General features: G+C 36.0%; 40 protein-coding genes (2 of these 40 running past the window's edge). 25 read left to right on the forward strand and 15 right to left on the reverse strand.

Annotated features, from left to right (window positions below; translation table 11 throughout):
* From IC221_RS02650 to IC221_RS02705, 12 genes are all read left to right on the forward strand, one after another.
* On the forward strand, positions 1-1,193 hold the 3' portion of the coding sequence (locus IC221_RS02650; RefSeq protein ID WP_188167472.1) for an Ig-like domain-containing protein. 433 nt of this gene lie to the left of the window's left edge; the window shows 1,193 of its 1,626 coding nt (coding positions 434-1,626); its start codon lies beyond the left edge, outside the window; its stop codon occupies positions 1,191-1,193.
* A gap of 167 nt (positions 1,194-1,360) precedes the next feature.
* Positions 1,361-4,324: a cadherin-like beta sandwich domain-containing protein gene (locus IC221_RS02655; protein WP_188167473.1), complete on the forward strand. Its 2,964-nt coding sequence runs from the start codon at positions 1,361-1,363 to the stop codon at positions 4,322-4,324.
* A 352-nt stretch (positions 4,325-4,676) separates the two neighbouring features.
* On the forward strand, positions 4,677-6,011 hold the full coding sequence (locus IC221_RS02660) for a SwmB domain-containing protein (protein WP_188167474.1): 1,335 nt from the start codon (positions 4,677-4,679) through the stop codon (positions 6,009-6,011).
* Positions 6,012-6,322: 311 nt separating this feature from the next.
* Positions 6,323-12,496 carry an acetylxylan esterase gene (locus IC221_RS02665; RefSeq protein ID WP_188167475.1) on the forward strand — a complete coding sequence of 2,058 codons (6,174 nt, stop codon included), beginning with the start codon at positions 6,323-6,325 and terminating at the stop codon, positions 12,494-12,496.
* Between the two features lie 174 nt (positions 12,497-12,670).
* The gene (locus IC221_RS02670; RefSeq protein WP_188167476.1) at positions 12,671-14,023 is read left to right on the forward strand and encodes a sulfatase; all 1,353 of its coding nucleotides are present in this window, start codon (positions 12,671-12,673) and stop codon (positions 14,021-14,023) included.
* 12 nt (positions 14,024-14,035) lie between these two features.
* The gene (locus IC221_RS02675) at positions 14,036-15,253 is read left to right on the forward strand and encodes a S9 family peptidase (RefSeq protein WP_188167477.1); all 1,218 of its coding nucleotides are present in this window, start codon (positions 14,036-14,038) and stop codon (positions 15,251-15,253) included.
* A complete protein-coding gene (locus tag IC221_RS02680; protein ID WP_188167478.1) occupies positions 15,253-16,416 on the forward strand; it encodes an alpha/beta hydrolase in 1,164 nt (387 codons plus the stop codon). Before IC221_RS02675 ends, IC221_RS02680 begins: the two co-directional genes overlap by 1 nt.
* 298 nt (positions 16,417-16,714) lie before the next feature.
* Complete coding sequence (locus tag IC221_RS02685) at positions 16,715-18,535, forward strand: hypothetical protein (RefSeq protein WP_188167479.1); 1,821 nt, start codon at positions 16,715-16,717, stop codon at positions 18,533-18,535.
* 91 nt (positions 18,536-18,626) lie between these two features.
* Positions 18,627-20,156, forward strand: coding sequence for an SUMF1/EgtB/PvdO family nonheme iron enzyme (locus tag IC221_RS02690; RefSeq protein ID WP_188167480.1), 1,530 nt, complete (start codon positions 18,627-18,629; stop codon positions 20,154-20,156).
* A 21-nt stretch (positions 20,157-20,177) separates the two neighbouring features.
* Positions 20,178-21,056 carry a T9SS type A sorting domain-containing protein gene (locus IC221_RS02695; protein ID WP_188167481.1) on the forward strand — a complete coding sequence of 293 codons (879 nt, stop codon included), beginning with the start codon at positions 20,178-20,180 and terminating at the stop codon, positions 21,054-21,056.
* Between the two features lie 143 nt (positions 21,057-21,199).
* Positions 21,200-22,543: an L-fucose:H+ symporter permease gene (gene fucP, locus IC221_RS02700; protein WP_188167482.1), complete on the forward strand. Its 1,344-nt coding sequence runs from the start codon at positions 21,200-21,202 to the stop codon at positions 22,541-22,543.
* Between the two features lie 231 nt (positions 22,544-22,774).
* Positions 22,775-24,595, forward strand: a complete 1,821-nt coding sequence (locus IC221_RS02705; RefSeq protein ID WP_188167483.1) for an arylsulfatase — start codon at positions 22,775-22,777, stop codon at positions 24,593-24,595.
* A gap of 218 nt (positions 24,596-24,813) precedes the next feature.
* On the opposite strand, the gene IC221_RS02710 is transcribed toward IC221_RS02705, so the two are convergent.
* From IC221_RS02710 to IC221_RS02725, 4 genes are all read right to left on the reverse strand, one after another.
* Entirely contained in the window at positions 24,814-25,410 is a 597-nt protein-coding gene (locus tag IC221_RS02710; protein ID WP_188167484.1) for a hypothetical protein, read from the reverse strand.
* A 718-nt stretch (positions 25,411-26,128) separates the two neighbouring features.
* Positions 26,129-27,037 (reverse strand): alpha/beta hydrolase, encoded by a 909-nt coding sequence (locus tag IC221_RS02715; protein ID WP_188167485.1) that lies wholly within the window; start codon positions 27,035-27,037, stop codon positions 26,129-26,131.
* A gap of 27 nt (positions 27,038-27,064) precedes the next feature.
* A complete protein-coding gene (locus IC221_RS02720) occupies positions 27,065-27,493 on the reverse strand; it encodes a nuclear transport factor 2 family protein (RefSeq protein WP_223241271.1) in 429 nt (142 codons plus the stop codon).
* A 9-nt stretch (positions 27,494-27,502) separates the two neighbouring features.
* Positions 27,503-27,943 (reverse strand): nuclear transport factor 2 family protein, encoded by a 441-nt coding sequence (locus IC221_RS02725; protein ID WP_188167486.1) that lies wholly within the window; start codon positions 27,941-27,943, stop codon positions 27,503-27,505.
* 267 nt (positions 27,944-28,210) lie between these two features.
* Between IC221_RS02725 and IC221_RS02730 the strand changes: the two genes are divergently transcribed.
* Positions 28,211-28,564, forward strand: a complete 354-nt coding sequence (locus tag IC221_RS02730) for a Rid family hydrolase (protein ID WP_188167487.1) — start codon at positions 28,211-28,213, stop codon at positions 28,562-28,564.
* A 39-nt stretch (positions 28,565-28,603) separates the two neighbouring features.
* Here the strand turns inward: IC221_RS02730 and IC221_RS02735 are convergent, their stop codons facing one another.
* From IC221_RS02735 to aldA, 4 genes are all read right to left on the reverse strand, one after another.
* On the reverse strand, positions 28,604-29,521 hold the full coding sequence (locus IC221_RS02735; protein WP_188167488.1) for an AraC family transcriptional regulator: 918 nt from the start codon (positions 29,519-29,521) through the stop codon (positions 28,604-28,606).
* A 153-nt stretch (positions 29,522-29,674) separates the two neighbouring features.
* The gene (locus IC221_RS02740) at positions 29,675-30,865 is read right to left on the reverse strand and encodes a DUF6786 family protein (protein WP_188167489.1); all 1,191 of its coding nucleotides are present in this window, start codon (positions 30,863-30,865) and stop codon (positions 29,675-29,677) included.
* Between the two features lie 192 nt (positions 30,866-31,057).
* Positions 31,058-31,237, reverse strand: coding sequence for a hypothetical protein (locus IC221_RS02745; protein ID WP_188167490.1), 180 nt, complete (start codon positions 31,235-31,237; stop codon positions 31,058-31,060).
* Between the two features lie 83 nt (positions 31,238-31,320).
* Positions 31,321-32,787: an aldehyde dehydrogenase gene (aldA, locus tag IC221_RS02750; RefSeq protein ID WP_188167491.1), complete on the reverse strand. Its 1,467-nt coding sequence runs from the start codon at positions 32,785-32,787 to the stop codon at positions 31,321-31,323.
* A gap of 205 nt (positions 32,788-32,992) precedes the next feature.
* On the opposite strand from aldA, the gene IC221_RS02755 reads away from it, so the two are divergent.
* From IC221_RS02755 to fbp, 5 genes are all read left to right on the forward strand, one after another.
* Positions 32,993-33,877 carry a class II aldolase/adducin family protein gene (locus tag IC221_RS02755; protein ID WP_188167492.1) on the forward strand — a complete coding sequence of 295 codons (885 nt, stop codon included), beginning with the start codon at positions 32,993-32,995 and terminating at the stop codon, positions 33,875-33,877.
* A 479-nt stretch (positions 33,878-34,356) separates the two neighbouring features.
* Entirely contained in the window at positions 34,357-35,130 is a 774-nt protein-coding gene (locus IC221_RS02760) for a (Fe-S)-binding protein (RefSeq protein ID WP_188167493.1), read from the forward strand.
* A complete protein-coding gene (locus IC221_RS02765) occupies positions 35,114-36,484 on the forward strand; it encodes a lactate utilization protein B (protein WP_188167494.1) in 1,371 nt (456 codons plus the stop codon). The genes IC221_RS02760 and IC221_RS02765 overlap by 17 nt, the downstream gene beginning before the upstream one ends.
* Position 36,485: 1 nt before the next feature.
* The gene (locus IC221_RS02770; RefSeq protein WP_188167495.1) at positions 36,486-37,052 is read left to right on the forward strand and encodes an LUD domain-containing protein; all 567 of its coding nucleotides are present in this window, start codon (positions 36,486-36,488) and stop codon (positions 37,050-37,052) included.
* Positions 37,053-37,762: 710 nt separating this feature from the next.
* Positions 37,763-38,794, forward strand: coding sequence for a class 1 fructose-bisphosphatase (gene fbp / locus IC221_RS02775; RefSeq protein WP_188167496.1), 1,032 nt, complete (start codon positions 37,763-37,765; stop codon positions 38,792-38,794).
* Between the two features lie 135 nt (positions 38,795-38,929).
* Here fbp and IC221_RS02780 read toward each other — a convergent pair whose 3' ends face one another.
* From IC221_RS02780 to IC221_RS02790, 3 genes are all read right to left on the reverse strand, one after another.
* Positions 38,930-39,328: a hypothetical protein gene (locus IC221_RS02780; RefSeq protein WP_188167497.1), complete on the reverse strand. Its 399-nt coding sequence runs from the start codon at positions 39,326-39,328 to the stop codon at positions 38,930-38,932.
* Positions 39,329-40,533: 1,205 nt separating this feature from the next.
* Positions 40,534-40,932, reverse strand: coding sequence for a hypothetical protein (locus IC221_RS02785; protein WP_188167498.1), 399 nt, complete (start codon positions 40,930-40,932; stop codon positions 40,534-40,536).
* Between the two features lie 737 nt (positions 40,933-41,669).
* Positions 41,670-43,658, reverse strand: a complete 1,989-nt coding sequence (locus IC221_RS02790) for a T9SS type A sorting domain-containing protein (protein WP_188167499.1) — start codon at positions 43,656-43,658, stop codon at positions 41,670-41,672.
* Between the two features lie 405 nt (positions 43,659-44,063).
* Between IC221_RS02790 and IC221_RS02795 the strand changes: the two genes are divergently transcribed.
* From IC221_RS02795 to IC221_RS02815, 5 genes are all read left to right on the forward strand, one after another.
* On the forward strand, positions 44,064-45,098 hold the full coding sequence (locus IC221_RS02795; protein WP_188167500.1) for a glycosidase: 1,035 nt from the start codon (positions 44,064-44,066) through the stop codon (positions 45,096-45,098).
* Between the two features lie 603 nt (positions 45,099-45,701).
* Positions 45,702-47,315 carry a sodium:solute symporter gene (locus tag IC221_RS02800; protein WP_188167501.1) on the forward strand — a complete coding sequence of 538 codons (1,614 nt, stop codon included), beginning with the start codon at positions 45,702-45,704 and terminating at the stop codon, positions 47,313-47,315.
* 25 nt (positions 47,316-47,340) lie between these two features.
* Positions 47,341-48,204, forward strand: a complete 864-nt coding sequence (locus IC221_RS02805; RefSeq protein ID WP_188167502.1) for an AraC family transcriptional regulator — start codon at positions 47,341-47,343, stop codon at positions 48,202-48,204.
* Between the two features lie 282 nt (positions 48,205-48,486).
* Positions 48,487-49,629 carry a damage-control phosphatase ARMT1 family protein gene (locus IC221_RS02810; RefSeq protein ID WP_188167503.1) on the forward strand — a complete coding sequence of 381 codons (1,143 nt, stop codon included), beginning with the start codon at positions 48,487-48,489 and terminating at the stop codon, positions 49,627-49,629.
* Between the two features lie 234 nt (positions 49,630-49,863).
* Positions 49,864-50,412 (forward strand): transposase, encoded by a 549-nt coding sequence (locus IC221_RS02815; RefSeq protein ID WP_188167504.1) that lies wholly within the window; start codon positions 49,864-49,866, stop codon positions 50,410-50,412.
* Between the two features lie 185 nt (positions 50,413-50,597).
* Here IC221_RS02815 and IC221_RS02820 read toward each other — a convergent pair whose 3' ends face one another.
* The gene (locus IC221_RS02820; protein WP_188167505.1) at positions 50,598-51,056 is read right to left on the reverse strand and encodes a DinB family protein; all 459 of its coding nucleotides are present in this window, start codon (positions 51,054-51,056) and stop codon (positions 50,598-50,600) included.
* Positions 51,057-51,419: 363 nt separating this feature from the next.
* Between IC221_RS02820 and IC221_RS02825 the strand changes: the two genes are divergently transcribed.
* Positions 51,420-52,778, forward strand: coding sequence for a family 43 glycosylhydrolase (locus IC221_RS02825; protein WP_188167506.1), 1,359 nt, complete (start codon positions 51,420-51,422; stop codon positions 52,776-52,778).
* Between the two features lie 234 nt (positions 52,779-53,012).
* Positions 53,013-54,356: a discoidin domain-containing protein gene (locus IC221_RS02830; RefSeq protein WP_188167507.1), complete on the forward strand. Its 1,344-nt coding sequence runs from the start codon at positions 53,013-53,015 to the stop codon at positions 54,354-54,356.
* Positions 54,357-54,580: 224 nt separating this feature from the next.
* Here the strand turns inward: IC221_RS02830 and IC221_RS02835 are convergent, their stop codons facing one another.
* The 3 genes from IC221_RS02835 to IC221_RS02845 form a co-directional block, all read right to left on the reverse strand.
* A complete protein-coding gene (locus IC221_RS02835) occupies positions 54,581-55,975 on the reverse strand; it encodes a sialate O-acetylesterase (RefSeq protein WP_188167508.1) in 1,395 nt (464 codons plus the stop codon).
* A 204-nt stretch (positions 55,976-56,179) separates the two neighbouring features.
* A complete protein-coding gene (locus tag IC221_RS02840) occupies positions 56,180-57,016 on the reverse strand; it encodes a sialate O-acetylesterase (RefSeq protein WP_223241272.1) in 837 nt (278 codons plus the stop codon).
* Positions 57,017-57,186: 170 nt separating this feature from the next.
* Positions 57,187-57,671, reverse strand: the 3' end of a protein-coding gene (locus tag IC221_RS02845; RefSeq protein WP_188167510.1) for a glycoside hydrolase family 2 TIM barrel-domain containing protein. It continues 796 nt past the right edge of the window; the window shows 485 of its 1,281 coding nt (coding positions 797-1,281); the start codon falls outside the window, past its right edge; its stop codon occupies positions 57,187-57,189.

Below are 57,671 nucleotides of genomic sequence, written 5' to 3' on the forward strand. Positions count from 1 at the left end.
ATACCAACCCTTTTGATGTCAATGATTTAGGGTTGATCCGATATGGCGTAGAAGATGAAGATATTGCGAATATTGATGGATCAGGTTTAGTTTCTGCACATTCACCTGGTTTGACTGTTTTGACTTCCTACACCAATAACTTTTTAAAAGAGCAAATTGTCAGTGAAGCAGTATTAAAAGTGCATGAATTGATTCCTATTACGGCTATCAATGATCTGCCACAAGAAGTAATTATAGATCGAGGAGCAGACCTTAAGTTGGATTTTACTTATCTTCCAGAAAATGCAAACGATACAATTTTTGACTATTACACATCAGACAGTACGATTGTAATCATCGAAAATCAAACATTGAAAGCCGTTGGAGAAGGTAAAGCTTTTGTGTTTATCTCCAACGGAAAAATCACAGGAGGACCTGTTACTGTAAATGTTATTGCACCTGTTCCTGCCGAAAGTATGACTATCAATATTCCAGAGGAAACCGTACTCCCTTCATTTGGAGAGACACTTACTTTGACGACTACTTTCATACCTGAAAATACGACCAACAAAAATGTAACATGGAGTTCATCAGATGAGACGATTTTGAGTGTCAATGAAAAAGGAGTAGTTATGGCAATAAGCGAAGGTGAAGCGATCATAAAAGCTGTTGCTGAAGATGGAGGATTGACGGATGAAATCACGATTAAAGTGGAAACAACGATCCAATACTATGTAGAAGGGAATGATGAAAATAATCTCGCTGATTTTGCAGGAGCTTACCAATTAGATTTAACTACCGTGATTGATGATTCTAGGTTAGGTGAAGATGAAGAAGTAATGCATTTGATCAGAAATGATAACCCTTACCCTAATCTAACTTTTGATCTAGATCAACCACTTGATCTACAGAAAAATGGTATTTTCAAACTATGGTTGAAAACTACGGATCCAGGAAAAGAAGTTCAAAATAATATCATAAGCCTTGTGATTAGAGATGCTCTAGGCACAGGTGCTACTCAACTGAAGTTAGATCAAGACATAGTCACGGACCGTTATGGAGAGTGGGTAGAATATACTTTTGATTTCTCTCAGCTCACCGCAAAAACAGAGTATCAAAAAGTTGTGATCTTCTTTGCTATCAATAGCGATGATGGAACAGCCGTTGGTATGGAATATTACTTCAATGATATCAGAGGACCTTATTTACAATAATAAAAAGGGGTAAGAGGTAAGAGGGATGAGGTAAGAGGGAAGAATGAAGGTCGTTAAGTAATGAGATTCATGTGATTTTCAATCAAGAATATAATCTTTTATAGATACTACCCACGATACACTACTCTTCCCTCTTACCTCTTCATTCTTACCTCAATTAAGATAGTATGAAACAAATAAGACTAACTATCCTACTTTATGTAGCATTGTTGCTGAGTCATTGTGTCTCAGCCCAAGTAAAAAACACTTCAATAACAGAAGTTGATCTATCCAATACTTCTAGTGCACTTACTACTCTATTTAATTTTGGAGTACCTTCCATTTCTTCATTAAGTACGTTTACTTCAGTAGAACTTGATCAAAATTTTTCCAATCCATTTGAAGAAATTGAAGTCGAAACCATCGCAAAATTTCAAAGAAATGAAAGTGTTTGGTCTGAAATACGATGGGTGATACCCGAAGGAACAGCCTTTGATTTTTTGACTGAGAAAAGCTTTTCAATAGCCCTTTATTTTGATCAGCCAAGCACCGATAATGTGAATAAAAATATCTGGTTGATCTTAAGAAAAGATGGAACTACAACTGATCAGAAAGTAATGAGAACAGAGATTATCGCTTTTGATCAATGGGATGAATACAGCTTTGATTTTTCTAATTTTACAGCAGAAGAATTAGAAGGTTTTAATACCGTGTCTTTATTTATAGCACCACAAGATACAGAAGGGCTTTCCACAGGATTATCCGGTTATATTGCTGAATTAAAAGGTCCACGTATTCTTTCTGATTTTATAATGACGAGCAATGTAGTAGTAGAAGATGGAAAGAGTATTGTATTGAATGTATTAAGTGCTGACCCCATTTCATCTTCAGATGATCCTCAATTTGAATTGAAAATTAATGATGAAATCGTAAACGTAACATCTATTGGTATTCAAGAACAGTCCATTCAACTACATCTTGAGAAAGAGGTCATTTATAATGATAAAGTAGAATTAAGTTATAAAGGAGGAAATATAACGGATAGTGAAGGAAAAGTGTTGACTTATTTCGAAAATCAATTACTTATCAACACGGTGCGTTATCAAATAGAGGAAATTTACAGTTTTGGAGCTGAAAATAATTTCCCAACACTCTCCAATTTCAAGTTACAAACCAATATTGTTGATAACTTTTCATTTACTGAGGATGTACCCCAACAAAGGATAACTGAAATTGTGAAAGAAGAGGACTTACATTCTTATCTGCAGGTAGATTTAAATGGAGTGATTTCCATGCAAAAGGATAAAGTTTTTAGATGTTATATCTATCAACCTTCACAAGACAATATCCCAACCAACAACAATATCAAGTTGAGGGTTTTGGATACAGAAGATCCGTCTGATTTTTATACAATCACCAAAAACATCACAGTACAAGACCAATGGGTAGCTTATGAATTTGACTTTTCGCAGATCAACTTCCAAGGTGACAGCTACAACTTATTAAGGATCTACTTGGGTTCACCAGATACAGATTTTGCAGGAACATCATGTGTTTATTATTTCTCTACTTTAGAAGGACCACCTGTAAAGTATATCAATGATGCTACATTGTCAGCGATTACAATTGATGGACAACCAATAGAAAATTTTGATTCTTCTCTATTTGAATACGATTTTGAGATACCTTATGCACAAGAGGAGTTTCCTTTAATAGAGGCAACGCCAAATAATGCAAACGCTACAGTAGAAGTAGTATCGGCAGAAGAAATACCAGGAACAGTTTCTATTCAAGTCACTGCAGAAGATGGAACAACTACATTAACTTATCAAGTGAATATCACAAGGGCATTACCTTCACAAAATACAAATGTGACTTCACTTTATATAGATGGAAATGTATACACAGCGTTTGATCAAGCTACAGAATCCTATACATTAGAATATCCTTTCGGAACGACTTCCATTCCTGTTCTGGACTTAAATTTAGAGAGTGCAGTAGCCACTTATTCTATTATTTATCCTGAGTCACTCCCCGGTACAATAGAAGTTGAAGTAACGGCTCAAGATCCACTGATAAAGAAGAAGTATACCTTTGAGGTGATCTTACTTTCTCCATCTGATAATGTCAATCTTTCTTCCATTTTTATTGATGGTAAAGCATTGGAAGGCTTTTCAAATGAAGAAAATAATTATAACGTAGCGTTTGATTTACCCAATACAACTGCCCCATATATCACACTTGTTTTGGAGGATGAAACTACACACGTTCAGATACAACAAGCATGGGAAATTCCAGGAGCAGGAGTCATTGAACTTACTGCTCAAGATGGAACGAGAAGAGAAATTACCATTTTATTTATAGTAAATGAGTTACCTTCTTCAGATGCATTCATCACAAGCCTTTACCATGATGGAAGCCCAATGGAAGAATTTAACAGTACCGTACTTGATTATTATTTTACAGTTGCTGAAGAAATGCGTCCTGAAAATCTACCAGACATAACAGAGATTGTAAAGAGTCATTCAGCTTCAACTTTTACGGTTACAAAAACGAATTTTATTCCAGGGACTACTAAAATAGAAGTGGTTGCTGAAGATGGAATAACGATGAATACCTATCAATTTCATTATCGTTTACCTGTCCTTTCGTCCAATACTCTGCTAAAAGAAATAAGAGTAGACGGTCAATTATTATCTGACTTCTCCAATGAAATCAATCATTATAGTTTGACAGTAGAAGGCTCTACAATGCCGGAAATAACTGTTGTTACGGAGGATGAAAATGCTAAAGTCAATATCATTAAAGCCACTGCTTTTGGTCAACTAACCTTAATCAATGTGATGGCAGAAGACGGGGTAACAAAAAATGTTTTTGCACTATTGATTAACAGTACAGCCGATCCAGTTTTATCATTGGATAGTTTAGATGATGCTATTAAAGTTTATGCTGAAAATGATCATAACTTGATAATTGAACAGCGTTCAGTTCAAAGAAAGTATCAGTTATTGGTCTATGATTGCAACGGCAAAATTGTATATCACGGAGAACATCATCAACCGAAAAATAAAATACCAATCAAGGCAAAAGGATTGATAATTATACAGGTGGTGTTTGAAAGAAATAGAGTGGTAAAAAAGGTTTGGTTATAGGAATGGTCTATTAGAGCTAATTTTTAAACCACTAAAACATTTGGAAAAAGTTGTGAATATTTAGATTAGAAGGAAAATAGCATAGAATAATTTTTAGTTAGATGTAAGGTATTTTGGGAAATAAAATTTCAATAAAGCCCCTCAATTCACTATAAAACCTTAATTTTACACGTCTTTTTAAACTTTTTCACCTTATGTATTTTTAGACCACTCTTTGTAATTTATAGACAATAAAGTTAGTAGGTGTGTGAATTACATTTGTTACATAGGAAATCAGAACAACCGGAAGATATAAGCCGACTTGTTTAAGATATAATATTAGATTTTTTAATCTTTCAATGATTTAACTGAAATGAAGAATTTTATCTATTTATCACTATTCTGTACTTTTTTACTTGTATCTAGTCCGTCTATTTTTGGGCAGACAGTATATCATGGAAAGAATGGAATTGCAGGTGATTTACAACCTTTCTTAGGAAATTTAAGTACTACAGCTTCTCCATTAAATGACGGGGAGTATTCAATGTTTGAAAAAGGAAAAGGAGCATATGGTGGAGTAGTGCTTTCATTGCCAGCTTTACTTGATTTATCAGGTAGTAGAGTTTTTAAGGTGACTGCATTAGTGAAAAGTCCTAAAGGTCCACTTAAAAATAACACACTCTTATTGGCAGTAAGAAACGAGGCTAACGATGGAATGACTCAGTTAGCCCAAATGCAGAAAGTAACAAAATATGATGAGTGGGTTACTTATTCATTTGATGTTTCAAACAATCCACTAAAAACTGATTACTCGAAATTAGTGTTGATTATGTCTCCTAAAGATGATGACGGAGAGGCAGTAGGTGTAAAGGTTTTCTTTAAAGAAATCAGTGGACCTGGTATTACTTCTGAAGATGTATTGCTCAATGCGAAAACAAATTTAGAAGGAAATCAAGTGATCTTAGATGTAGTTACAAAAGATGACTTAGATACTAAAACTAAAAAGCCTGTCTTTAAAGTGATCAAAAATGGTTATAAAAATGTAGCTATTGAAAATGTAACTGTAGAGGCAAAAAGAATAATCATTGATTTAGAAAAGCCATTTAAAAGAAGTGAAGATGTGAAAGTGTCTTACACGAAAGGTAAAATCACAGATGTAAGTGGTAAAGAAATCAAGTATTTCAAGCATCAAATGGTTAAAAATGAAGTAGCATTAAAACTGTTGAGATATACTGATTTTGGAGGGAATAATGCCCACATCAATGGACTTGCTGCATATGGAGGTCAGTTTAGTGCAGGTGTTGCAGATCCTCTTGATGCCAATACTAAAGTAAGTACTTTTACGAAAGGAAGTGAAGTTTGGTCAGCAATCCGTTTCAAGTTGAATCAAGAGATTGATCCAAAAGTCAATACCGTTTTTAAAGTAAAAGTGTATTGTAAAAATCCAGGCAAAAAGGTAACGAATAATAAAATCTTTTTGACGCTTCAAATTGATAATACCGTAAAGAATCAGTTAGTACAAAGCACAGATATTCAAGTATTTGACCAATGGGTAGAATATGAATTTGACTTCACTGGAATGTCACCTAAAGAAGCTACATTCAATAGTGCTTCTATCATGTTAGGAAGCCCTGATAAGGATCACGATGCTGAAGGTGTAGTTTATTACATCAAAGACCTAAAAGGTGGAGAATTTATCATGAACTAATTGGCAAAGAATTGAATCCCATCTGAAATAGATGTTGAGGGTGGGATTCAATACTTCTCATGATTTGACCTTGCTTATTTCTCTACTTTTATAATACCAAGTTTGTGTAATCACGAACGCTATTTATCGAAAGAACTTTCCTCAAAAAAGTAAAACTTTCAAACCCGATAAATTACACAACACTATTCTTCAACTCACAAAATGAAGAAACTATTGAAATGAAATTTTTTGAGCTTTTTGAACCTCAATTCTTCCCAACAATGAGTTTTAAAACTTTGCTCAATGGAATCATAATACCTAATGGTTAAGAAATGAAATTGAATTTTACGAAATCACTTAAAAAAGACTTTTTACAATTACTCTGTTTCCTCACGGCTATTGTTATGACCAATACAGTTCATGCACAAGAGTATACAGGACCGTGGGATTTAGACGTAATAAAAGCAGTACCCAACTTTGAAACGACCACCACTTCTGCTGTTGATGGATTAGAAAGTATTTTCTATGAAAGCATCGATTACAAAGGAGAGGTATCAAAAGTGTATGCTTATTATGGTTTACCATCAACACCAAAGCCAGAAAATGGTTATCCTGCCGTAGTATTAGTGCATGGAGGTGGCGGTACAGCCTATGATGACTGGGTAAAACTCTGGAACGATAGAGGATTTGTCGCTATCTCCATGGATTTAGAAGGACACATTCCTTCATTAGACGATTCAGCAGAAAGAGCAACATTTGAAGGAGCAGGTCCAGCAAGGACAGGGGTTTTTCATGATAATGCATTACCAATTAATGAGCAATGGTATTATCATGCAGTAGCACAAGTGATCAAAGCACATTCACTGATTGCTTCTTTCGAGGAAGTAGATGCCACTAAGATTGGTATTGCAGGCGTAAGCTGGGGAGGTATGCTGACGAGTACAATTGCAGGTTTGGATTTACGTTTTAAGTTTGCGATTCCAATCTATGGATGTGGTTTCCTAAAAGGAACGGACGGACATATGGGTAATAGCTTGGCTTCTACTGATCAAGATTATGTAAACAATGCCATGACAAATTATGAGGCATCAGCATATCTACATCAAGCCACTATGCCAATGCTTTTCTTTAATGGAGCCAATGATGCACATTTCCCATTACCTGCCACAATGGATTCAAAAAATGCGATTCAAGGTGATGCTTATTTATTTATCAAAGATGGTTTTGGTCATGGGCATTCGGTAGCATGGAACGAAGAAGAAAGCTATATTTTTGCAGATAAAATTATAAATGGAGGCACCCCATTATTACAAATTGATATACCTACTTATACTGATGGAACCAATACAATGTCTGTCAATGTAACGGATGCAGGTGCGGGTATTCAATCCGCAACATTCTATTATACAACGGACAGATCGGAAGTATGGAGTAGCAAAACGTGGAGTGCTATGCCTGCAACCATCGATGGAGCTACCGTTTCAACCGTAGCACCTGACAATACGTATGCTTCTTATTTTTTAATTACTGACAATAGCGGTTTTAATTTAACTTCTGATGTACACCGTTTTAAATCATCAGATGCTTCTATATCAGGTTTAAAAGTAGGGGAAAGTACAATCGAAAATTTTGATGTAGGAACCTCAGCATATGCTTTTGAATTACCTTATTCAACGAGTGCTTTACCGGAAATTACAGCCATCACAAATGATTACAGTGCTACGGTGGAAGTAACTGCCGGAGAAGAGTTGCCGACTACGGCTACATTAGTGATTACATCAGAAGACGGAACACAAGAATCAACTTATACGATCGCACTTAGCATGGCATCTGAAGAAGATGTATTGTTTTCTTATTATGAAGAGGGACAGTCTGAAATTGCGGAGGTAAGCTATATTTTAATGACTCAAGATACAGAAGCACAAGATCCAACTTTAGGTCCTTGCAGTACGGCTAACTTATTAACAAGGTTGGACGGAAGGTATGCGAATATGATGTTTGATATTGATGGAAAAATAGATTTTTCAGAAGCTGTTCATTTCAAAATAAGAATGTATGTTGAAGACCCTGGTAAAACGTTGACTAACAATGAATGTGCAATTGTATTACGTCAAGACGATGTTCCAGAATCTCAGTATCTACTTAACTTCCCTATTGAAAAATTTGATGAGTGGGTAGATTACACAATCGAAGTTGACCCTAATGCTTTCAATGAAGATTTGGAGTATATAAATACACTGTATTTCTTCCCAATCATTAATGATATAGCAGAAGAAGGAGGAGGAATGAAGTTTTATATTGATAAAATTCAAGGTCCAAAAGTTTTACAGAACCAAGTAAAATTGAAAGGAGAAACTTCAGAAGAAGGCAAAATGATTACAATCTCCGCTTTATCACATTCACCAATTAGCAATATTGAGAACCCTGAATTCCAATTGATGGTCAATAACTCAGCAGTTGGGATAGAAAGAGTGAAGGTGAAAAACCAAATTATCGAATTGATTTTGGCAGAAGAGGTTAAAGCAGGTCACGGTATTGAACTTACTTTCACAGGTGGTACTATTACAGACGAATTAGGAAATTCAGTTGCAGTCAATACCATTATCCCTGTAGAAAATAATACATCAGTTGGTCATTCTTTATATTCATTATACAATGTGGGAGGAACATCTGTTTTGGATTTAGCTTTTGTAAGTTCGGCAACCGTAGATGAAAATGCTCAAAACCCTGATACAAATGGTTACCCTGAAGAAATTGTAGCCAAATATGTAAGAGACGACAGTCAATGGTCAGAGGTGCGATGGGATTTACCAGCAGGATCACAGTTTGATTTCACGAGTACAAAAACAGTATCGATGAAGGTATATGTCAAAGATACTGGAATTGAGAACTTGAATAAGACTGTACAGGTAATCTTGAAAAAAGACAATGATTCACCTACACAGAAATCGGTTTTGGGGACATTAAAATGTTTGGATTCATGGCAAGAGTATCAATTTGACTTTTCGGGTTTTACCACTGAAGAGTTAGAGGGGTATAATTCCATTTCTTTTTACTTTGGAGCAAATGACAGTAATCCAGATTTTACTGCCACAGGCATGGAAGCTTATTTTGATGATTTAAGAGGACCAAAAGTAATCTCAGACAATATTATCACTTCTTTATCTACTGATGTAAGTGGAGGAAAAGTAGTGATGGATGTGGTAAGCTTATCTTCGTTAGTGAGTATTGAGAATACAGTATTTGAGTTGAAGGTGAATGGTTCAGCAGTAACACATCAAGTCGTAGAGTTGGACAATAAAATTGAGTTTAGAGTAGAAACACCGATTAGTTATGGCAGTGATGTAACATTAAGTTATCTATCAGGTACAATTACGGATGAGGATAACAAGACGCTTGCTTATTTTAATGATAGAGAGGTGAGAAATACAACACTTCCGTATTCAGAAATCATCTATTACTATGATGGATCAGCCAATGATGTCTCTTTCTACAATACTTATAAAGTGGTCACTTCAGAAGTAGATAACCCTTCAATATCTGAGGTGTCTCAAAGTGCTAGAGTGACAAAAGTGGTAAAAGAAGAGAACGCTCACTCACAAGTTCAGATTTTATACAATGGTCACTTTGAAACGGACATTGATAAAGTAGTCAAGCTAAAAGTATATCAAGAAACTTCTGATGACGGTTTGTATTCAGCAAACAATACTTTGAGAGTAAGACTTAGAAATAATACAGATAACTCTTATGTTACTTTAAGCCAGACCATCTCAGTTCAAGATCAATGGGTAGAATATACTTTTGATTTTAAAGACTTGCTTAGTGATGGAGATATTTTTGATCAAATGATTATCTTTTTCGGTCAAGACGCTTCACCTTTCAATGGTAACGATAATGTGTATTACATCGATAATATTGAAGGACCAAGAATTAATTCTGATGCAGATAAAAGATTATCCTCTTTGATTGCTGATGGTGAAGGAGTGGAAGGTTTTTCATCGGATCAATTCAACTATGCGATAGAATTACCATATGGCTATCAAGGATTTCCTAATGTGGTGGCAAATACTGTAAATGCTGAGGCTACCTATGAAGTAATTCATCCTGAAACCATTCCGGGATCTACGGCAGTAAGAGTGACAGCAAAAGATAATTCAACGATTGATTATAATCTTTCGTTCAACATTGCTATTCCATCAAATGATGCAACGATAACAGAGTTGTTGTTAGATGATGTACTTATAAAAGATTTCTCAGCGGATGTTACAGAATATACGGTTGAATACCCTTACGGCTCAACTTATATTCCTACTGTTACAGCGGAAGTAAATGATGATTTAGCCTCATTAGAAGTAACCAATGCGATTGCTCTTCCTGGAAAAACAGAGGTGACTGTTACAGCACAAAGTGGTATTGAAAAAGTTTATGTAGTGAACTTCACGGTTACACCACCTTCAGAAGATAATACATTATCGGAGTTATTGGTTGATGGTAAGTTAATTACTGATTTTGATGCTTCACAAGAAAGTTATTCTATTGAATTGCCTTATGGGTCAACAGAAATTCCTGTAGTGACAGCGACTAAAAATGATGAAATGGCGTCTTTAGTAATTTCAGAAACAGATGAATTGCCAGGTGCGTCTACCATAACAGTTACAGCACAAAGTGGTATTGAAAAGGTTTATGTAGTGAACTTCACGGTTACACCACCATCAGAGGATAATACCTTATCAGAGTTGTTGGTTGATGGAACATTGATTACAGATTTTGATGCATCAACAGAGAGCTATACTATAGAGTTGCCTTACGGAACGACTGAGGTACCCGTAGTAACAGCGACCAAAAATGATGCAACGGCGTCATTAGCCATTTCAGAAACGACAGAATTGCCAGGAGTATCTACCGTAACAGTAACAGCTCAAAGTGGTGCAGAAAAAGTTTATACGGTGAACTTCACGATTACGGCTCCATCAGAGGATAATACCTTATCAGAGTTGTTGGTAGATGGTACGTTAATTACAGGTTTCGATCCACTAGTTCAAAACTATACCATAGAATTACCTTACGGTACGACAGTAATTCCAGTGGTGACGGCTACGAAAAATAGTGAAACCACTACACTCGAAGTTGAAGAAACACAAGTATTACCAGGTACATCTACTGTAACTGTTACTGCTCAAAGCGGAGCTGAAAAAGTATATTCTGTCAACTTCACTATCACGGCTCCATCAGAAGATAACACTCTATCAGAGTTGTTGGTAGATGGTACGTTAATTACAGATTTTGATGCATCAACGGATAGTTATACTATCGAACTGCCTTATGGATCAACAGAAATTCCTGTAGTGACGGCTACAAAAAATGATGCAACGGCGTCTTTGGTCATCTCAGAAACGACAGAATTGCCAGGAGTGTCTACCGTAACAGTAACAGCTCAAAGTGGTACAGAAAAAGTATATACTGTAACCTTCGAAGTAGCTGACCCTTCTACAAATACAAATTTAACATCTTTATCTATTGAGGATGAATTGGTCGAAAACTTTGATCCAGCTGTATTACAATATACCGTAGCATTACCAATGGGAACTTCAGAAGTGCCTCATTTATCAGCGGTATTGGAAGATAAAAATGCCAGTTATGCCATTTCAAATACAACAGTGCTTCCAGGGCAATCTACAGTGACAGTGACTGCGGAGGATGGAGAGACGAAATCAGTTTACGTAGTAGAATTCATTTATGATGAAACAGTGTCAAACAATGCATCATTGAAAGAATTGTTATTAGATGATGTTTTGATAGAAGGTTTCGATGCCGAAGTGTTTACGTATTCTGTTCACCTTCCATATGCTTCTTCAGTTCCTGTTGTAACAGCAAGTGCTCAGCATGATATGGCCACCGTAACAGTGGGTGAGTTATCAGATGATCATAAGGTATTGATAGAAGTACTAGCAGAAGATCAGGTTTCAAAACAAGAATATAGCGTTCAGTTTACATTCGAAACAGCCTCATCTAATGCGAATCTAACCGATATCCTTATTGGAGGTACAAGTCTGGAAGGCTTTAAGATAGATTCACTCAACTACTCTTATCAGTTAACTTCTTCAGTGATTCCTTCAATTGAAGTAGTGTTGGAAGATGAATTAGCGGATGTAGTGATCTCTGAAGTAACTGAAGCAGGAAAAGTGGCGATCATTACAGTGACAGCACAAGATGGCGTGACGAAGAGTGTTTATTCAATATTATTCTTAGAAAATCAAGAACCGCCACTTTCTGTAGAAGAAGAGTTGGCTAATATCAAAGTATTTAAAGTAAATAATATACTTCATATAAGTGCTGATCAACCGCTCAGAGACAAGCAAATTGTCATCTCAGATGTACAAGGAAGAGTGATTCTGGCAACAATAGCTCAAGAAGAAAGATTTAATACACAAATTGTAGAAAATGGTCTACTAATTATCCAAATTTTAGGGGATAATTGCAGATATATTAAGAAGGTAGTTTTTTAGAGCATGATATAGAAAGCTCTGGACCTCAACTTGGTAGTGCTTTGTGTGTGAGGTCTCAAAATACTAATGTAGTATCAATTTTTTAGTGGAGCATCAGGACATCAAACCTGTCCTGATGCACACTTTAAAGATGAACTTCTTATTACTTAACCTATTGGATTAAATATTACAAGTATGAATATTAGAGTTATTATATTGACGATTTTTACTGTTATATCACTATCATCCTTTGCACAAGAAAAAAAGACAAACGTTATTTTTATCTTCGCAGACGACTGGGGGTATGGTGATTTAGGCAAGCATGGAAGCACCTTTTGCAAAACACCAAATTTAGATAGGATGATAGACGAAGGCACTGACTTTACAGAGTTTGTTGTCAACAGTCCTGTTTGTTCTCCAAGTAGAACAGCCGTCATGACTGGTCAATATCCTGCAAGACTTAGCGTACATCAACATTTCGCAACACCCAAACATCATATAGAGGCGGGTATGCCTGATTGGTTAGATCCCAAAGCAACAACAGTACAAGACCTTTTTAAGAAAAACGGATATGTTACAGGTCATTTTGGAAAATGGCACCTGACAAATCGTAGCATCAAAGATGCACCAACTCCTTATGAATATGGCTATGATGACTATGCCGCATTTAACCTTCCTGGACAACAAATTCAGACAGAAGAAACAGTACCGAAAGCCATTGAGTTTATAGAAAAAAATAAAAAGAAACCCTTTTTTATCAATTTATGGTTGCACGAGCCACATACACCACACTTTCCTCAAAAACAGTTCTTGGAGCAATTCAAAGATCTTCCAGAACAACAGCAAGTGTATGCCGCTGTTATTGCAGAAGCTGATTTTTATGTAGGAGAACTTTTTAAGAAATTGAGGACTTTAGGATTGGATAAAAATACCTTGGTCGTTTTCTCTTCTGATAATGGTCCTGAACATACACACGGAGAGAAAAGAAAATATCATCAAGGAAATACAGATGCTTTAGGATTATATTATTGTGTTGGAGAAACAGGTGGATTGAAAGGAAAAAAGAGATCTTTATTTCAAGGAGGCGTAAAAGTACCTTTCATAGCGTGGATGCCAGGTGTGGTACCAGCAGGAAAAGTGGATCAGACTTCTGTAATTACAGGAGTGGATATGCCTGCTACTTTCTTAGATATGGCAGGACTATCGATCAAGGATACTAAAGAAATGGATGGGGAATCAAGAGCAAGTGTATTAAAAGGAAAACCATCACCAAGAAAGAAACCAGTTTTCTGGGAGTGGAAAGGTTTTCACGGAAAAGATTACTATTGGCCTCATTTAGGAATAAGAAAAGGAAAATGGAAAATGATGATGAGTACAGATCATTCCAAAGTGGAATTATATAATATGGAACTCGATCCAAAAGAGCAAAATGACCTGGCATCTCAATTTCCTGAAGTGATAGTAGAACTGAAAAAGGAAATGTTGGATTGGCAATCAGAACTTCCCGAGTTACCAGATCCAAATTGTATTTCTGACGTACGTCTTTAATCGTTATATGAAATGAAGTGTTTGCTGTTTTACTTATTATGTATCCCTACTTTTCTATTTGCACAAAAAAAAGAGATAAGTTGGGATTTAGAAAAGCTTTTCAAGGCTCCCAAATGGGAAAAAGCAGATGAAGCTCAAGTAGAGGGAATGCAGAGTATTTATTATGAAGGCATTTCCTATAAAGGCAAGCCTACGAAAGTATATGCCTATTATAGCTATCCTAAGACACCTAAACCCGAAGGAGGATATCCTGCAGTTGTATTAGTGCATGGAGGAGGAGGTACAGGATATCCTACCTGGGTAAAGAAGTGGAATGAGGAGGGTTTTGTTGCTATTTCTATGGATTTAGAAGGGCATATTCCTTCAAATAAAAAACATGATGAAAGGGATACTTTTAAAGGATCTGGACCACAGCGAAATGGTGTTTTTCATGATTATGATTTGCCTTTGCAAGATCAATGGTATTATCAAGCCATTGCTCAAGTGATATTAGGACATTCATTGCTCCGCTCTTTTGAAGATGTCAATCCTAATAAAACAGGAATTACAGGTATCAGTTGGGGAGGAATGCTGACGAGTTCCATTTCAGGAATTGATGACCGTTTTCAGTTTGCGATTCCTATTTATGGATGTGGTTTTTTGAAAGGTACCGATGGGCATATGGGAAAGGCATTAGCTTCTGACAACGTGGCTTACCTAGAGAATGCAATGACTTATTTAGAAGCTTCAGTGTATTTGCCTCAAGCACAAATGCCCCTACTTTTTGTCAACGGGACCAATGATGCACACTTTCCACTTCCCGCCACAGTACAATCTAAAAAGGCAGTGAAAGGAGACGCATTTTTATACCTTGAAAATGGATTAAACCATAGTCATTACTTTGGTTGGAATGTAAAAGAAAGCTATGCTTTTGCAGATCAAATCATCAATGGGGTACCTCACTTTGCAAAATTGACAACTCCTAAAGTGAAGAAAGGGAAGGTGATCGTTTCTATTTTAAATAACATCAATATTAAAGAAATACAAGTTCTTTATACAACGGACAGTAAGAGTGAGTGGGTTGAAAAGGAATGGAAAACGGAAAAAGTAGAGAAGTGGAAAGGTAAAAAGATCCATTCAATTTTACCCGAAAATACTCATGCAGCCTATTTCCAAGTGATGACAGAAGAAGGTGTTACTACCTCTTCAGAAATGATTGTAATTCAAAACGAAAATATTGGTCAACTGTAATGAAAACAATACTAACATTTTTACTTATTCTTCCTGTATTTGCCTTTGCGAAAGAGAAATACAAAAAAGAAGGAATAAAGCCAGGACAAGAGTTGAAATATGGTAATAAGCTTTTTAAATGGGAAGCAGATACCAACGGGAATGAAGTGATAGACCTTGATGAGGTACTTTATTCAGACAATGGAAACTGGAGAAAATTAAATGAAAATGATGAGAAGGACACGCATCTTTTTGAGGAAACAATTATGTACAGAAGGCAATTACGTTTTGTAGAAAGCGATGCTTTTATCTATAAATCCACACCCAATCGTGACCTTGCTTTATTTGTCGATTACCCTTCAGATTGGAAAAAATCAGATCAGAGAGTAGCAATCATTTGGTATTACGGAGGTGCCTGGAGTTCTGGAAACATTCTTCATTTTAAACCTCAAGCAGAATATTTTACACAAAGGGGTATTGTTAATATCAGAGTAGATTATAGAGTTGTACAGAGAGATGGTATATCAGACGGTGGTTATACATCAGCACAAGATGCCAAAACAGCTTTACGTTGGGTAAAAAGAAATGCAAAACTATTAGGTGTTGACCCTGATAAAATTATAGTAGGAGGAGGTTCTGCGGGCGGACACCTTGCTTTAGCTACGCAATTGAAATCAGTAGATGACCCAAACGATGATTTGAGTATAAATACAGATGTAATCGGTTTTATTTTGCACAACCCTTATGTCGTTTACCTCAATGAGAAATCATATGTATTCAATTTGGATTATTCAAAATTAGCACCTGTTTGGGTAGCTTATGGATTGAAAGATATCGCCGCTTATAACGATGATACGTCTCAGAAGAGAACGGAACGTAATGGTGAATCTTTTGTGAAGTTATTAGCAGAAAAGAATAAAGGGAGTTTTGCTTTTATAAAAGAAAACGGAGGACATGGTTTTTGCTCTTCTCCCCAATTTCTAGAAGAATCTACTCATTCTACGGATCAATTTTTACAAACGCTAGGAGTACTTGATGATCAAATGGGAAAAGTAACCTCTAAGGCACAATGGTTCCTAAAGATTGAAAGGAGAAAACAAATCATTTCTGATCATACTTTACGTTTGACGAAATACCGTAAAGGACAATCAGTAAATAGCTTTTCTTCTGATCATTCGAAATAATTGAACAAGTAGGCTATTAACATTTTTAATACTAGGTAAAAATAATCGGGTGTTTCGTGCACCATAGTTAAAACTTTGGGTAGGTGATATAGCAACCTCACCAAGACTAAAGTCTTGAAGGTTGATTTCGGAGGCAACACTTTAGTGTTGTAGGAGTCAATATCACCAGCCCATGACTTCAGTCATGGTGCACGATATTTTGTGCTTTTTTTCTTACCATGTAATTATCTGTATCCATCTAAATTTAAACCCCACATCATCTCATTTTTTTGATTCACTATACCAAAAGTTATAAATAATGAAATCACTATTATTCGCTATTCCTTTCTTCTTATTGGTAGTAATGACCAATGCACAATCGTCTAAAGTTTTTCCAGACAAGCTTGTAATGGCATTAAATCATCCTTACTCGCTGTATAGTGCACAATCACCTTGGTTCGGATTCTTTCAGTATTCTAATTACGTCAATAAAGACATAGGTGTACATACCACAGAAGCTACTTATTTACCATTGATCTCAGAAATTGCCAATCCTTTATATATAGATGATGCGGTGAAATTTGAGATGTTATCAGCACAAGCAAGTGGAGTAGATGGCTTCCAATTTGTCATTAGGTATATTCCTTTTGGTGATTTAAAAGTACTTTCAAGAATAATAGAGGCTTATCATAGAGTGGCGAATGAAGAGAATATAGATTTTAAGTTTTCACTCTTCCTAGATTTTCATCATCCAGCTTCAGTAAAGCAGGATCAGATGATGAATATGATGAAAATGCAATTAAAATATGCATTAGAAAATACAACTTACAGCCCTAAATGGCTGAGGTCAGAAAGGGGAGAAATTATTACTTTGACGGGTAATACGGAATCAATAATTGATGAGTTAAACATTTCAAATGTGTCTTATGGGACCATTCAAGCCAAAATAGAAAACGATTTAAGTTATGTAGATACCGTTGATTCAGCTTTAGTATCTATCGAAAAATTTGTCAATGAACCTTTAGAATATATTTATCAAACGCGATTTCCAAGAAGTAAAAATTATATCAATAAAGTACTATCAAAATACGCTGGAATCTGGAATATTCATGTCAACAATAGTGCAGTAGATGAGATTATTCCTTCATTGGCAAAAAAACACAATAAACCTTATGTACAGTTTTTGTCGGCTCAAGAAAGCCAATTTATGTATAGAAAGAATAAACCTCATGGTTTGGTAATATCTGCCAATAAACAGACAGGGACGTTTAGAGGTGAACTTCAGAATGCCGTGAACTTTGATGCTCAGATGATCAGCTTAAACTCATGGAATGATCTCAAAAAAGGGAACTTTATTGCACCTGAACTAAATCATGGTTTTGGCTTTAACGTTTTATTAAAACACTATAAAGACCAGTGGAAAAATAATGAAATGAGTAAAGATGAAATACTTTTATTGGCATACAATACTACAAAAACAACCACAGAAGTAAAGTCCCAACTAGATTTAATAATAACAGAACGACATGCTAAAAAAGAGGATATGGATAAGGTGGAAATTGTTACTTATTTAACCTCTGAAGGCGATGTTTACTGTAATGAACAGTTTGTAGGAAAGGCTCCAAAAGGGATGAACAGTTTTTATTTAGATATACCCAATGGAGGAGTGACTGCCGAAGTGAAAAGAGAAAACAAGGCAGTATATGTAGTCACAGGAAAAACACCGATAAGAGATAAAGCCTATCGTTATAATTTTTTAATTAATACTTACACAAATCAAGATCAGAAGTTTCTAGATCAAATTATTGATTTAGCTGTAGACCCTGTAGTGAGACAAAACACGATGCGCTTTTTACTCACACAGAAACAACAACAAGCTTATAAAGAAGCAGTGAGAACCAAAGTGATGGAGAATATAAACACACTGAAAGAACATCAAATTACATCATCAAGCTTAAGCCAAAAAAGAGCTAAAACAAATAAGAAATATAAAAAAGAAATAGCTCGAATTCTCGGTAGTCAAAACTATTCTATTTGGGAAGAAATAGAAATGGAAGCAGAGGAATTATCAAGAAGGAGACATGCCTCTTATAAAGAAGGAGAGGTGAAAGGACAACTACTACAGCCGTTTGAATTTTAAAAATTACACACTAAAGCAGTTAAACATTTGAAATTGGGAAAAGTTAGATCTTCTTTTTTTGATTGTATAACTGCTAATAAGCAATACTCGAATGAAAAGATTATTATTTACTTTACTACTATTCGGGCAAGGGTTCCTATTTCAACTCACCCATGCCAACGATCTTAATATCACAATAAGTGATCCTGCTATTGGTACACGTAATGCGTTGACCCAAACAGTTCCTATCAATTTTACCGTAAGTTGGAAAAACTCATGGAGAGTGAATGGAGGACAAAACAACTGGGATGCCGTTTGGCTTTTTGTGAAATTCAGAAATTTGAATCACGATTACTGGCAACACGCCTCTTTGACGTTTGATTCGGGACATTCTGCTTCTGGAGCAACTATTGAAAGCAGTGATGATACAGGAACAGGTGTTTCAAAAGGAGTTTTTTTATATAGTGCTCTTGAAAAAAGTCAAGGTGATGCTTCTTATGATGTGACATTGCAATGGGAATACGGAAAAGACAATCAAGGAGATAACGATACCTTTGAGGTACAGATTTTCGGGATAGAAATGGTGTATGTACCCACCGGACAGTTTTACCTCGGAACACCTGATAATGAGAGTTACTCTTTTCATATGTATTATGAAAATGGAGGAGGTACAATTCAAAGAAATATCCCCTATACCGTCGACTCTGAAGATGCAATAACGATTGGTACTACTGCGGGTAATCTGTATTATAATACATCTAATTTATCAGGTACACTTCAAGACGGTACTTTACCTGCCGACTATCCTAAAGGTTATCAAGCCTTTTATTGTATGAAATATGAAATCACACAATCACAATATGCTGATTTCCTAAATACGTTATCATCAGGGCAGTTGGTAGAATGTCATATTAATTCATTTGTTCTTTACAGAAATAACTTAGAAAAATCAGGGGATACCTATTCTTCTTCTACACCAAGTGTGCCACAGGGTTTTATGACCGCTAATAATCTTTTATCTTATCTGGATTGGGCGGCATTACGCCCTATGACTGAACTTGAGTTTGAGAAAGCATGTAGAGGCACACTTCCTGCTGTAGGGTTGGAGTTCCCTTGGGGGACAACAGATGTAGTCACTGATATTTTGGAAATTTCGAGTGGAGGAACAGAAAACGAAGTGATTTCAACAGGGTATTCTACAACTGCAGGCAATGCGAATTATTACACGATCACAAAAGATAATATCAATAGCCCTACAAGAGTAGGAATTTTTGCAGACCACTTAAGCTCCACAGGAAGAGTGACTGCTGGCGCCACTTATTATGGCATTATGGATATGGGGGGAAATATTTTTGAAACATGTGTATCTGTAGCGAATGCCGATGGTAGAGCATATACTGGTATTCATGGTGATGGAGCCTTGGATAACGCAGGAAACCATAATACAGCAAACTGGCCGGGCCCATATACTATTTCAGACGCGAATGATACCGCAGAAACAGGAGATAAAGGACTTGGACAAAGAGGAGGTGGTTTTAGGACTATTGAAACTTTTATGTATACATCTGCCCGTACTTACGCGGCGTTTTATAACGGTGGAAATGGTTACGGCGGAGGAAGAGGAGTTAGAACTGCACCTTAAAAAAAACAGGTTATGGATACCATGAAAAATACAATACTTCTTCCCTTTTTAGTTCTTTTAGCTTTGAATTTAAAGGCTCAAAATATCTATCAAGGAGGTGAAGGTAATGGCTTTGGAAATATTGTGATTACAGAAAGTACCTTTAGTCTGCCTCTTATTTACGGAGGCGGGCAAGGTATTGGAAGCCAATCAGAAACAGTAGATGAAGGCAGTGCTTCAGGAGTGGCCTTGATTTATGATGGTGGAGGAAGTGCCGGTAATGAACTAGCTGTAATTAATGAAAATACACCGTTATCATTATTTTCGATCTATACAGGAGGTGCAGCTTTTGGCTATGGTTCAGCGGCTATGTTGTTGGATGAAGGGTTAGATCTTCCTGTTGAATTAAGCTATTTTAAAGGAACGAAAGAAGGAAACTTAGTAAGATTAGAATGGCGTACTTTAACAGAGCTTGATAATGATTTTTTCACGGTAGAAAGAAGTGCCGATCGAAGAAATTGGGAAGTGCTGAAAAAGATAAAAGGAGCAGGAACTTCATATCAGTCATTGATGTATACTTTTGATGATGAACAACCTTTAGAAGGGATAGCTTATTATCGATTAAAACAGACCGACTTTGATGGGCAATATAGTTATTCCACCATTGTTTACATCTCAAATGGATTTGAAAAAAATGAACAGTTTGTCGCTTTTCCTAATCCTTTTACAGATCAATTAACATTATTATTAGATGAAAAATATCATACAAGATTAAAAGTGTTTTCAGTAGAAGGTCAAGAAATAAATTTTGATGTAACCTCCTCATTATCGGATCGAATAAGTATAGATTTGGGAGAGGTATCCAAAGGAGTTTATATCGTGAAAACCATGCATAAAAGTGTGTTAATAGTAAAGAAATGAAAGATTCGAGATAGTTAAAAAGGGTGTTTTGCAGGAAACCCAAGGAAACTTTTCTGCATACAATCTACTATTTTTGGACTATTGAATTATTTTTTAAGATCTACTTATAATAACGAATAGTAAACCGCTTACTCACTCTAGAAATGAATGAATTATTGACAGACCAAGTGGAAACCCCAGAGCGTTTTCAACAGGAGAAGATTATACCTCAAGAAGAAAAGGTAGTGGAAAAAAAGTACCTTATCCCTTTTATTTTAATATCAAGTTTGTTCGCACTTTGGGGATTTGCTAATGATATCACAAACCCTATGGTTTCGGCTTTCCAGACCGTAATGGAAATTACAACCTTTAAAGCATCATTAGTACAGTTCGCTTTTTATGGTGGATATTTCACAATGGCATTGCCGGCGGCGATTCTGATCAAAAAATATTCTTATAAATCAGTAATTCTAATTGGTTTAGGGTTCTATGCTACTGGATGTTTACTATTCATCCCGGCAGCACAATTCCAGCTATTTGGCTTCTTTTTAATTTCCCTTTATATCCTGACTTTCGGTTTGGCATTTTTAGAGACTACTGCCAATCCACTGATCTTATCATTGGGAACAAAATCAACATCAACTAGAAGATTAAACCTTGCGCAGTCTTTCAACCCTATCGGGTCAATCACAGGTATGTTTGTGGCACAGCAGTTTATCTTATCACAATTACAGTCTGCTGAAAAAGCAGCAGATGGGTCATTGATATATACCACGTTAGGTGTAGCGGAAAAACAAGCGATCAAAATGCATGACTTGATGGTCATCAGAGACCCTTATGCATTATTGGGTATTGTAGTAATTGTCATGACGATTGTAATTGCCATCACAAAAATTCCGAACAACAAAGAGGATGAGCAATTCAATTTGAAGGCAACTTTGAAAAGATTAGCAGGAAATAGTATCTATAGAGAAGGGGTTTTGGCACAAGTCTTTTATGTAGGGGCACAGATTATGTGCTGGACATTTATCATTCAGTATGCTGAAAACATTGGTTATACAAAAGCAGATGCACAAAGTTTGAATATCGTTGCCATGGTTACTTTCTTGCTTTGTAGATTTGTGGCCACTGCCATGATGAAATACGTTAACTCAGCCTTATTATTAGCCATTTTTGCTTTGGGTGGAATGACTACCATTGGTATCACAGTATTTGTAGGTGGCCAAACTGGACTTTACGCTTTAGTGGCTACTTCAGCATTTATGTCATTAATGTTCCCTACTATTTATGGTATCACTTTAGAAAACTTAGAACACGATAAAGAATTTGGTGCAGCAGGTTTAGTGATGGCGATTGTAGGTGGAGCTTTAATGCCTCCAATGCAAGGTGCTTTGATCGATCAAGATAAAATTATGGGGTTAGATGGTGTAAACTTTTCATTTATGATTCCATTTGTGTGTTTCTGTATGATTGCTTTATTCGGGTACAGAAGATTTGCCAACAAATAAAATACTACTCGGTCGAAAATACCCTACTTCTAGTTTAGAAGTAGGGTGCTAAAAACGGACGATTATATTGATTGAAATAGTTGTCAATACAGCCTTAATAAATGTAGAAATAGCAACTCAAATATTACATTATGTAGCGTATTATTTTCAGCTGATCAAAATAGAATAATAGATTGAGTATTTTTGATTTGTAATACTTCAACCCATTCAATTACAAAAAATATTTTTTAGATGAGAACAATTTTTTCCACTCTTACAGTGATTTGCATTATGATGTTTTTTGCATCATGCCAAAAAGTAAGTCAAAAAGAAGATGTAACAAGTAAGCCTAATGTGATTATTGTGATTACTGATGATCAAGGGTACGGTGATATGGGAAATACTGGGAATAAAATTATCCAGACTCCTGCAATTGATAATTTTTCAACACAAGCTATCAATTTAACCAACTATCATGTGTCAACAACTTGTGCTCCTACACGAGGAGCCATGATGACAGGACGAAATCCGAATAGAAATGGTGTGTGGCATACAATTAAGGGAGCATCAATGCTCAATGGAGATGAACTAGCAATGCCAGAAGTTTTCAGACAGAACGGTTACAGTACAGGGATGTTTGGAAAATGGCACTTGGGAGACAACCACCCCTTTAGACCACATGATAAAGGCTTTGATGTAGCCTTTTATCATGGTGGCGGGGGTGTTGGACAAACGCCAGACTACTGGAACAATGACTACTTTGATGATACTTATTTTAGAAATGGTGTACCCGAAGAGCAAAAAGGGTATTGTACAGATGTTTGGTTTAAAGAGGCCATCCAATTTATTGAAGACAACAAAGACAAACCCTTCTTCACTTACTTGAGTTTAAATGCTCCTCATGGTCCTTACAATGTACCTGATGAGTATTATAATAAATATGCTGAAGAGAAAAACCTGCTAGAAACCCAAAAAAGGTTTTATGGAATGATCACTAATATTGATGACAACTTCAAAGTGTTATTAGCGAAATTGGATGAATTGAAAATTGCTGATAATACTATTGTGATCTTCACCTCAGATAATGGTACTGCAGCAGGGTACAAGCAAAATAAAAAAACAAAGAAATACTACGGTTACAATGCAGGTATGAGAGGAACGAAGGCAAGTCATTATGATGGCGGGCATCGAGTACCTTTTATTATCAGATGGCCAAACGGTAAACTTACAGGTGGTAAGCATCTAAATGAGTTGATCGCTCATGTAGATTTATTACCCACATTAACACAGTTTGCAGGTATTGATTTCAAGCCTAAAAAAGAAATGGACGGTGTGGATGTGAGTACTTATCTTCAAAAAGAAGAAAAACCTGCAGATCGTATGTTAGTGGTAGATACACAACGTATTCCTTGGCCAAGAAAAGGAAAACAAAGTTGTGTGATGCAAGGAGATTGGAGATTGATTGATGGAAAAGCACTTTATAACATCTCTGAAGATCCAGGACAAACGAAAGATCTTGCAGCTCAATATCTAGAGAGAGTAGCTAAAATGGATGCATTCTACAATACTTGGTGGGATGGTATGATCAAGGAAACGAAATATTCTATCATCAATCTAGGAGTAGATTCAGTAGATGTATTGACTTGTCATGATGCTCATACGCCATTAGGAGTTAATCCTCCTTGGAACCAAGGATTGATTCGTGCAGGTAAGCCAATGGAGCCCGCTAAGATATTAGTCAATTTTACAAAAGAAGGCACTTATAAGTTTGACTTAAGCAGATGGCCTGAAGAAAGTGGATTGGCATTAGGTGCTTCAATTGACGATGCATATCCTGCAACAAAAGCTACGAATGCAAGAATAAGCGGTAAGGCGATTCAATTCAAAACCGCTCACTTGAAAGTAGGAGAAAAAGTATATTCAGTAGAGGTAGACAACACATTGCCTTCTGCAACTATAGAAACGAAAATAACTAAAGGTGATACAGAATTGACAGCTTGGTTTACAACTGTTGATGGAACAGAGACAAATGCTTTCTACATTTATGTTGAAGGGAAAACGGAAACTATATAATCGCAGTAAATTTCTATTAATTAGACAGAGACACCTCTTTTAGTTTTGCCAACATTAAATTAAGGTGTTTTGGAAAGTGTTTAGACTACCACATTTTTTTGTGGTAGTCTTTTTATTTAGGTGTGATTGAACAAAATGGATTAAGTAAATAGTAGGGGAAAATGATTCAAAAGTAGTATTAAGGGCAGGCCTATGATGATCTTAGTACTTTCATCCTTTTAGTCAAGATTTAATTCTCTCTTTCTATTTTTTAGAAGGTCTGCCACATCAATTTCATCGCCGTTACTAATACTTTTGTCAACAGTAAGCAGGTTATAATTGCGACCTTTCATTCTAAATAAAATTTCTTGTCCCATTTTTAAATCTACACCACTTTTAGAAAACGGTGAAAGGTTGGGATTCATGACGGTAGGAATGATCAAAGGAATGGATTGAGCACTTTTATTTCGAAGCGTAAAACTCACGTATTCACCCTGTTTTTCAAAAACAGCTCTACTCTCTTTAGTGACATTTAATTTAATGCTTACAGGGCGGTCCAATTCATTTTTGATAATCAATTTATTTTCTCTCTCCACCATCACATCAGCATTCGCCCTTGGAGCTAAACCAAAGCCTCGGATTTGTTGTTCAGTAGATTTTGATAAGACGGCAATTCCCACATCGTTGCCACCGTTTTTAATACTGGCTCTAAAGACATCCATATTAGGATAATCAATTTCAATACTGTTGTTAGGAGGTACTACAAGTGCCGTTTTCGTAGTAGAGCATGATGTAATCAGGAATAAAACAATGAGTTGTAAAATGATAGTTTTCATCAGTGTAGACATTTAGTAAGAAAAGAGTATATGCGATGTGAGCATTCCACAAGAGAACTGAAACAGGTTGGGATTGTTTATGAAATAGTAAATAGTTTATATATGATCTGAGGATTATTCTATTTTAATACTATTTTGTTTAAAAGTGTAAGCACATTGTAAACTAAGTTTTCATTATTTATGTTGTTTGGAAATCAGGAGATTTCTGATAATCTGAAGGACACGAATGAGGCTAACGCTTAACATTCGCACCATTGAGCTTCCTACCATTTTAGTTTGGTAGTACTCCCCCCGGCATTGAAGGGAAAAGCGTTAAGAATTTCATGAATTGAGCCGTTAAAAATGATTTTCTTGTTTGAGTGCAGCGAGTTTAAAATCATTTAGGCGAGAGGAATGAAATTTAGCTTTTGACTTCTAAGCCTAGATTTTTTGCTTCGTTTTTCATCAATGGAAAAATGAAGAAGAAGGAAGTTTGAAAGTTGATCCTATAAATGCTGGCAGAAAGGTTGATTGGAAGTTGACGATAATTTAGTTTACAATGTAGTAAGTATTTAATCTGTATTGTTGAAGTCCGAGACTTCTTACTGTCTTTAAAACACAAATGACGCTATCGCTTAACATCCGCGCTAAAGGTACATAGACCAATGGCGCGGATGTTAAGCGATAACGTCATCCGTGTCTATAGATCACTAGAAATCTCCCGATTTCTAACAAAAAATTACAATTTCGCTTTAAACCAATCGCTTCCTTTAGCAATTGCCAAACCTACTTCTTCTTCTTGATCATAGAAATTAAACTGTTGGATTGGAGATTCTAATTCAGTATCTAACCAAACTAATTCTTTGTCATCAGTGGCAATTTTCTCAAAGAAATTTTTGGTGTATTGTGGCAACACACAGCCATCAGAATGAATCATCAAAGTAGGAGTCTGAAGTTTTGGAGCATATGGCATAGGGTCTAATGTCAACCAATCTTCCCAGCTCATTACAGCAAATTTATCATTGCTCCATTCTTTCACACCACCTCTTTCTGGGTTCAAATAATAATCATAATTACCATACATTGCTGCCGCCGTATTGGTAGTAGAAATCGTTTCGATGTATTCCACCACGCCCTCTTTCGCAAATACTTCTTTTGCTTTACGAGCCGCTTCAATTTTAGTATTCACACCTTCTTCTCCACCATAAAACAACTTCACCGCCTCTCCATCTTGCAACCAAGATGCAGCAGTTACAACCGCCTTAATTCTATCATCACCCGAAGCAGCCATTAATGTGTACATTGATCCTGCACATACGGCAAAAGCACCAATTCTATTTGAATCCACCTCAGGAAGACTTTGCAAATAGGAAACGGCATTTTTGATATCCTCTACTTTCATTTCAGGGTTTTCCCAAAACCTTGGTTCGCCTTCACTTTCACCATAGTTTCTAAAGTCAAATGCTAGGGTAATGAAGCCTTCTTGAGCAAATTTCTCAGCATATAATCCAGCCATTTGCTCTTTTACAGTAGTCCAACTTCCAGAAACAACAATGGCAGGGTATTGTGTTCCCTCAGTATAGTTAGAAGGGAAAAATAAGTGACCTGATAAATTAAATCCTTCGCTTTTAAAATTAATCTTTTTCATATCAATTAATGGTAGTGTTTTGTGTGATTACTTTATTTGATCCAATAAGCCGAAACCTTTAGCAGCTACTATGGGGTTGAATATTTCTACGTATTCAGTAATAAGGTCTTCTTCATTAAATTTGAAAGTGGCGTAGTAGTCATTTTCATACCATCCTGCATTTTCTTTCAATTCAATTTTACCTTTAAATTTCACGAATGTCATCTTTGAAGCTTCCATTACGTGAAGCTCTTCTATAGGAAAAAGCATTTGTTCAAAATTTGGAAAAACAGGTTCCCAATACGCTTTAATAGCTTCTCTTCCCTTGGCTCCTTCTGGAAATAAACCAGAGTGATAAGGGTTGATATGTATACCGTCTTCTGCAAATAATGCTACTACTTTTGAGAGGTCTTTGTCTTCTAATGCTTTCAAGAACGCAATAGTATTTTCTTTCATTTGATCTATTTGAATACTCATGATAATGGATTATTTCGTTACGTTTTCGATGGCTTTTTGAGGAAGAGAAGTGTTACCATCTTGGTACTTAAAATTGAATTTCATTTTACTCACTTTCCATTCATCACTTATCAATGCTAATTCGAAGTGATAAGTACCTACAACTGTCCAGACATTTCCTCTCTCATCTTCCAAAAAATGTGTAGCAGTACCATAGCAGAAAACCTCCGCTTTGTTGTCTTTAATAGTCGAAATCATATTTCCCAATTGATGATGCGTATGCGTGAAACCAGGAAGAATGCCTTTCCATGCACTTGTGATTTCTTGAGGAGCTAATGTTGTAGCAGGATTTCCATTCATACTGGAATAATCAAGCTCCACCTGATTGGCAAAAATGACTTCAAGTCTTTCCCAATCCTGTTGGTCAGTTGCGATAAATATTTGTGTAACAGCTTTTTCTGCGGAATTCATGAGCTTTGGCAATTAAGGTTATTGTTTTTCTTTTTGAACAATACAAATGTCGTTAGCATTGTTTTAAATGAATTTTCCGTTTCAAAGAAAGAAGTATAAATTTCAAAGAATGAGTTATAAAAGTGTTTCATGGGAAAGAAAAGAGGGAGATAAACCGAAGAGTTACTTTATTAAATAAATGATTTGTAGAGGACAATATCAGTTGGCAAAACCTTTGCAATGAGGAGGTTTCAATACACTAAATCAGACAAACTAAACACGAAAAGTATGATCACAAGAAAAAGAGGAACTTACATAGGTCGAAATAAATCTTCAGCTTATAAAGATCTTGTTTGGACAGTTGCAACCACTAAAGATACCTCTCTTCCATTGGAGGCTCAAATTGAAGAAACACTACAAATCATAGATGATAATTTACAGGAACTAGGTTCTAACAAATATCAAATTGTCTCCGCTCAAGTTTACCTTGCCAAAATAACGGATAAACCAGTGATGGATAAAATATGGAAAAGCTGGATTGGTGATAACCCAGACCACTGGCCCCAAAGAGCTTGTTTAGGGGTAGACCTGGAAGGAGATGTTTTAATTGAAGTAAGTGTTACAGCCGTTGCCGAAGTTTAAAAAGATATTAGGTCGATTAAAGGTTGACGATAATTTAGTTTACTCTCCTTTCTTCCTATAAGCACCTGGAGTTGTTTTCGTGTTTTTTTTGAAAAATGCACTGAAGTTATTAGGAGCCTCAAAATGCAAACTGTAAGCAATTTCCTTCACATTTTTATTGGTTTGAAGCAATTCTGCTTTTGCTAGTTTTAAGATATGGTTATGAATGTGGTTTAATGCTGTTTTTCCTGTGATAGATTTGACAACTGCATTCAAATGATTAGGATGAATATTGAGTAATCCAGCATAATAGGAAGGGGAATGTAAGTTGGCAAAAGTCTCTAATTGTGCATCCGGGTAGAAACTCGTTTTGATGAGTTTTTGAAATCTTGAAAGAAGTTTCAGATCAGCAGAACGTATTTGTTCATTAGCGACTTCATGATTGACATTTTTTTGAAAAAGACGCTTGATTTGATGGAGTAGTTGGAGGACATATACTTGTATAAACTGAAATTTGTCCTCATGATCGCTATGATATTCTTGATGTATACGCTGATAAATTCCAATAATTTCTGGTAAATCCTGTTGATCAATTTCAAAAGGAATAGATTCGTCAATTTTTAAAAAAGGAAAATCATCCAATAAGCGATCATAGTAATGTGAGGAAGCTAGGAAGTCTTGCGAAAGCACAATATAGTAGCCCGTCCAGTTAGGGACAATATCCCAAGAGAGGATTTGAAAGGGAGAATTAAAAAAGATGGTTACTCCTTCAGGAAAGTCAGAATGATGTCCAGTAATTGCTTTTCCACCACCATCTGCTTTTATAGCAATTGAATAAAACTCATGACGAAATGCAGGCATACTTTCGACCACTTTCCCCATATTATCCTCAAAATTACGGATATCAAAGTGAGGATGCTGAGGAGCGTCGATTCCAATGGCTTGACAATATTCTGAAATGGTTTTAAAATGCTTCAATAGACAAAGGATTAAAGTAAATAAATTGAATAAACTACGGAACTTCAATTTTAAAAAGAAAAAAGCCCAACTCCAAAAATTGAAGTTGAGCTAAAAATCTGACGTGAATTATCTTTTCTATCTAATCAAGACAGCTATCAACACCTGTCTTGATTAGATTTTAATACCTTTTAAATCTGATTTGAAGAGCTTCAGACTAATTTTATTTAAATCTTCTTCTTTCCCTTCAAAATGATAAGTAACATGATGATGTATTACGGAATCATTGACACCCAATGCTTTTGCAGGAGAAGAGGACTCTAATTCATAAAATGGTCCCAACTGATCACCGTTTTCTAATGGACCATCATTGTAAGTGTTTACAGCATCTCCGGCGTAGGGTTCATCTTGCAATTCCCACATAGAGTTAACATAGTCTTGATCATTATTGAAACTAAATTGAACGACCGTAAGTACTCCTTTTTCTGCATCATAACTTCCTAAAAGTGGTACTGTATGCTCAGGTCTCAAACCAATTTTACCTCTATGTGTACCATCCCCTTTGAATAAAATCAGTTCATCACTGACTTTTAATTTATCAGAAGGAATAGTACCGAAATAGCTTTGATAAGCAGGGGAAGTTTTAAACGGAACCATAATCACTGTTTCATCAGTGGGCTTCAGCATACCCAAAATCCAGACCGACAATAAGCCAGATTCCTTATTCCATGCTTGCTCACCAATGTTTTTGATGGTATTGACAGACTCAAACCCTACAAAATCCACCTCCATATTTGAAAGGTCCAATGCTAATTTTTCTTCTATTTCCGACCTTTCGAAGATACTTACCTCACGGTTTACCAAAATGTGGAAAGGAAAACCAGAATAATTAGTGAGTTTCATTTCCTTTTCGAAAACGGCTTTTGAAGAAGATTGAGCAATGACATCAAAACCTTCTGTGTCAATTTCCTTTGGTGTACGCCAATTGTCAAAAGTGAATTCCGTTTTTGGATCAAAGAAAATTGAATATTGCCCGCCTTCAGGTCCTAGCCAAAAGCGGTCTTCTCCACCATAAACATTAATTTTTTCTTGTAATTCCTTTGAGGCAATGGCTTCATAATTCAACCAACCATAGCTATTCCCATTGTCTCCTTGCGCTGAGCTTGACATAATTCGCCCCTGATAAGCAGGAACAATGGCCACTTTACTTTTTCCTGTACTGTTTTCCAATACGATAGTGGACTGATGATCTTTTAGAAAAGATACATCATAACCAAACGATCCTTTTTGTAATTCTTGTTTGTTGTCACAACTTAATGAAGCGGTTAAACCCATAATAAATATTGTTTTTATAAAATAATTCATTTGTATTCAGTGTTTTAAGAGCGTTGTGTTTCTTTTGATCTTGAAAGTGAAAAAAACTCTATCATAAGAGATGAAGAGTTTTAAATAGTTATATATTCGTGTGTAAATTATAATGAATCCGTTTGTTAGTCGTATGAAAAGAGTAGACTTCTGTAAAGCCTATTTCCTTTCGTTCTTTCCTAAGAAAGAAGATTACTTTTCAGCGAAGACCAATGAAGAAAATTTTGCATTATTATTTTCAATTTCCCATTTGATCATCTGCGTTTTTAACCATTTTGATGCTTTGAGCCACTTTTTCTTTTTTAGATCATTTTGAAGTATTGATTTAATGATCTGTTGCTCGTCGATGTTATTCTGGATTGAAAGTGTCATACTTTGTATTATTTATTAGTTTAAAAAATGGGTAAAGTGTTTGAAGCATGCCCAATAGGCACACCCCAAACGCTTTATCAAAATTAATTTTGTTGGATATACATTACTTTAGTTTGTAAGTATTCCTCTAAACCATGCTTACCATCTGCTCCACCGATACCAGACTTTCTAAATCCAGCGTGGAATCCTTGGATCGCCTCGAAGTTTTCACGGTTTACATAAGTTTCACCGAACAACAATTCTTTTGTTGCACGAAGAATTTTATTGATATCGTTAGTATAAATTGAAGAAGTCAATCCATACTCACTGTCATTTGCAAAGTCAATAGCTTGGTCAAATGAAGAAACTTTCATTACTGGAAGTACTGGACCGAATGTTTCATCTTGCATGATCGTATGATCTTGCTCTACATTAGCAATTACTGTTGGCTCGTAGTAGTATCCTTTGTCGAATTTAGATGATATTCTACCACCTAATAGTACTTCGCCACCTTGCTCTACAGCTCTCTTCACCATCTCATCAATTTTCAATAATTGCGTTTTGTTGATTTGAGCACTCATATCTGCTTTAGCATCAGTACGGGCATTGCCTACTCTTACCGCTTTCATTGCAGGAAGTAATTTTGTCATGAATTCCTCATATACTTCTTCCTCAACATATACTCTCTCTGCACAGTTACAAACCTGACCACTGAAGATTACTCTTGAAGCCACAATTGCTTTTACAGCTAAGTCTAAATCTGCATCTTTACATACAATAGCAGGAGCTTTACCACCTAATTCTAAAGAAACTTTAGTAATATTTTTAGCAGCTGCTTCCATTACTTTCTGACCTGCTCCTACAGAACCTGTCAAACTGATGATTCCCACATCTGGATTTTCAGAAAGTGCCTGTCCAACTTCGTGTCCGTAACCAGTGATGATACTTAAAATACCGCTTGGTAAACCGATATTTTCAATAAGACGAGCGAATTCTAAACAAACCATTGGTGTTTCTTCACTGATCTTTACCACACATGCATTACCTGTTACTAAAGAAGGAGCGATTTTACGTGCCATTACAAAGAATGGGAAGTTCCAAGGGCAAATACCTACAGCTACACCGATTGGTAATTTATGTAACATCATTTGCTCGTTTGGACGGTCACTTTGGATGATTTCTCCTTCGTAAGACCTTGCCATACCAGCATAATAGTCAAAATAAATTGCTGTAACATCGATTTCAACTTGTGCTAAGCCCATTACTTTTGCTTGCTCAGTAGCAAGAGTTTCAGCTAAAAATACACGGTTTTCTCTAATAACCTGTGCCATTTTCTTTAAGTACTCTGCTCTTTCTACTGCTGGTAATAATCCCCATTTTGGTTGAGCGGCCTTTGCTGCAGCTACAGCTTTGTCTGCATCTTCTTTTGTACCTCTTGGAGCAAGTGCAATTACTTCCTCATTACAAGGGTTCAAAACTTCAATGTGATCTGCTGTACTGAAAAAAGAGCCTGCAATATATTGTTGGTAAGTTTTTACATCTGTCCCAACGTCATAAGTGTAGTTTGACATAGTGTTTATCGTCTAAAAATATGTGTAATAATTCAATATTTGGATGTTCATGTTCTCTGAACTTACTGCTAGTTACGACTATATTTTATACTAAATGTCCTGTACTTTCCTGCTTTTTATACAGGAAACCAAAGGATAGTTTCCCATTTTAATACCGTTAAGTTTGAGGTGTAATTAAAACAAACAACATTAAATTATTGAAGAAATGAATGCAGTCGCACCAATAAAGAAAGTGAAAAAGACGAAGAAACATATAGAAGAAGGTAGTAATTGGAAAATCACTCCTGAACTACCTCAATTGGAATATAATTGGGAAAAAGGAAACGACCCCATTACTAGAGAAGAAGTAGAAGCATTCTTCAACTCTGAGCCAATCAAAGAATTGAAGAAGGAAATCTGTTTTGCTGGTAAGCGTTTATGGCAAAAAGGTTATGTAGATGGTAACGGTGGTAATATTACTGTTAGAGTTGGTGATAACTTAGTTTTATGTACGCCAACATTGATCTCTAAAGGAGTAATGAAGCCAAAAGATATCTGTTTGGTGGATATGGAAGGTAACCAAAAAGCAGGTATCCGTCCAAGAACAAGTGAAGTGATGACGCACTTAGCGATCATGAGAAGAATGCCTACAGCAAAAGCTTGTGTGCACGCTCACCCTCCTCACGGTACTGCCTTCGCTATTGCTTCAATTGTACCCCCAACAGGTGTAATTCCAGAAGCTGATATCTTCTTAGGTCAAATGGGATTGGCAAAATATGAAACGCCAGGTTCACCAGAAAATGCAGAGGTAATTGGAGAAACAGCAATCGATCACCAAGCAGTATTAATGGAAAACCACGGTGTAATCGTTTGGGGTAGCCATATTGAAGATGCTTACTGGAAAATGGAAAACGTAGAGGCAATCTGCCAAACAGTAGCAGTAGCGACTACAGTTTCTCCTGAGATTTCTTGTGTAGGTATTGAAAAAGCACGTGATATGATCGCTATCAGAGAGAAGTTAGGAATGTACGACAAGCGTTCTAACTGGTCTGATGATGAGTTACTTCAAAATGACTTCTACCAAAAAGCAAAAGTAATCAACAGAAGATAATTGATGTGTGTGTCGGTTAATAGTGTGACTCATTTTTTAAATTACATTATTCAACTTTTTAAGCTACAGACGCCTACTTGTTAAGTTGGAATTGAAAGGGATTATCAATTTTTTCAAAAGTGACTTTATTTTTAGCTTAACAGAGATCACTAATAAGTACTTCTAGTACTTAAGTATTGCTTGCTTTTATGCAAGCAATACTTTTTCAAACCAATTGAACGGATTTAATCTGTTCTTTAATGATGAAATGGAAGATTTTAGAATACCTTAAGATTGTAAGCTGATCCACCTCCATTTCAGTTTGTGAGATTGTTGATTCGAAATGGAATAGAAATTATTTGATTGAAAATTAACCTAATCACGTTCTTCAATGATAGATTCTAAAAGAAGAGTAAGACTTGTTCAGCGCTCTACTATCACACAAGAACAACCATTTAATACTTGATTAAACTTACACCCTAACCTTTAGTTCAACAGTTATGGAAATTGGATTATTTATACCTTGCTATATAAATCAGTTTTATCCTGAAGTAGCAAAAGCTACGCTTAAGCTATTACAAAAGTATGGAAATGTAACTTACCCATTGAGTCAAACTTGTTGTGGTCAGCCAATGGCCAATTCAGGATGTGAAAAAGATGGAGTGGATGCTCTTAAAGTATTCTACGATAATTTTAAAGATTTTGATTACGTAGTTGGACCTTCTGCAAGTTGTGTCTTACACGTAAGAGAGCATGGAGCTCATTTATATCCAACTATGGCCCCGATGATTGATAAAGTATTTGACCTAACGGAGTTCATTTATGATGTAATCAAAGAAAAAGAGCTTCAAGCTGAATTTCCTCATAAAGTGGCAATTCATAAGAGCTGTCATGGACTAAGAGGAATGCGTTTGGGTCAATGTTCAGAAAGAGTCACTTGTGATGTTTCAAAGCAAGATGTACTCGTGGAGCAGGTAACAGGAGTGACATTGATCCAACCAAAAAGAGCGGATGAATGCTGCGGATTTGGAGGTACTTTTAGTGTTTCCGAACCAGACATCTCGGTACGAATGGGTACAGATAGATTGAAGGATTATATCGAGTCAGGAGCTGAATACATCACTTCTGGAGATATGTCGTGTTTAATGCACCTTGATGGTATCATTCAGCGTGAAAAGCTACCTATTAAGGTGATTCATTTGGCTGAAATTTTAGCTTCGGAAATCAACTCAACAACTACTGATAAAGAAAAAGCTTATGTCAACGCAGTATAAAAATCATCCGGCAGGGGCGAAAGCATTTAATAAAAACCCTGAAAGAGTTTCTTGGCACGACAAAGCACTATGGTTTGTTCGTGAAAAAAGAGATAAAGCAACACACGGTATTCCAGAATGGGAAGAGCTAAGAGAGATTGCAGCTCAAATCAAAGCACATACATTATCTCATTTAGATAAATATTTATTGCAATTTGAAGAACAAGCACAAGCCAATGGCATTCATGTACATTGGGCTAAAGATGCTCAAGAACACAATGATATTGTATTGTCTATTCTTCAAAAGCACAATGTGAAAAACGTTGTGAAAAGTAAGTCCATGTTGACGGAGGAATGTAGCTTGAACCCCCACCTCAACCAACATGATATTGATGTGGTGGATACTGATTTGGGTGAACGCATTGTGCAGTTAGCCAAAGAACATCCAAGTCATATTGTACTACCTGCTATCCATAAGAAAAAGGAAGAAGTAGGAGAACTTTTCCATGAGCATCTTAATACTGAAAAAGGAGCCACTGACCCCACTTACTTAACAAGAGCAGCAAGAGAACACCTTAGAGACAAGTTTTTACAAGCGGACGCAGCCATTACAGGAGTCAACTTTGCGGTGGCTGAATCAGGTGGTTTTGTCGTTTGTACCAACGAAGGTAATGTAGATATGGGAGCCAATTTAGCTCCAGTTCATATTGCTTGTATGGGGATCGAGAAGATTATTCCCAAGGTAGAACATCTAGGGGTTTTCTTAAGACTATTGGCTAGAAGTGCAACAGGACAAGCCATTACTACTTACAGCTCACATTTCCATAAACCAAAAGGCGGTAAGGAGATGCACATTGTTTTAGTAGATAATGGTAGAACGGAACAATTGAGTAGAGATGATTTCAGAAAGTCATTGAATTGTATTCGTTGTGGTGCTTGTATGAACACTTGCCCGATTTACAGAAGAAGCGGCGGTCATAGCTATACTTATACTATTCCAGGTCCAATCGGTTCTATTTTATCTCCAGGAAAGGACTTGAAGAAACATAGCTCGTTGCCATTTGCTTCTACACTATGTGGATCTTGTAGTGATGTTTGCCCAGTAAAAATTGATATTCATACACAACTCTATAAATGGAGACAGATCATTATGGAAGAAACCAACTATGATCCAGCCAAGAAGTTGAGTATGAAAATGGCAGGTAAAGCCATGGGGAATCCTAAGTTATTTAAGATGATCAGTAAAGTAGGAAATACCTTCTTGAAAGGCCCAAGAGTGTTGATTTATAATCCATTGAACACTTGGGGGATAAAAAGGGAATTACCTGTTCCTACACAAACATTTGATGATTGGTACAAGAAAAACAATTCATAAAATGACAGCAAAAGAAAAAATCTTAAGTAATATAAAAGACCTTCAATTACCCTCTAAAGCGCTGCCTTTGGTGCCTATTTTTGAAGGACTATCCGATGATAAACACAGCTTCTTCTTGGAAACATTAGAGACGTTGGGTGTTGAAGTAATCATCAGTGAAGACAAAGCGGCGTTAGCCCAGCTTGTCGCTGAACGAGCGGAAGAAGGACCAGTTTATTCTCCAATTTCTGAACTAGGTTATACCAATACTTTAGAAAATACTGAAATGGCAGATCTTAACCTTTCGGTGATTGAAGGAGAATTAGGGGTAGCGGAAAATGGAGCCATATGGGTAGAGGGAGATGCTTTAACAGAAAGAGCATTGACCGCTATTGGTTCTCATTTGATGATTGTTTTACCTTATCAAAAAGTAGTCTGGAACATGCATGAGGCGTACACTTATGTAGAACCAAGACAAAGTGGATATGGAGTATTTATTTCAGGTCCATCTAAAACAGCAGATATTGAGCAGTCATTAGTAAAAGGTGCTCATGGTGCCAAATCGTTGACTGTCTTTATCCAAAAATAAAAGAAGGGGTAGACCATAGTGTCTACCCTTATTGTTCAAAGAAAATCTCATAAAGAATCATGCAATCTTTTTAATTACCTTCTTAAATACACTGTAAACTAAGTTTTCGAATATTGATAGTGATTAGAAATCAGGAGATTTCTGATGATCTGTAGGGCACGAATGACGCTATCGCTTAACATTCGCACCATTGAGCTTTCTACCATTTTAGTTTGGTAGTATCACCCCCTGGCCTTGAAGGGAAAAGCGTTAAGAATTTCATGGAATGAGCCGTTAAAAATGATTTTTTTGTTTGAGCAAAGCGAGTTTAAAATCATTGAGGCGAGAGAAATGGAATTTAGCTTTTGACTTCTAAGCCTAGATTTTTTGCTTCGTTTTTCATCGATGGAAAAATGAAGAAGAAGGAAGCTTGAAAGTAGACCCTATAAATGCTTGTAGAAAGATCGATTGGAAGTAACGAGAACTTTGTTTTAACTTTTAAAAAAATTCTTATCACTAGTAAACAACACACTACCTTTTACACCTAGTGATATTATTATTCATCTAAGTATTTACTTAAGTACCAACATCAAAATTACCTTCCACCGCTTATTTTTTATACAGTTAATGCGATAAAGTAGAATTTGTTACATGAGATGTTTATCAAAAATAAAAGGGTTACCAACTAATTTTGAGTCAGTACTTCTCAGACTTATATCTATTACTAAATTATGATTTACACTGAAAAATCTAAAGCTAACCTGGACACTTTTACGTCACCGGTCGGAATTGCTGTTGATCGATTCATCGCACAAAGACAAAGCGAATTTCCTCATGCCACGGGAGAATTATCTCAATTATTGAGAGATATCGTTATTGCATCTAAAATTATTAGTAGAGAAATTAATAGGGCAGGACTTAGTGGAATTGAAGGAATGACAGAAGACGAAAACATTCAGGGTGAACCTCAAAGAATGTTGGATGTTATTGCTGAATACCGATTTAAGAAAGCTTTAATTAATGGAAAACAGGTTTGTGCCATCTTATCTGAAGAGAGTGATGAGGTGATCGACACTGGAAATTATGATGCAAAATATGTAGTGGCCATTGATCCGTTGGATGGATCTTCTAATGTGGACGTTAATGTTTCTGTAGGAACAATTTTTTCAATTTACAAAAGAGTGAGTCCACAAGGGCAACCTTTCACCAAAGAAGATTTCTTACAAGAAGGTACAAAACAAGTGGCGGCAGGGTATATTTTGTATGGATCATCTACCATGTTAGTGTACACTACAGGGTGTGGTGTGAATGGTTTTACATACGAACCGTCACTAGGAGAATACTTTTTATCTCATCCTAATATTATCCAACCTCAAGATGGAGAATATTACAGCGTGAATGAAAGAGATAAAGATGAATTTTCTAGAGATGTGAAAACGTATCTTTACGAGTTGAAGTCTAAGAAAAAAGGAACAAGATATGTAGGTTCTTTAGTATGTGATTTCCATAGAAACTTACTAAAAGGCGGCGTATACCTTTATCCTGCAACAGATCAATATAAAAAAGGAAAATTGAGATTAATGTATGAATGTCACGCATTGGCCTTTATCACTGAACAAGCAAAAGGACGTGCAACGAATGGTGATATTCGTATTATGGACATTAAGCCACAAGCCTACCATGAACGAACGCCAATTATTATCGGTTCTAAAGGTTTAGTAGATGAGTTTGAAGACGTGCAAAAGTTGATTAGTTTCAAATAAAAGAGAAATAAATGAAGAGATATTATCAACAGTAATCATTTACAGCCCTATATATACAACAAAGCCTTCAGATTTTCACCTGAAGGCTTTGTTGTTATTCGCAGTTCACTCTTACATTAGCAGATGTCTTTGTGATTAACGGCGAGACATTTTTAATACTTTCTTTTGTAGTTTTGCAACATCATCACCAGCGATCATTCCAGCCAAAATTGCCTTATTGTAAGCTTCGATAGCCATATCTTTCGCACCATTTAATGCTAAATAGTCACCTTTGATTTCTAAATTTTCAGCGTTTTCGTTGATAGCGATTGACTTTTCAATCCAAACAAAAGCTTCACTTAAGTTCGCTTTCAACTCGATACATCTTTCAGCAGCGTTTGAATAAACTGCCCAATCAGTAGCGGCAGCGTTTTCAACAGCAGCACGTAGTTTTGAAATTTCATTATCATCTTTATCAGTAGGGTTAGCGAATGAAGGGCTAACAGTGATGATTGCAACTAACGCGATTACTAAAAGTTGTTTTAAAGATTTCATGGCTATATATATTTTTTGTTTTTTGATTCGATTAAATACACTTTACCTTATACTAAAGGCTTGCCAATAATAATTATGTACTTGATAGTTAGAGTTTTATGTTTGATTCCTCGGGTTTTAAGTGTAAATCGTACATAGTTTTCATTACATATTTGAACAATTTGTTCGTAATCGATCACTTTTTGTTGAATTTTTCGAAATATAATTCTGTATTAGAATATTTATTTACATTTATTTAAAATTATATTCTTTAATTAATGTAGTATACATTGTTTTTATTCTGAGCGGAAAGATTTCTTAACCAATATGTTTAAAATCTTTAAAAGAAGTAGATAGGTTATTTATGATTTTTATAATTATTGTGCTTATAAATTATAAATCGTTTAAATATTTTCTTTTTTGAAAGTAATTATTTGAGATATTATCATATTAACGCCTGCTTCATATAAAATTAATGTGAAGTGTACGCTTTTGAAATCTCCCCATTTCAAGACGTAAAAAAAGCCCAGTTTCGAGCAGTTATAAAGCTTGAAATTGAGTACTACTAAAAAGACTTCTCGGCTTATTCATTGAGTATTTCAGTACTACCAAACAAATTGGGTAGAAGGTCCAATGGCACAAATATTTATAGATGATGTTATTTGTATCTTGTGGTTCCCGAGGGCGTTATAATACAGTTGTTTTTTGATCTGTAACAAAAATGCAGAAGAAGGAAGTTCGAAAGTAGCTCCTATAAATGTTTGCAGAAAGGTCGAGTAAAAGTTGACGAAAATTTATGGCATTTAGAAATCAGGAGATTTCTAATGATCTGAAGGACACGAATACCGCTATCGCTTAACATTCGCGCCAGTGGTCTTTCTAATCAATTCGTTAGGTAGTACTTTCTTCGGCCTTGAAGGGAAAAGCGTTAAGAATTTCATGTATTGAGCCGTTAAAAATGATTTTCTTGTTCGAGCTTTAGCGAGTTTAAAATCATTTAGGCGAGAGCAATGGAATTTAGCTTTTGACTTCTAAGCCTTGAATTTTTGCTTCGTTTTTCATCAATGGAAAAATGAAGAAGAAAGAAACTTGAAAGTAGATCCTATAAATGCTTGCAGAAAGGTCGAGTAAAAGTTGATGATAAAAAACAAGGCCTATAAGTTTTCACTTATAGGCCTTCATCTATCGTTCATGTTTAGTAGTATCCGTCTCTCGTAGGCTATTTTTTAGCGACGAGATAACTTCAATACTTTCTTTTGTATTTTAGAAACATCTTCGCCAGCAAGCATTCCTGCTAAAATAGCTTTGTTGTATGTTTCAATGGCCATGTCGTCTGCTCCATTTAATGCTAAGTAATCTCCTTTGATTTCTAAGTTCTCAGCATTAGCGTTGATCGCAATTGATTTTTCGATCCAAACATAAGCTTCACTTAAGTTCGCTTTCAACTCGATACATCTGTCTGCCGCATCAGCGTAAGCTTCCCAGTCAGTAGCTGTTGCGTTTTCAACCGCAGCACGTAATTTGTCAATCTCGTTATCTTCGTTATCAGTAGGATTAGCGAAAGAAGGATTTACAGTGATGATTGCAAATAACGCTAGAACTAAAAGTTGTTTTAAAGATTTCATGACTATATATATTTTGTGTTTTCTTGTATCATTGAATTATGCTTTACTATATACTAAAGACTTGCCAAAGTGAGTTAATTAATTGTTTTTCAATATGTTGAGTTGGTTTTGTTGGGTTTTAAGTGTAAATGGAACACTGTTTTTATTGCGTATCTGAACAACTTGTTCGTAAACGGTCACTTTTTGTATTTTATGTCAGAATATTATTCTGTTTCATTGTGCATGTTTACATTTATTTAGAATAATATTTTATGATTGCTCTTAAATATCTTGCTTTTGTTTTGTTGAGTAAGATTCGTTAGCTGTAATATTTAAAACCTTTTGAAATAGTAGAGATGTTATTTATTATTTTCGTAAAAAATTACCTAATAAATTTATAATACTGTAAAATTTCACCATTTTTCAAGTTTTTATTTTAGATATTATTAAATGCGTGCCAGTTTCATATAAAATTAACGTAAGGTGTACGTTTTTGAAAAAGGAGGGAAATTGAGTGTTCATGTTAGTTAGAAATCGTGAGATTTCTAATGTTTTTTAGGTACGAATGACGGTATCGCTAAAAATTCATGCTTGTGGATTGTCTAGAATTTAAGTTTGGTAGTTTGAAAGTAGATGCTAGAAAGCTTGTACAAATTTTAATTGAAAGTAATCCATAAAAAATGCTCAATCCCAAACCTAAATAAAGCTTGAAATTGAGCATTGAACCGTTGAGCAGTCAAACCCAGAATTGTTAAAATCTATTGCTTAATAAACACCTTGTGGTCTTCTCTTTCATCCGTTACAATTTTGAAAACATAAACACCTTTTGGTAAGAATTCAATATTGATACTTTCACTTTTAGAAAGAGGAGACTGTTGCATTAATTTGCCATTCATATCATAAATGAAAAATTGAGCATTAACAGGGTTGAACATTTCCTCAATGGCATAGTTCAACTTTGATTGAGCAGGGTTAGGGTATAGTTTCCAGTTGATATTTTTAAATTGATCATCAATACTAGTCACATCACCTCTTTTATTTTCAAAATAAAGTACTACGTCTTCATTTGATTTGATGTCTTTGATTTCGATGTAAAACTTGCCAGAGCTACTTGCTGTTACATCTACTCTGTCTTTCTCTTCATAAGTGTAGGCATTGTAGACATAGAAAGTATATTCATCACGAGGAAGGCCGTCCACTTGGAATGTGATGTTTCTAAGATTCTTTCCGTTTCCGTGAATAAAGGCATAGCCATGTCTGTTTCTAAGCACCATTCCTTGCCCTTCAAGGTCTTCACTGTTTACAAATGTGAGTTCCTTAATTTCATTGTCACTCTTTGTCGTCATTTTCTCCGTAAATTCAGCTAAGAATTCAAACTTGTCGTAAGCATTCCAAACCTCATAGTTTTCCCACCACCATGTCATAGGAATGATTGATGTTTTTTCAAACATGCCCAACCACATTGTTTTTTGTAAATCTTTGATCCATTTGGCTTCATCATTATTATTAGGAGGCATAAAGTCCAATCCCATTTCACCTACTACATAAGGTTTTTGATGCTTATTCGTTAACTCTTGAATTTTTTGAGCCATACCGCCTACAGAACCATAAAGGTGAGATTGAATAAGGTCTAATTCCTGAACATCAAAAAGGCCATTCACGGTATTATGACTAATACTTGTCGTAACAATATGCTCATGATAATCGATCGATTTTAAATACTTACTCATGATATCATGCCATTCCACTACATCAGCAGGATTTACATTTTGTCCATCATAGATAATTGTATTGTCGACCTCATTAAAAAATTCAATAGCACCTACCGAAGTAGAGTACCCCCAACGTGCTACGATGTATCTTAATCTGTTTTTATAAAGTCTTCTTGCTTCTTCAAACGTGAAAAAGTCGTTAGGATTAACACAACCTGCTAATTGTTGGTAAGGGTGATCTTTCCATACATTATTACCCCAACCGTCATTATTATTGACCCAAAGTGCACCGTGGAAATCCATCGCCAACATTAAATACAGATCATTTTTTTCGGCTTCATCAATCATGTATTCAATACGTGCCAAACCTTCAGGGTGGTAGCCCACGCCATTATAATCATTGTATCGGTCTGAACCGACTTTGTTCCATTCGATCGGTAAGTTCCAAGGTACATTCAACCAAGTTCTTACAAAGTTGATTTGATGTGATGCTAATAAATCAAACCAGAAGTCATAGGTATACTTTGGGTTTTCACTGTTTCTAGCTTCCCAGCCCATATTCAAACCAAAACCTCTGAAACCATCACCATTATCAAAAACCAAGTTGTTGTAGTTTTTGTCAACAGTATGAAGGAAACCTGGATTTTCACTTTCAATCGCATTAAATGTAAAAGAAGTGGAAGTTGTACTTTGCTCATCTGTTACAACAGTAATAGTATAAGTATATTCTCCAGTAGTTCTAGGAGCGATTCTTAATCCCCAAGTAGAGTTATCACTATCGCCTTCTAAAAAGAAAAGAGGATAATTAATAGTGCTTGCATCAGGTAATGTGATCGATGCACTTACATCTATATGTTGAGGATCGTAAGGATTTTCAAAGTCTGCCTTTACTTTTACAAGTGCTTCAAACTTATCAAAAGTAGTAATAGTAGTGCTTTCAGTGTTGACCTCTAAAATTTCAGGCTGAACAGTAGAAGCGAATAAGTGAAGCTGAAGTACTAAGAATAAAAAAATGAATAGCTGTAAAAATTTCATATATCATACTCATTAAATGAAAGATTAAGTACCCGTACAAAAAGTAATGTTTGTTTTGCATTAGTACGGTTGTAAAGGTAGATAGGAGATAAGGCCTGCACTACTACTTTTGTGTTACAACATGATACTTTTTTGAATATTGCACGAATTTATATCATTAATAGATACTTTTTGGAGCATATTGCAATGTATTTATATTAACAATTTCAAAAAAGTATCACTATTGCGTTTTATCCTATAAGATTGCATCACTTCCCCCCTTTACATTTGTATTCATGTCGTCGTCAATCTTTTTTTTATCTGAACAGGTGAGGAAATGAAGTTCAAATTTATTCCTCAGCTGTTATTAGGAATCAGGGCAAGAAATAGTCTTTCTTTCCTTGGGGCCTTTAAACCTAAATGAACATGAAACTTACAAAATTTGAAGGAAATCCAGTATTATCTCCACATGCATCCAACGAGTGGGAAAACTTGGTAGTGTGTAACCCTGGAGCGTGGTATGAAGACGGGAAGTTTTATATGATGTATCGAGCAGCGGGAGACGATTTTGACCATAAGATCTATTTTGGTCTTGCTGAAAGTGAAGATGGTTTTAACTTCAAAAGAGTGCAAGATCAACCTGTTTTTTCTCCTTCAGAAGATGGGCCTGACTCAGGATGTGTGGAAGATCCAAGAATTGTAAAATTTGGTGATACTTTCTATATCACTTATGCGTACAGAGCATTCCCTCCAGGACAATATTGGAAATACAGTTATGATGCTGTTGTGGCTCCTGAAATGGATGAATTTCATCCGGAACTATTAAAGAAAAACATTGCCAATACGGGCTTAGCTATTTCTAAAGACTTAAAGAATTTCCGTAGGGTAGGAAGAATCACAAAACCTGAATTGGATGACCGTGATGTGATTATTTTCCCAGAAAAAGTAAATGATAAATACTATATGTTACACCGCCCGAAAGAGTGGATCGGTGAGGAGTATGGTACGGAATACCCTGCAATATGGATTCAATCTTCTGATGATATGGTCAATTGGAAGCATGAATCTGACTTACTATTAAAAGGTGAAGAATGGTGGGAAGTGAAAGTAGGTGGCAACACTCCTCCTGTGAAAACGGACGAAGGATGGGTGATGCTTTACCATGGTGTGGACAAGGACAACTGCTATAGAGTTGGAGCTTGCCTGTTGGACTTAGAAGATCCTACAAAGATCTTGTACAGAACCAAAGATTATATCATGGAACCTGAAGAAGACTGGGAAAAAAGCGGTCTTTATAAGTGGGGTGTGGTCTTCCCAACAGGAAATGTTTTAGTTGATGACACACTGTACATTTATTATGGCGGTAGTGATCAATATTGTGGTGTAGCGACTTGCGATATCCATGAGCTAGTTTCTTTCATTAAGGATAATACGAAAGAAACTACTTTGGTAATGGATTAATGTGTTATTTAGGGTCCCGTTTCAACTGGGACCTTAATTTTTTTAAGAAATGATTTTTTTGATTTCAATATCGCAAGTATTAAGTCAGAATACGTCACTAAAGTTCAGTTTCAGATGATACTATTGCTTAATTAGGTTGTGAACCAAGAATGGTATTTAGAAATCGGGAGATTTCTGATGATCTATAGGTCACGAATGACGCTTACGCTTAACATTCGCGCCATTGGAACAACTACCCTATTCGTTTGGTAGTGCTCTCCCGGCCTTGAAGGGAAAAGCGTTAAGAATTTTATGGATTGAGCCGTAAAGAATGATTTTCTTGTTTGAGCGCAGCGAGTTTAAAATCATTTAGGCGAAAGGAATGAAATTTAGCTTTTGACTTCTAAGCCTTGAATTTTTTGCTTCGTTTTTGTTTCAAGACAAAAATGAAGAAGAAGGAAAGCATGGAAGTAGATCATAGAAAACTAGTAGAAATGTTGATTGAAAGTGAACAGTAGTTTACTATATGCTCAACACTAGAGGGGCGTTTTGTAAAATGACTGCACCTTGCTTATTATATGAAATGAAATATACAGATTTAAATTAAAACTTATGGACTTCCAAATGAGCAACATAGACTTATGCTTTGTTGTTGTTTATATCGTAATCATACTTTTCTGGGCTTTCAAAAATGCAAATAATTCGGATTCAGAATCTTATTTTCTTGCAGGAAGAAATATGTCCTGGAAAGCAGTGGGCTTATCTTTGTTTGCCGCTTCGGTTTCGTCCACTACATTAATTGGCCAATCTGCCGAAGGCTTTAAAACAGGGTTAGCCGTTTTCAATTACCAATGGGTTTCCATTTTGGTAATGATCTTTTTTGCCATGTTCTTTCTTCCTTTTTATATCAAATCAGGAGTGTATACCATGCCTGAGTTTTTGGAAAAAAGATACGATAAAAGACCGAAGACCTTCTTTTCCATTATCACTATTATTGGCAATGTATTTTTAGATGCGGCAGCCGCATTATATTCAGGAGCACTAATTATTCGATTGATCTTTCCTGAAGCCGACTTAGCTACAGTAATTTATATTATGGCTATCATAGCAGGATCATATACCATCTTTGGAGGTCTATCTTCTGCTATCAATGCCGAACTTGTTCAAGCCGTTATTTTGATCATCGGTTCTATTATCCTTTCTTATTTAGCCTTTGCAGAAATTGGCGGATGGGACGTACTGATGGACCGTTTCAGTGATGGAATGTGGTTGCATTTAGTAAGACCAATGGACGATGCCACCACCCCATGGTTAGGTATTATTTTAGGTATTCCTGTACTCGGTTTTTATTTCTGGGGAAATAACCAAGTGATGGTGCAAAGAGTACTTTCTGCAAAATCAATTGAAGACGGACGTAAAGGTGTTTTATTTGTAGGTTTCCTCTATATCTTCACCTTATTTATCTTCATTTTCCCAGGTTTATGTGCCCGTTTGATGAATCTTTTTGAGGTAGAAGTTCCATTATCCATGTTCGGTAATGAAGTCACAAAATTAGTAGATGTCAATGAAATCTACCCAAGACTGATCATGAGTTTAATGCCAGTAGGCTTAATGGGAATTATTATGGCCGCTATGATTTCAGCATTAACTTCTACCTTATCCGCGTCCATCAATTCGGCCTCGACCTTATTGACAATGGATTTTTACTCCAACGCATTTCCGAATACCTCAAAAGAAAAGCTGGTAAAAGTAGGGCAAGTGATTTCCGTAATCATCTTGATCACCGCTGCAGTTTGGGCTCCCAATATCCAGAAATTCGGCTCACTAGTAGATTACTATCAAGAAATGGCCTCTTACTTGGCACCTCCAATTGTGACCATTTTCTTCTTAGGCTTATTCTGGAAGCGTGCCAATGCCAACGGCGCCTTTGCCACATTATTAGTGGGAGCTATTACTGCCGTAGGTTTATTGCTTTTCAAAAACAAAACCTTCCTAGCAGACGTTCACTTTTTATTAATGGTACCGATTCTAGTTTCTATTAGTGTAGCGGTTTGTGTGATCGCTTCCGTGAGTACCAAAGCTCCTTCTGCATTACAATTAAAAGGCAACCTATGGACTACAGAAATATGGCATGAAGAGACCAAAGAATTGAAAAATAGCAAATGGTATCATAACTTTAGAGTACAAGCCATAATTTTAGCTGTTTTAGCGATTCTTTCTTTTGTCATTTTTATTTAGAATAAAGTAAACAACAATATAGCTCATGAAGGTCTTTCCAGAAATAACACCGGTAAGTGACGAAAATCTATTTGTCTTACAACATCATTTGAATGCAGATTTTGATTATCCTATTCACCTGCATGATGATTTTGAACTGACCCTAGTGGAAGGTTGTAACGGACGAAGGATTGTAGGCAATTCCGTGGAAAATTATGAGCAGGAAGATTTAGTGTTTTTAGGTCCCAACATTCAACACAAATGGATGAAAGAAGAGGGGTCTACCGACAAGCCATGTGTGACTACTTTACAGTTTAAAAGAAGTATCATTTCAGATTCATTATTAAAGAAAAATGAATTTGAAAGTATCAGAACCCTCTTTTCTAACTCAGGTAAAGGCGTCGTTTTTGAAGGAACAGACCGCTATAGAATCAAGCTGATATTAAAAGACTTGGTGATCAGTTCGGGCTTCGAAAGAGTAATATTATTTTTCAACCTCTTACATCAACTCGGCATCAGCCAAGAGACAAGATCACTAGCTTCTGATGGTTTCATCGGCGTGCATCCACAAGAGACAAGCCGAAGAATCAACAAGGTATTGGAGTTTATTTTTGAAAACTACAACCGCCCAATTGATGTCAAAGAAGCTGCACTTTTGATCAATATGAGTGATTCCGCTTTCAGTCATTTCTTCAAAAAAAGAACAGGCAAAAGCTTTATCAAATTCCTCAACGATATCCGATTAGGCAAAGCCGCCTTCTTCCTGATCAATTCAAATAAAAATATTGCCGAAATCTGCTACGAATGCGGTTTCAATAACCTCTCAAATTTCAACCGTCAATTCAAAAAATTCAAAGGTCTGACCCCTTCCGATTTTAGAAAGTCATTGGCGGATCTGCAGACGGCATAGTTGGCTTTTTTTAGAAATCAGGAGATTTCTGATGATTCATAGGACACGAATGACGCTGTCGCTTAACATTCGCGCCATTGAGGGAGTACATTCCCCTAGCGCAAATGTTAAGCGACAGCGTCATTTGTGCTTTAAAGATCACAAGAAGTCTCCGACTTCTAACGAAAATCATTCATCATATTATATAGAATTCGTTTCGCAAAAACTGCAATAAGGCTATCTTTACACCCTTATTGCTTTTGAATAGCAGGAATGTGTAGAAAGACTTATAATTTTGATAAAATGCACCAACTGATCCAAACCAGTGACCGATCATCATTTGCGTATTACACCGTAAAAAATAGAATAGCTTCTATTGTAGAAAAATTGATAGCACATTATCAGTTGACTTCAGATTCAAAATTATCAGTATTTAAGCAGACGATTCCTGATGCACCACTGCCATTGCTTCAAGAATTGGAAACGGAAAATGCCCTCCAAAATCAATTTATCAAGGAAATCAACGAAGCAATTACCCAAGAGCAATATAGATGGGATAACGCTCCATTTATTGTAATAGAAAGCTATTTCTATCACAAGTTATTAGAACTGACAAAACAGGATGGTATTCAAGAAGATTACTTTTCATTTATCAAAAATGACTTTAATGCCAAGACTTTTGAGAATATGCAGAAAAGTTATGCTGAATATCAAAAGTTGTCCACACATACTGTTGATAACTTTGGTGCATTGTTGAAATTGGATCTTTTAGGAAATAAAGCGGACCTAAGCCAAAGTTCAGATACTTATTCACAAACTTCAGCAAGTAGTATTTTGATTGATCATTCCGCTGAAGTATTTGAAAAAATAGAAAACAGTCATCAAATTGATATTATTTTGGATAATGCAGGAGAAGAACTTTTTGCAGATCTGATTTTATCACATTACTTACTGACTAAAACGGATGTAAAAGAAGTAGTATTACATTTTAAAATAATGCCTTACTTCGTTTCAGATGCACTGATTTCAGACTTCAATTATTTGACGCATTCCTTAAAACAACAAGAAGACTTAAAAGACTTTGCAGAAGAAATTGAGGCACTCATTCAAAGCAATCAGCTTACCTTGAAAAGCCACGAATATTGGTCGAGTTCCAATGACTATAAAAACATTCCATCCCAATTAAACCAAACTTTAAGTCAATCCGATTTATTGATTTTCAAAGGAGATTTAAACTACAGAAAATTAGTAGGGGATTATGACTACGATTGTACCATTAAAACCAACACATTAGTCGACTACCTTCCAACCGACTGCTTGATGCTTCGCGTATTAAAATCAGAAGTGATGGTAGGATTGGAAGCTTCCGAAATTCCTTCAGAAAGTGATCATAGTTGGAAGTATAATGGAGAATATAGTTTGATGGAATTGGTGGAAAGTAATTAGAAATCAGGAGATTTCTGATGATCCATAGGACACGAATGACGCTGTCGCTTAACATTCGCGCCATTGAGAGCAGTAAGTTTCCCTAGCGCAAATGTTAAGCGATAGCGTCATTTGTGCTTTAAAAATCACAAGAAGTCTCCGACTTCTAAAAAAAGAGAATATATATATTACATTGATTTCATATTTTAGTATCATCGTAATACAGATTACAACGATTCATAAACTAGCTAAAATATGAGTAGGAAATATAAGTTTAACGATCAAACGAAATGTTATTTTGTAACACTTACTGTTACTGAATGGGTGGATGTCTTCACAAGAAAAGAATACATTGATATCATAATAGATAGCTTAACATTTTGTCAAAAAAATAAAGGGTTACAGATCCATTCATATGTCATAATGACCAATCATCTTCACCTAATTATCTCAACCAAAGAGGGGGGCGAGAAATTAGAATTTATCCTAAGAGATTTTAAGAAGTATACATCACAAAATATTAGAAAAGCGATTGAGCAAAACCCAAAAGAAAGCAGGAAAAAATGGATGTTATGGCTATTTAAATCTTCAGCCAATCCTGCAAAGCAAAACTTCCAATTTTGGCAACACTATAATTTTCCAATTCAATTAAGTAGTCCAAAACTATTGGATCAGAAGATGAATTATATACACAATAATCCAGTTCGAAATGGTGTAGTAAATGAACCAGAAGAATATATGTACAGCAGTGCCCGTCACTACAGCGGCAAGAAGTACACTGTTCTCGAAATTGATTTTGTATAAACATGTTTTTTAGAAATCAGGAGATTTCTGATGATCTGTAGGACACGAATGCCGCTATCGCTTAACATTCGCGCCATTGAGGTAGCATTATGTTTCCCTAGCTAAAATCTTAAGCGACAGCGTCATTTGTGCTTTAAAAATCACAAGAAGTCTCAGACTTCTAACAAAAAAAAGCCCTAAAAGAGTTACAAAAACTTCCTCAAAGAAAGGATCATTCCCAAATGTATTCCTTCATGGAAACTACAAAACACTAAAGCATCTTCAAGGTTAGAAATTGTAAATCCTGTTTTGGTTTGTCTCTCATTATAATGCTTGAAAATTCCTTCCTCCAAGTCTTTTTCAAGTTGGTCCAAAGTACTGAAAAGTAAACCTTTGATTTCGTCTACCTCATCTTGCGTGGTATTGCCATCAGGGACAGTGCCATTCGTGTATTTATCGACCATATCTTTCGTTACATGAATAGGCAAGTCAGAAGAACGGTAAATCAATCCTTGCTGAGCCACGATAAGATGACCGATATTCCAGATGATATTGTTTCTGAACCCTTCCGGAATTTTGTTTAATTGTTCCAGAGAATATCCATCAATAAACTTAGAGAGGATGTGGTGGTTTGTTCTTAAGTTCTTTAAAATAGCTTGTTCCATAGTTCTTTCATTTAAAATGGTAATAGATGAGATGATTTAATACCTCATAGTTAGTAAATTGAAATTTAAAAAGAGAAAGATTTATTAAATAAGTTGGTCCATTGTAAACTTACAATCGATCATTCTACAAGATTTTTATGACCCACTGGCGCGAATGTTAAGCGTAAGCGTCATTCGTGCCCTACAGATCAACAGAAATCTCCTGATTTCTAAAACCACATTCAATATCTCACCCATGAAAACCAAAATAATTTTCTCTTTAAAATTGCACCCTAATTTCAAGGATAAATTTACTATTACACCAACAGTAATTCATTGATATTTACTTACAGAAATGAATCAAAGACAAACAACTCTACAAGTATGAAAAAAAATGGACTAATGCTATGGCTCTTTTTTAGTATTTCAATGCAACTATTGGCGCAAAACCCGATTATCACCAACATCTACACTGCTGATCCTACGGCAAGGGTGTACAACGGAAAACTATATATTTATCCGTCACATGATGTACCTTGGAATCCGGAGTGGGAGAAATTGGGTGCCGTAAAAGAAGGGCATGGGCATGTGATGACAGACTACCATGCTTTTTCTACAACTGACTTGGTCAACTACACGGATCATGGCGTGATTGTAGCCCAAAAAGACGTTCCTTGGGGCAACAAAGTGGGGTATGGAATGTGGGCACCTTGTATCACTTACAAAGAAGGAACTTACTATTATTACTTTCCCAATACGCCCGCAGATAAAAGCGGTTTCCGTCAGATCGGACTTGCTACAGCCACACAACCTGAAGGTCCCTTTACCATTGAGCCGAATTATATTGATGGGTTAAAAGGCATCGATCCCAATCCGTTTATTGACGATGATGGACAAGCGTATATGTATTGGGGAGGAGGAAAAGGAAATTCTCTAAGAGTAGTCAAACTTACTCCTGATATGAAAGCCGTAGAAGGAGAAACGTTAGCGATTGAAAATCTACCACAAGAGTACAAAGAAGGACCATTTGTCTTCAAAAGAAACGGTATTTATTACTTGACTTTCCCGCACAATAAAGACACAAAGAACAGTACAGAAGAGATTGGTTATGCCATAGGGAAAAGTCCATTAGGGCCTTTCGAATACAAAGGAACAATTATGGACCGTTTTAAGGATTGCTGGACGAATCATCATTCTATTGTAGAATACAAAAAACAATGGTATATGTTTTACCATCACAACGACATCTCAAATACAGGTCACCTAAGATCCATATGTGTAGACAGTTTATTTTTTGAGGAAGACGGTTCCATCCGAAAAGTCATTCCAACATTGAGAGGAGTAGGACTTACTTCCGCTTCAGACACCATACAAATGGATCGTTATTCCCAAATCCATAATGCAGAAATTGGTTTTACTCAAAAAGCAGGAATTCCAGAGTGGAAAGTAACCAAAGCCAAAACAGACAGTTGGGTACAATACAACTCCGTCAACTTCGACAACAAACCAAAGTATATAAAATTAAAGCTGAAACACACTGGCCAAAAAGGATATGTAGAGATACGAGAGAATTCTAAAAATGGCCCATTAATCGCCAAAGCATTAGTGGATAATACGAATGATAAATGGCAAACGGTCAAAGCTAAATTGGGCCATAAACCGAAAGGAACGACCAACCTTGTATGCGTTTTCGAATCAGATGCTGAGATGGAGTTGGATTGGGTGTTGTTTTCTAAAAAGTAACCCCTAGCGCAAATGTTAAGCGACAGCGTCATTTGTGCTTGAAAGATCATTAGAAGTCTCTGACTTCTATCAATATACATTGTATTTTAGGATACCCACATTCAAGAAGGATTGAGTGTGGGTTGTTTTTTGAATGACGGAATATTATTTAGATGTGGTTAGTTGAGTTAAATAAATGGTTTTGGGATTATTTATTACCTTTATTTATAGTTAAATCCTAAAGGATATTTTTTTATGAATAACAAAGCAAACATAACGAAGCTAATACTTCAATTACTATTTATTTTACTACCACTCTTTGTTTTTGGAAATGGAGGACCAGTTCACGGATGTTTTACTCAAAAATCAGGTAACCTAAAATTGATCTCAAAGAAAGATATTAAAGTTTTAAGTGAAGACTTAAATATTGAATTGACTGATCAATATGTAAAGGTCAAAGTAATATATAGGCTAAAAAATTTAGGTGAAACAGATAATGTCAAGTATGGATTTCCTATAGATTACGTTAAAGGTGATGAATATAGTCATGTAAGCTATTGTAAAACCGTTTCAAATTTTGATTTTAGCTTTAATGGGAAAGCTTTGGAATATTATGTTGAAGAGGAAACAAATAAATCAAAAATTAAAGGTCCTTTTATTGATGAAGGTTATACGATGTCAAGAGATTGGTATGTAACTGAATTAAAACTTGAGGCAGGACAAACGGTACTTTTAGAAGTTTCTTACTCTATTAGTTCACATTATTATTATTGGGGAAGAGATACTGATTCACGTTTTTCAAGAACAACAAATACAAGGTTTTTATATGATTTGTCACCATGTGGATTTTTTGGTGATGGTGTGATCGATACACTTTCTTTATCAATTAAAAAGCCAGATAACTTATGTTTTGAACAGATTACTATTAAAGGTTTGGAAGAATTAACTTATCACAATAATTACATTGGGTGGTATGGAGAAAATTATAACCCATCTGATAAAACGTTAGAAATAGAATATAGGATCGACCCTACTAATTTTGAAACTTCAGAAAAAACAGATCACTTAAATAAAAGTGTTGTCAAGAATATTAATGTCTCATCAACATTAAAAGGATACCCTAAAGAAAATTTAATTGATTTAGATGATAAAACGGCTTGGGTAGAAGGTGTCAATGGAATGGGAAAAGGGGAATGGATTGAGTTTGAATTTAATGAAAAAGTATTTATTAATGGGATTGGGATACTAAATGGATATTATAAAAATGGAACTGTTTATAATCAAAATAATAGGATTAAGTCATTGGAATTAAGTATTAAAGTGGAAGATATTGAAGAAAATTATTTAACGAATGATACGACTGTTATTGAATTACAACCCCAATGTTATTATGATGATCATTTCTATGAAAATGTTCAAATTATTTATGACTTTGGCGAGTTAGGATTAATATATAATAGTGTTGATGAAATGGTAGAAAAATCTAATTCCACTTTGAAAGTGAAAATCAAGATACTAGAAACTTATTCTGGTGAAAAATATGATGATACTTGTATTTCGGAAGTACTGTTTTATGGTTATGCAAGGGATAATCAATAATGTACTATATTATTTCGTGAGGACATTTTATTAAAACATCTTTCTATATCGCAAGTGTTAAGCCGATAGGCGCCACTTGTGATGACAAATTGGCGAAGTCTCCTGACTTCGAAATGAATGAAAAAGTGGTGTTTTTTCGAAGTCGGGAGACTTCGCCAAAGAAAAGTTCCAAGTGACGCTATCGCTTAACACTTGAAACATGAATTTTGTAATAGTCTGAGCTTTTAATAAGATGCACTTTTGTTTATCAAAACCTCCCCAAAACAACTCACCACAATCCCTCCTTCATTCACAATCCCAGGCATAGCCGTACTCGAATACGCAAACCTAACCCATTTCGGATTTTCGATAGGAGAGACCAAAATAATTTGATCATTTTCGATACGGATCGCTGTAGCCCATTGGGAAGTATTGGTGTTTCCGACTTCAAAATGTTGGATATCAGAAGAGGTGAAATGAAGGCCTTTTCCATGTTTGAAAGTGATATGAATGTGCCCGTTGTAATCCGTGAAGATGCGGTCAACAGTAGGCGAAAATACTTCTTTGGTGATCAAGCCGTAGGTGTCTTTTAATGCGATGTAGGCAAGACGTTGTCCAACTGGCTTTTTGTTGGTAGGGTGGATATCATCTAGGTTAGCAACATCTGAGATGACGAGCATTTTTGAGTTGTTGATGATTTCTGAAGCTCTTCTTTGTTCGTTACGCAGTTGACCAGCGTTGACAGAGGAGGCATACTTGTAAGGAGCAATCTGTACAAAATACAAAGGGAGATTGCGGTCAAATTGTTTCCTCCAAGTTTGGGCAAGGAGTTGTAATTTTTCGGCGTACAGTTCAGGGTATTCTACATTGGCTTCGCCTTGGTACCAAAGTAGACCGCTGATGGTGAAATCTTTGAAAGGAGCAATCATTCCATTGTATAAAAGTCCTTGTTCAACAGGGCCCCAAGGGTTGGGTTTGTGTTTTTGTGAGGAAGCCCAAAGGTCTTGGTCTTGTTGTAAAGCATCTTTTGGAATCCATGTTTCTATGGGTGTTCCTCCCCAAGAAGTGGTGATGATGCCTATGGGCACCATTAAAGTATCTTTGAGTTTTGTAGCGAAGTAATAGGACACAACACTGACGTGAGGCATGGTTTTAGGCGTCATTGTGAGCCATTCACCTTTTACTTTAGTGTCTTTTTGGTTGGAGTCATTTCTTTCTGCTTTAAAAATTCGGACAAAAGGCTGATGGGCATTTTTGATTTCTGTACTATCGTTTTTCAGTCCGGCAGAAGCAGTCCATTCCATATTGGACTGTCCAGAAGCCAGCCAAACCTCTCCAATTAAAATGTCTTTGAGTGTGATCTTATTTTTTCCGTCAATGGTGATTTGATGGGTATCAAAACTGCCTTTGGGTGTAGGGAGTTTTAGGGTCCAAAATCCTTCTTTGTTGGATTTGGTTTGTACTTGTGTTCCCCAACTGCTGTTGAGTTGAATGTTGGTATTGGGTTTTTCCCATCCGAAAATGTTGACCGTATCGGATTGTTGTAGGATCATTCCGTCGGAAAAAAAGGAGGGGAGTTCTAGGGCGTAGGCGCCTTGGAATGTGAGTTGGAGGAGGATAAGGAGTAGGTGTTTTTTCATTGGAGTAGTTTGATATATAGTTTATTTAATGTGCAATATTGATAGGGACTACTTTCAAGCATCCGTCTTCTTCGTTTTTGACTTGAAACAAAAAGAAGCAAAAAATTCAAGACTTAGAAGTCAAAAGCTAAATTTTCTTCCATTCGCCTCAATGATTTTAAACTCTCTTCGCTCAAACAAGAAAATCATTTTAACCGGCCCCTTCTATATTTTTTCCTCATCTAATAATTGAAGCATCTTTTCGGCGTATCTTTTTCCCAATAATCGCACTCCTTCACTAGTAAAATGAGCATTGTCGTCTTGTGCTTCACACCCTTCAGAAGAGATTACATGTGCTTGTTTTAATAAAGAAGGTATAGTTTGAATGACTTCATTCATACTAGCTTCCACACCGCCTTGTTGTTGGTCTACTAATTCGCCGACTAAGAGCGGGGTCTCCTTATTTAGGGCAAGGTCGGAGATTAAATCAAGGTAAATTTTCTGAACATATTCGGGCCATTTTTCTCGATCCGGAGTGCCATTGTTGGTTTCTCCCTGATGGAGTACTATTCCTTTGATCACACCCTGTTGTTGTGCTAGTGAAGCAAATTCCACAAGGTGTTGATAAGGATGGTTTTGATACGCTGAAATTTTGTTTCTAAACCATTGGGCAGGATCATAGGTGTCAAAATAATGTTGGTATTGATCCTTGTCAAAAAGACGAATGTCACAGCCGGCAACCGCCACATTGATAATGCCTACTCTGATACTATCGGGGAGGGATTTCACTAAAGTATTGACGAAACTATTAGACGGTGATAACCCCACCTTTTCATTGTAATAACAGTTGGCTAGTGGAGGTAAGGCTGTGTACCATTCTCCTTTTTTCCTTTGAAGCTGATCACAGTCCATTGTTTGTAAAACAAGGGCTCTGTTATCAACCTGTCGATCTTCTTCTTCAATTGGAGCAAAACCTTCCATATTGGACTGTCCAATGCAGAGGTAGATATGGAAATTAGGGTCCGATGTCGTCGTGTGTTGTCCCTGTGTTGTGTTTCCCATCAACATGATTGTACAGTTTAGTAATAGAAAAATGCCCGTATTAATGCCGAAGAAGTTCATATTGTATTGACGATGATATTGTTTATTATTTAATATGTGGTGCTGTACGCGTAGGGGCGGTCCTACGTAACCGCCCGATGAACCACCACAAAAATCATAAGTTTCATGCTTTACAATGCTACTTTTTTTAATTTTTTATTGAAGTTTTTGATGATCTTCAATGTCGCCTTATCCGTTTGATACACCGAGTACCAACCCTGATACTCATGTGGAGGATCACCAATAAGGTCATCTCCTGTTTTCCAGATCGAATGAGGAGCAGAAGGACGGCCTTCACCACCCCAAGCCCAGAAATTACAGCCTGCAAAAGTGTTATTACCTTTCTCAACAGCAGTAACTAATTCGTTGAAAATGGTCGCATAATATTGATTTCTGATGGCTACAGTACTAATGTCACTATGATCATTTTTATCTCTTGAAATACCAAACTCCTCCAATACGATGGGCTTGTTAAGTTGGTTGCCAACGGCAATATGTTGTTGGATGTACTGTTTCGCTTTCGCTACAGCGGTATCATACGTTCCTTCCACATTATGAGGATCAAACCACCCCCAATTTTGTACCCAGATATGGAACGTCATATAATCAATATCGT

Source organism: Flammeovirga sp. EKP202, from assembly GCF_014534745.1.
GTDB lineage: Bacteria > Bacteroidota > Bacteroidia > Cytophagales > Flammeovirgaceae > Flammeovirga.

Excerpts from the sequence above, each read along its gene's own strand:
- IC221_RS02655 (WP_188167473.1), top strand. The coding sequence starts at position 1,361 with ATGAAACAAATAAGACTAACTATCCTACTTTATGTAGCATTGTTGCTG.
- IC221_RS02660 (WP_188167474.1), top strand. The coding sequence starts at position 4,677 with ATGAAGAATTTTATCTATTTATCACTATTCTGTACTTTTTTACTTGTA.
- IC221_RS02665 (WP_188167475.1), top strand. The coding sequence starts at position 6,323 with ATGAAATTGAATTTTACGAAATCACTTAAAAAAGACTTTTTACAATTA.
- IC221_RS02670 (WP_188167476.1), top strand. The coding sequence starts at position 12,671 with ATGAATATTAGAGTTATTATATTGACGATTTTTACTGTTATATCACTA.
- IC221_RS02675 (WP_188167477.1), top strand. The coding sequence starts at position 14,036 with ATGAAGTGTTTGCTGTTTTACTTATTATGTATCCCTACTTTTCTATTT.
- IC221_RS02680 (WP_188167478.1), top strand. The coding sequence starts at position 15,253 with ATGAAAACAATACTAACATTTTTACTTATTCTTCCTGTATTTGCCTTT.
- IC221_RS02685 (WP_188167479.1), top strand. The coding sequence starts at position 16,715 with ATGAAATCACTATTATTCGCTATTCCTTTCTTCTTATTGGTAGTAATG.
- IC221_RS02690 (WP_188167480.1), top strand. The coding sequence starts at position 18,627 with ATGAAAAGATTATTATTTACTTTACTACTATTCGGGCAAGGGTTCCTA.
- IC221_RS02695 (WP_188167481.1), top strand. The coding sequence starts at position 20,178 with ATGAAAAATACAATACTTCTTCCCTTTTTAGTTCTTTTAGCTTTGAAT.
- fucP (WP_188167482.1), top strand. The coding sequence starts at position 21,200 with ATGAATGAATTATTGACAGACCAAGTGGAAACCCCAGAGCGTTTTCAA.
- IC221_RS02705 (WP_188167483.1), top strand. The coding sequence starts at position 22,775 with ATGAGAACAATTTTTTCCACTCTTACAGTGATTTGCATTATGATGTTT.
- IC221_RS02710 (WP_188167484.1), bottom strand. The coding sequence starts at position 25,410 with ATGAAAACTATCATTTTACAACTCATTGTTTTATTCCTGATTACATCA.
- IC221_RS02715 (WP_188167485.1), bottom strand. The coding sequence starts at position 27,037 with ATGAAAAAGATTAATTTTAAAAGCGAAGGATTTAATTTATCAGGTCAC.
- IC221_RS02720 (WP_223241271.1), bottom strand. The coding sequence starts at position 27,493 with ATGAGTATTCAAATAGATCAAATGAAAGAAAATACTATTGCGTTCTTG.
- IC221_RS02725 (WP_188167486.1), bottom strand. The coding sequence starts at position 27,943 with ATGAATTCCGCAGAAAAAGCTGTTACACAAATATTTATCGCAACTGAC.
- IC221_RS02730 (WP_188167487.1), top strand. The coding sequence starts at position 28,211 with ATGATCACAAGAAAAAGAGGAACTTACATAGGTCGAAATAAATCTTCA.
- IC221_RS02740 (WP_188167489.1), bottom strand. The coding sequence starts at position 30,865 with ATGAATTATTTTATAAAAACAATATTTATTATGGGTTTAACCGCTTCA.
- IC221_RS02745 (WP_188167490.1), bottom strand. The coding sequence starts at position 31,237 with ATGACACTTTCAATCCAGAATAACATCGACGAGCAACAGATCATTAAA.
- aldA (WP_188167491.1), bottom strand. The coding sequence starts at position 32,787 with ATGTCAAACTACACTTATGACGTTGGGACAGATGTAAAAACTTACCAA.
- IC221_RS02755 (WP_188167492.1), top strand. The coding sequence starts at position 32,993 with ATGAATGCAGTCGCACCAATAAAGAAAGTGAAAAAGACGAAGAAACAT.
- IC221_RS02760 (WP_188167493.1), top strand. The coding sequence starts at position 34,357 with ATGGAAATTGGATTATTTATACCTTGCTATATAAATCAGTTTTATCCT.
- IC221_RS02765 (WP_188167494.1), top strand. The coding sequence starts at position 35,114 with ATGTCAACGCAGTATAAAAATCATCCGGCAGGGGCGAAAGCATTTAAT.
- IC221_RS02770 (WP_188167495.1), top strand. The coding sequence starts at position 36,486 with ATGACAGCAAAAGAAAAAATCTTAAGTAATATAAAAGACCTTCAATTA.
- fbp (WP_188167496.1), top strand. The coding sequence starts at position 37,763 with ATGATTTACACTGAAAAATCTAAAGCTAACCTGGACACTTTTACGTCA.
- IC221_RS02780 (WP_188167497.1), bottom strand. The coding sequence starts at position 39,328 with ATGAAATCTTTAAAACAACTTTTAGTAATCGCGTTAGTTGCAATCATC.
- IC221_RS02785 (WP_188167498.1), bottom strand. The coding sequence starts at position 40,932 with ATGAAATCTTTAAAACAACTTTTAGTTCTAGCGTTATTTGCAATCATC.
- IC221_RS02790 (WP_188167499.1), bottom strand. The coding sequence starts at position 43,658 with ATGAAATTTTTACAGCTATTCATTTTTTTATTCTTAGTACTTCAGCTT.
- IC221_RS02795 (WP_188167500.1), top strand. The coding sequence starts at position 44,064 with ATGAAACTTACAAAATTTGAAGGAAATCCAGTATTATCTCCACATGCA.
- IC221_RS02800 (WP_188167501.1), top strand. The coding sequence starts at position 45,702 with ATGAGCAACATAGACTTATGCTTTGTTGTTGTTTATATCGTAATCATA.
- IC221_RS02805 (WP_188167502.1), top strand. The coding sequence starts at position 47,341 with ATGAAGGTCTTTCCAGAAATAACACCGGTAAGTGACGAAAATCTATTT.
- IC221_RS02810 (WP_188167503.1), top strand. The coding sequence starts at position 48,487 with ATGCACCAACTGATCCAAACCAGTGACCGATCATCATTTGCGTATTAC.
- IC221_RS02815 (WP_188167504.1), top strand. The coding sequence starts at position 49,864 with ATGAGTAGGAAATATAAGTTTAACGATCAAACGAAATGTTATTTTGTA.
- IC221_RS02820 (WP_188167505.1), bottom strand. The coding sequence starts at position 51,056 with ATGGAACAAGCTATTTTAAAGAACTTAAGAACAAACCACCACATCCTC.
- IC221_RS02825 (WP_188167506.1), top strand. The coding sequence starts at position 51,420 with ATGAAAAAAAATGGACTAATGCTATGGCTCTTTTTTAGTATTTCAATG.
- IC221_RS02830 (WP_188167507.1), top strand. The coding sequence starts at position 53,013 with ATGAATAACAAAGCAAACATAACGAAGCTAATACTTCAATTACTATTT.
- IC221_RS02835 (WP_188167508.1), bottom strand. The coding sequence starts at position 55,975 with ATGAAAAAACACCTACTCCTTATCCTCCTCCAACTCACATTCCAAGGC.
- IC221_RS02840 (WP_223241272.1), bottom strand. The coding sequence starts at position 57,016 with ATGGGAAACACAACACAGGGACAACACACGACGACATCGGACCCTAAT.